This is a genomic window from Algibacter amylolyticus (assembly GCF_014202225.1).
Classification (GTDB): Bacteria; Bacteroidota; Bacteroidia; order Flavobacteriales; family Flavobacteriaceae; genus Algibacter_B; species Algibacter_B amylolyticus.
In genome coordinates this window covers 230,686-288,356 of the sequence record NZ_JACHGE010000004.1, presented here as the reverse complement: position 1 = coordinate 288,356, position 57,671 = coordinate 230,686, and the positions used below count along the sequence as shown (strand labels likewise).

The window sequence follows — 57,671 nt, the reverse complement described above, 5'->3', positions numbered from 1 at the left end:
CTTATGGTGCAGATAATTGGCTTCAAAATATAGGTGAAGTAAAAAATGAAGGTGTTGAAATAGAATTAAATTCAAGAATTATAACAAACGAAAACTTTAGCTGGGTAGCTTCAGGACAATTTTCTTTAAACAGAAATACGGTTGAAAGTTTAGGTAAAAGTGAACAAATTATTTCTGAAATCGCACAAGATACTAGAGCTACACAATTTATAGCTAGAGTAGGACAGCCAATAACGTCGTTTTATGGTTGGGTTTACGAAAAGGAAATTCCATTAGAGTGGGTAGATAATCCTTTTAATAGGTTTAATAATGATTTTGCAGATGTTTATGTAAAAGATTTAAATAACGATGGTATTATTGATGATGAAGATAGAACGGAATTAGGAAGTCCTTATCCTGACTTTACATGGGGATTTAATTCAGATTTTAAGTATAATGATTTCGATTTCTCTTTCCAATGGCAAGGATCTCATGGTGCAGAAGTAAGAGTTGCCGATTTAGATCAATTGTATTACGCTAGTGAGTCTGCAGTAAATGAGCTTGCAAGTTTTCCAGATAGAGATTTAACAGTGCACAGAAGATTTACAGACGATCATATACAAGATGCATCTTTTGTAACATTAAGAAATGTAACACTTGGTTATTCTTTACCAGATTCATTTACTTCTAAAAATGGTATCGATAGATTAAGATTTTATATAACAGGAGAGAATTTATTGTTCTTCACAGCTAAAGGCTATGAAGGATTTAATCCAGATGCTTCCGGTCAAACATCAGATAACGCAAATACCCCGCTTACATCTGGTTACCAAAGAGGAGATGGTCCAGTGGTTAGAACAATTTCAGCAGGGATTAACTTTCAATTTTAATTAATTATGAAAAATATATATATAAAAATAATAGCGTGTTTTTCTTTAGTAGCTTTAGTTACAAGTTGCGAAAAAGAACTTGATCTTAGTAACCCTACTGCACTTTCAATTGAAGAGTTACTGCAAACGGATAATGGATTTCAATTATTAGCAAACGGTGTTTTAGATGCTTATCAAAAAGTTCCTGCAAACGAGTTTTTGTTAATTGAATTAAGATCTGATAATGTAAGAGCAAATTCAGAAAACGGCAACTTTCCAGCAATTAACGCTTATAACGTCGACCCTAATAATGGTGATGTAGCAACATATTATTCTAATAATATGTCTACTATTAAGCATGCTAATACTGTTATCGATAATCGTTTTTTAGCTCCAGAAAACCAACAATATGCTGTTGGAGAAGCGTATTTTATGAGAGCTTTATGTCATTTTAATTTGGTAAGAGCGTACCAAAATGTGCCTTATGTAGATAAAGTTTTGGATATCACTAAAGATGAAGCTTTAAATTATCCTCAATTGCCAGAAGCCGATGTTTATGAAAAAATCATTAACGATTTTAAAACATCGATAGCCTATTTAGATGGTGGTGTACAAAATAGATACCGCCCTACAAAAGGAGCTGCTATTTGTTTAGCGGCAAAAGCATATTTAAGCCAACCAAACCCTAATTATGACGAGGCAGAGCTTTTATTAGCTTCGGTAGTAGAAAACAACGGCGCATATAACTACGATTTAATTTTTACAGAAAGAAATAATGCTGAACAATTTGAGTTTAATGCAGATCCTTTAAATCCAACAATAGATCTTTTAACGGATGATGAGTATAACGCTAATTTGGTAATGGATTATGGACATGTTTTAGGTAACGCTATTTCGGCAGGTTATGCAGATGGTGTGCTAGATGGATCTTGGTCTAATAGTTCAGCGTTAGAAATTAATGATGAAGTTATTTTTTCAATTGCTTACGATTTAGTTAGTAGTGATAATTATGTAACTAGTGATAGTGAATTAGGAGATCAAGTTGAAACCGATTCTGAGGCACACAGTTTTGCAATGACTTTACAAGGACCTTCAAATGGTGTAAATATTGCTTCTATTGACTTTTTACAAGTTATGAATCCAGAAGAACAACCTGTTAGATTTTATGCGTCACTAAATCCAATCGAATATGGTGCGTTTCTTTCAGATAATACTATCGATGTTTTTAATACTAAATTCCCAACTAACGGTGAAATTGGTGATAATGATTGGGTTGTTTTAAGATATGCAGATGTATTGTTGTTATATGCAGAAGCTATTTTAGGAGGTGATGATAGTACTACAGATACAAGAGCTGTTGATGCTTTTAATAAAGTGCGAGCAAGAGCTGGACTTGAAGAGGTGGCTAATTTAACAAAGGAAGAATTATTAGCAGAGCGTCGTGTTGAGTTTGTTTATGAAAATCAACGTTTATACGACTTAATAAGATTTGGTGAAGCCGATAGAGTTTTAACAGGTTTTTCAACTCAAAACAGCTTGTTTTACACAAATGAAAAGAAATACCTTCCTTTTCCTCAAAGAGAAATTGACAATTTACCTGGTTTTTATAACCAAAATAACGGATACTAAAATCGCATAATTATGAAAAAATATTTAATTAAATTAAAATATATTGTGTTAGGAACATTTGTTTCTCTAACAGCATGTGTTAGCGATGATTTAGCTAACGTAGGTGATTTGGAAGATATTACTGGTCCTACACCTTTTTATAACTTAACCGATGTAACATCATCAGAGTTTGATTGTAATGATGTTGAATTATGGGCTAAGTATGATTTTAATTTTCAAGGCGGTTCCAATTTAGCTGTAAATGGTACAAGTTACCAGTGGTCGGTATCACCTTCTGAAAATGTAGCGCTTATTAATAAAGATTTACCTATTCTAGAAAAATCTATTGAGGCAGAATTAGCAGCAATAGTAGCCTTAGAAAAAGAAATAGCTAAACGAAAATTTAAGTTGCCTTGCGAAACTAATCAAGCTAAAAAAGATGTTTTAGAAGCTCAAATTGTCGATTTCGAAGCGCAATTAGCTAATGCTCAGGATGCTTTGTCAGATGAGACTATACAAAACGTTGCAGACTTGGAAAGTCAGATTGCTAACTTACCTGCAGCAACACTGCAAGACCGAGAATTAATTTTTTCTTTTCCTGGTCCTGGTGAGTATACAGTTGGTTTAACAGTAACCGATAACTTAGGTAAATCGGATTATACCGAAAAATTAGTTACAGTAAATCAAGCCATTCCAACAATTCCAATTCCAGAAATTGGAGAACCTGGTTTTGAAGATAATAGTTTGTTTGATGGAACTGGAGATGGTAGAGATTCTTGGAGATCCCCAAGTAGTTCTAGGTGGGGTTCTGTTTTTCAAATTAATACAGATAGCAATGGAAGAGGTGAAGGAAGCGACTTGCCAGAAGGCGTACAAGCTGCAAAATTCCCTTCAGATGGTACAAGAACAGGTTATCAAGAAATTGAAGTCACTCCTGGAGCAACCTATGTGCTAACTTATTTTACTGCGTTTGAAGAGACTTCTTTTGGTGATGTTACTGTTTCTATTGTAAGTACAAATGCCGACTCATTAGAAGACGCTAAATTAGAAGCAAATATTATTGCTTCAAGAACAGATACCAATGTAGGAAGAGTTGATAATGTTTTCAAAAAACATGCTATTACATTCGAGGCTGGTGAAAACGAAGCGGTAATCATTTTAATTACTAATTCGGGTGTTGAGAGTAGAGTAGATGCATTCGATATTACAGTTAAACAATAAACCTTCTAAAAAAATAATATTATGAATTATAAAATATTTAAAATAACGAATAGAAGTGTTTTTACATTCTGCGTTATGTTTTTGGCCCTTGTATCATGTTATGATAGTGGTTACGATGAGTTTGTTCCGCCAACAGGAAATGTAAACAATATTCAACCAAATACATTGTTTACAACAAGTACGAGCGCAGATGATACCATGTCGTTTGTGTTTAGAAGTTATTCAACAGATGCAGCTTCTTATTTATGGGATTTTGGAGATGGTAACACATCAACAGAAGCAAATCCTAATTACACGTACCAAACGGGAGGAGAATATACAGTGACATTAACCACTAAAAGTTCTGATGGTTTAGTAGCTGAAGATTCATCGGATGTTGCACCTATTTTTGTTGATTTTAATATTAGTAAAATAGATTCAGAAGTAACTTTTGAAAATTTAACTTCTGGAGCAAAATCTTTAGTTTGGGATTTTGGTGATGGAGAAACTTTAGAATGGGATGCCGAGGATTCAGAAGAAGATCCAAAATTTAATCCTGTACATACTTATAAAACAGCTGAAACATTTAAAGCAACACTTACAGCAACTACTTTTTTAGGTGTTCAGGTTTCTATTTCAAAAAACATAGAAGGTTTAGTATTATCAACAATTCCTGATTTTACATTTGCTGTTTCTGGTTTTAATGTACAATTTACAGATGCATCAATATTAGCAGTTTCACATAGTTGGGATTTTGGAGATGGGAACACATCTACCGAGGTTAATCCAATGCATATGTATGCTGGGGAAGGTACTTATGAAGTAACATTAACAACAACAAATGACGCTGGTGTATCTAAAACGATTACTCAAAGTGTGCCAATTGGAGGAATTGAAGCAACGTTTGCTGCAAAGATTTTAAATGGCTCAATTGATGAAATAACAGGTACAGATTTAAACGATAATGCAGATGCATTTGATATGACACCTAATTCAACTGTGAAAGATGCTTCAGGAAGTAATGTTCCTTCACCGTTTGCAGGTTGGAAAAACTCCACTTTAAACACATGGATAGAAGACAATATTAGTACTAGCAATGAAGCACCAGGAGGAAGCTCTACAGCGCACTCTGCTCCTAGAGCATTAAAGCTTCATGAAATTCAAAGAAGAGCATACCAACCATTTGCAGTTGAAGTGGGAGTTGAATACACTGTAAAACTTTGGGTAAGAGCTGAAGGGGCTGGAGAATTATCTGTTTACATTATGGATAATGAAATTCCAGATGAAACAACTTTAGAATCAGGCAACCTTAGCAAACTAGTGGTTACAGGTGGCGTAAATAATTCTGATTCATTTGAAGAGTATTCATTTACTTTTGTAGCAACATCAACAACAGCATTGTTTTATGGTAAACCGGGAGACAACGCAAGTGGAGATAATGAGGTTTGGATTGATGATATTTCAATTGTGACTCCTGGATTTGATGAATCCGGTAACCCAACTGGAGTTACTGCAACGGTTGAAGCAAAGATTTTAAATGGCTCAATTGATGAAATAACAGGTACAGATTTAAACGATAATGCAGATGCATTTGATATGACACCTAATTCAACTGTAAAAGATGCTTCAGGAAGTGATGTTCCTTCGCCATTTGCAGGTTGGAAAAACTCCACTTTAAATACATGGATAGAAGACAATATTAGTACTAGCAATGAAGCACCAGGAGGAAGCTCTACAGCGCACTCTGCTCCTAGAGCATTAAAGCTTCATGAAATTCAAAGAAGAGCATACCAACCATTTGCAGTTGAAGTTGGAGTTGAATACACTGTAAAACTTTGGGTAAGAGCTGAAGGCGCTGGAGAATTATCTGTTTATATTATGGATAATGAAATTCCAGATGAAACGACTTTAGAATCAAGTAATCTTAGTAAGCTCGTAGTTACAGGTGGCGTAAACAATTCAGATTCATTTGAAGAGTATTCATTTACTTTTGTAGCAACATCAACAACAGCATTATTTTATGGTAAACCAGGAGCAAATGCTAGTGGAGATAACGAGGTTTGGATTGATGATATTTCAATTGAAACTCCTGGATTTTAATTTTGTAATTTATAAATGAAAATGAAAAACTTCCGTAAAGAAATATTAAGCATTTTATTGATAACATTTCTATCTGTAAACGCTGCTTGCCAATCACAAAAAGGTAGCGTTTCCGACTCGGATGTTAAAGTTGAGAAAAAAGCCAAAAAGAAAAAGAAGCAGAAAAAGAAAAAGGTGAAACTTCCTAAGATCGATTTAAGTCACTGGAGTGTAACAACACCAGAATTAAATGCCAAAGGTAGAGCTATGAATATAGAGCCACCAGAAATCTTGAATTATGCAACCGATGAAAGATTGTTGCCATACATGTATAACGATTCTACTAGTGGAGCTATAGTGTTTTATTCGTTTCCAAGCGAAGCGACAACAGCAAATACAAAGTACACACGATCGGAATTGAGAGAGCAAATGGTGCCAGGAGATAATAATACAAACTGGACTTTTGAGCAAGGCGCAAACATGAAAGGGAAATTGGAAATGGCAGAAACCACCAGAGCTTCAGATGGTAAATATCACAGAACCATTATCATGCAAATCCATGGGCGTTTAACTAATGAACAAAGAGATTTAATTGGGCAAAAAGATAATAATGCGCCACCAATTTTAAAAATATATTGGGATAATGGGAAAGTACGTGTTAAAACTAAAGTGCTTAAAAATTTAAGTGCTACAGATGAAGAGTTACTTCACGAAGATGCTTGGGGCGACGACGAAGGTTTTAATTTTGAACAAGAGGTAGGATTTAGAAAGTTTACTTTAGAAGTGCAAGTTTCAAAAGGTAAAATGGTAGTGATACTTAATGGTAATGAATATAAAGTTTACGATGATATCCACATGAAAAGGTGGGGCGTTTTTGAAAATTATTTTAAAGCAGGTAATTATTTTCAGTCAAGAGACGAAGGTGCCTATTCTAAAATAAAATATTACGAACTAGAAGTAAGTCATTGATTTTAGTAAACTTTAAATAAGACGTATGTTTGCTTTTTTAAATTTTGTTTAAAAAAGATCTATTACCAACTATTAAATAAGAAATATGAAATTAGAGTCATTAACGGTTAGTGAAAATCAAATGGTGCAAAACACCATTATTGGTAAAATAAGAGATTTAATAAATTTTAAAAACCTCGAGCCTGGTGATAAATTACCTTCCGAAAGAATGTTATCTGATAAGTTTGAAGTAAGCAGAAGTAACGTTCGTGACGCTATTCAAAAGTTGGAATTTTATGGTTTATTAAAGTCAATTCCTCAAAGTGGAACCTTTGTAGCTAACATTGGAGTTGTAGCCATGAACGGAATGATTGATGATATTTTAGGTTTAAAGACGCCGGATTTTAAGGCATTAGTTGAAACAAGAATTTTATTGGAATTAAAAACCGTTAGATTAGCGGCATTAAGACGTACAGAAGAAGATTTAGAGCGCATTAAAGATGCATTAGATGCTTATGAAGATAAAGTACGATCGGGTGAAGATGCTGTGCAAGAAGATTTGCTATTTCATTTGGCCATAGCTAAAGCTAGTGGTAATAGTTCAATGAATACGTTTATGTTAACTATTACACCTCAGATTATCATGGATTTCGAAAAATATCATGTCTGCGATAAAAGAATGTCATTGGTTGGTATACAAGAGCATAATGAAATTTATGAAGCCATCAAAAAGCAGGATACTGTAATGGCAAAACAAAAAATGAAAGATCATTTTAGCGTATTATATCAATATTGCTATAATGTTAAATAAGAACCCTAACTAAATTATTAACAACCAGAGGTTAACACCTCGTTAAATAACAGAAATATGAAATTAAAAGGTTTAAGATGGTGGGTAATAGGCTTAATTGCTTTAGCTACTGTTATAAATTACATCGATAGGCAAGCATTGCCTGTACTTTGGCCAGATATTGCTAAGGATTTGTATCCTGATAAGACGCCCGATGAACGAAAAAGTATTTACGCTATAATTTCGACTATTTTCATATTTTCTTATGCCTTTGGTCAAGCTATTTTTGGTAAAATATTCGATAAGTTAGGAACTAGAATTGGATTTACGTTATCCATAGGGTTTTGGTCTATAGCAACGGCTTTACATGCATTTGCAAAAGGTATTTTTACCTTAAGCTTATTTCGTTCGCTGTTAGGGATTTCAGAAGCTGGTAACTGGCCTGGTGCCGCAAAAGCCAATGCCGAGTGGTTTCCTACCAAAGAGCGTGCTTTTGCTCAAGGTTTGTTTAATTCTGGTGCAGCAATTGGTGGTATCATAGCATTCCCAACTATTGGATTGCTATCTGTATACTTTAGTTGGAATTGGATTTTTATTCTAGTAGGTATAACGGGATTGTTATGGCTTATTCCTTGGTGGATTTTAGTAAAATCGCCACCTAAAAAGCACCCTTGGATATCTGATGAAGAGCGTGAGTATATTTTAACAGGACAACAAAATCAAGATGAAGATAACGATGGCGAGTTCGATGATGGTTACAATCCTGATACAACTACAATGCTTTCTCATAAAGAAAGTTGGGGGGTTATAATCGCATCAGCAGCATTAGATCCTATTTGGTGGTTATTCATTTTTTGGATTCCGCTTTACCTAAACGAAGTTTATGGAATGGATGTAAAATCAATTGGTTTCTATGCTTGGGTGCCTTATGTAGGCGCTATGTTAGGCGCTTGGTTTGGAGGCTTATTAGCGCAAAACCGTATTAAAGTAGGTTGGACTGTAAACAAAACAAGAAAGTTTGTTATTACACTTGGCTGTGTAATTATGTTACCTGCTTTATTGGCAATGGCTAATCCAGGTGGTCCTGTAACTGCGGTATTATTAATGGCTGTTATTTTATTTGGTTTCCAAACAGCAATTGGAAATGTGCAAACATTACCAAGTGATTTATTTGGAGGAAAAACAGTAGGTACTCTTTCAGGTTTTGCTGGTATGGCAGCTAAATTAGGTGCATTTGGTTTAACAGCATTGGTACCATGGTTAACTTCAGGAGGTAATTATACTCCAGCATTTATTATTGGTGCGGCATTAGCAATTATTACTATGGCCAGTGTTTGGATTTTATGTCCAAAAATTGAACCATTAAAAGAGAAATAAAATTTATAAAAACAATAGAATAATTAACAAAAATTTAAAGAGTATGAGTAATTCAAATGGAAAAGTAGCAGTTATAACAGGTGCTACAGGTGGTATTGGTTTTCAAGTAGCAAAAAGATTAGGTCAAGATGGATATACTGTAGTATTAAATGGTATTGATGATGAAGCCGGAGCGCAAAGAGTTAAAGAACTTACTGCGGAAGGTATAACTTCAGAGTATTATGGTTTTGATGTAACTAAAGAAGATGAGGTTACAGAAAACATTACAAAGATTGGTGAAAAGTACGGAAAAATTGATGCGCTTATTAACAACGCAGGTGGTTTAGGAGGTCGTTCTAGATTTGAAGAAATGACTACTGAATTTTACAGATTCGTAATGGCTTTAAATTTAGATTCTACATTTTTTGCATCTAGAGCTGCAATCCCTTACCTTAAAAAAGGTGAAAATGCATCTATAATCAATTATACTTCTATCGCTGGTTGGAATGCTGGTGGACCTGGTGCTGGTATTTACGGAACTTCTAAAGCTGGAGTTCATGCTATTACTAGAGCATTAGCTAAAGATTTAGCTGAATACGGAATTAGAGTAAATGCAGTATCTCCTGGTACTATTGATACTGATTTCCACAAGCAAATTAAATCTACTAAGCCAGAAGTATTCGCTTCTTGGAAAAACAATATCTTATTAGGGAGATTAGGTCAGCCAGAAAATGTTGCTTCAGTTGTTTCTTTCTTAGTAAGTGACGATGCTTCATTCTTAACTGCTGAAACTATCCAAGTTGGTGGTGGACAAGGTTTAGGAATCTAATTTTAATTAGTTCAGGTAAAGTATGAGAAATCATATTTTACAACCGAGTATAAATAAAGCGCTATTGTAGAAATACAATAGCGCTTTATTATTTTAAACTATTAATGTATTTATATCTGTAGAGCAACAAGACAAAACCTAAAAAGTATTTTTACCTCATTTTAATGCGTTTAAATAATAACTAGATGAGTAATTAGTTTTTGAGCTTTTAAGTGTATTAAAACTACTTATTTTAAATGCTTTTGTTCAATATAGGGTATAAAAAAAACCACCATATAGGTGGTTTTTATGAGTTATTAAAAAACTACTAACTAATTAGTGAGCAGCTTTTAATTTATCAGCTTCTTTTTTTACTGCATCAGCAGCTTTATTAGCAGCATCACTAGTTTTTGCTTTTGCATCATTTACAACTTCTCCAGCTTTTTCTCCAGCGTTGTCAATTGCATTTCCTGCAGCATCAACAGCAGAATTTACAGCTTCACCAGTTGCATTAGCAGCATTCTCAACAGCTTCACCTGCTTTATTAGCAGCGTCACCTGCAGCATCTACAGCAGAGTCAACAGCATTTCCAGTTGCATCAGCAGCATCTTCTACAGCATTGCCTGCAGCATCAGCAGCATTTTCAATGGCATCTCCAATAGATTCACCTTTTTTTGTGTCTCTACATGATGTGAAACTTAATGCTAACAATAGAATTGAACTTAATAATACTTTTTTCATCGGTTTTTGTTTTAGTGTTTTCTGTTATTAATTAGTTTTCAAATTTTACTTCTATAAAAGTAATCTTTTAGAACAACCTATATACGTAAATAATCTAGTATTTGGATGACTGCCCCTTTATTCTTTTCTATAAAAGCTTTATTATAAGACCCTGCTTCTGCTCTAAAGTCACTATCCGCAATTAATTTATTAAGGGTTTCATTAAATTTTAATTGATTATCAATTTCAAACATGCCGCCATTATTAATTAATGCTTTTGCTTCTAGAAACTTTACGTGATTATTACCTATTACTATTGGAACTCCAAAAACGGCAGGTTCTAAGGTATTATGGAGTCCAGTATTACCCACGGCACCGCCAACATAAGCTATATCTGCGTAACTATAAATTTTAGAAAGAATACCTATAGTATCTATAATAAAGACTTGGAATTCTGCTAAATTATGGTTGTCTTTTTCGGAAAACAGAACCGTTTTAGAGTTGATTTTTTCTTGTAATTTTTTAATGCGCTCGGGTTTAATATCGTGTGGGGCAATTATAAGTTTTATATCTTTTGAAACCTGAGTGTTTATAAACTCAACAAAAAGAGCTTCACCTTCTGGCCAAGTGCTACCGGCAACAATACAAAGTTTGTTGTTTTTAAAAGTATCAATAAAATTTAAAGAGTTATCTAAGCTTAATTGACTGTAAACTCTATCATAACGCGTGTCTCCGCTAACAGTAACAGAGGTGTAATTTATAGATTCTAATAGTGCTTTCGAAGCCTCGTTTTGGGTAAATATATGTTCAAAAGCAAAAAGAGCTTGTTTTAACTGTTTGCCGTAAAATTTAAAATAAGATTGTTCTTTTCTAAAGGCTGCAGAAATAAGGATGGCACGCAAATGTCTTGCTTTTAATTCATGTAAAAAATTGGGCCAAATATCATATTTTACAAAAATGGTAAGTTCTGGATTTATTAGATCTAAAAAGCGTTTAGCATTGGTTTTAGTATCCAATGGCAAATAAATAACCACATTAGCTATAGGTGAGTTTTTTCGAATTTCATAACCCGATGGCGAGAAAAAACTCAAGATTAATTTATGGTTTTTATAATGTTTCCGGAGTTCTAAAAATACAGGAAGTCCCTGCTCATATTCTCCTAATGAAGCACAATGAAACCAAAGTGTTTTATCACCTTTTTGTATGTTGTTTTTTAAAATTTGAAACGTGTTTTCTCTACCAATAATACCTTTTTTAAGCTTTGCATTAAACTGCGCTCCTAATTTTAGTACAACACCTGTAAGATGAATTCCAATGTTATATATTAAGCTCAATATTATTTCTTTTAATGCTAAAATACATTTCTTTAAAATAAATACATTGGTTAACGTCTATCAATTTTGTAATTTTGTGTTGAGCAAACCCTAATTAGGGAGGCGTAAAAATTAGTCTGTATTCTTGTTTTATAATGGATAGGCTATAATTTTTTATACATGAAGAAAATTCAAATGGTTGATCTTAAAGGTCAATATGCAGGCATAAAAGATGCTGTTAACTCGTCTATTCAAGAAGTTATTGAAAACACAGCATTTGTAAATGGACCTGAGGTTCATAAGTTTCAAAAATCTTTAGAGGATTATTTAGGCGTAAAACACGTTATTCCGTGTGCCAATGGTACAGATGCTTTGCAAATTGCAATGATGGGTCTAGGTTTAGAGCAAGGCGATGAGGTTATTACTGCCGATTTTACTTTTGCAGCAACCGTAGAGGTCATTGCATTATTAAAATTAACGCCGGTTTTGGTTGATGTTAATGAAGATAATTTTAACATTAATATAGAAGCAATCAAAAAAGCAATTACGCCAAAAACAAAAGCTATTGTGCCTGTACATTTATTTGGGCAGTGTGCAAATATGGAGGCAATCATGGAACTTGCTAAAGAACATAACCTGTTTGTAATCGAGGATAATGCCCAAGCTATTGGAGCAGATTATAAATATAGTAATGGCAAAAAGGTTAAGGCCGGAACCATTGGAAATGTTGGAGCTACATCTTTTTTTCCTTCTAAAAATTTAGGTTGCTATGGAGATGGTGGAGCCATTTTTACAAATGATGATGATTTAGCACATACCATAAGAGGTATTGTAAACCATGGTATGTACGAACGCTACCATCATGATGTAGTTGGTGTAAACTCGCGTTTAGATAGTATACAAGCGGCTGTGTTAAATGCTAAATTACCACATTTAGATACTTATAATAAAGCAAGACAAACCGCTGCAAGAAAATATAATGCCGCCTTTAAGGGTATGGATAGTGTTATTACCCCTAAAACGGTAAATGAATGTGATGGTATTTGCGATACATGCGATTGCCATGTTTTTCATCAATATACTTTAAGAGTGAAAGGTGTAGATAGGGATGCTTTAGTAAAGCATTTAAATGAAAATAATATTCCTTGTGGCGTGTACTACCCAATTCCGTTACATAAACAGAAAGCTTATTTGGATGAAAGGTATGTGGAATCTCATTTTGAGGTGACAAATCAATTGGTAAAAGATGTTATTTCTTTACCAATGCATACAGAGTTAGATGACGAACAAATTGAACTTATAACAACAACCATAATAAAATTTATAAATGGATAAAATATTAGTTACCGGCGGATTAGGATTTATTGGCTCTCACACCGTAGTAGAATTGCAAAATGAAGGCTATGAAGTTGTTATTATTGACGATTTATCAAACTCATCGGAAAAAGTATTAGATGGCATTACAGCAATTACCGGAAAAACGCCAATTTTTGAAAAGTTAGACTTAAAAGAGAAAGACAAAGTAGAACAGTTTTTTGCTAAGCATAACGATATAAAAGGGGTTATCCATTTTGCAGCAAGTAAAGCTGTAGGAGAGAGTGTAAAAGAACCTTTGTTGTACTACGAAAACAATATATCAACTTTAGTTTATATTCTAAAGGAATTAAAAAAGTTACCATCGGCAGGTTTTATATTTAGTTCGTCTTGTACGGTTTACGGACAAGCAGATGAGTTGCCAATAACAGAAAATGCACCAGTTAAGTTAGCTGAGTCGCCATACGGAAACACTAAACAAATAGGTGAAGAAATAATTAGTGATACTTGTAAAGTAACACCAAATTTAAAAGCGATTGCCTTACGTTATTTTAATCCGGTTGGAGCACATGAGTCGGTTGAAATAGGAGAACTGCCTATTGGAGTGCCACAAAATTTAGTGCCATTTATTACACAAACAGGTATAGGTATACGTCAAGAATTATCTGTTTTTGGTGATGATTATCCTACGCCAGATGGTACATGTATTCGTGATTATATTCATGTAGTCGATTTAGCTAAAGCGCACGTTATTGCCTTAGGAAGGTTACTTCAAAATAAAAACAAATCAAACTACGAAACCTTTAACTTAGGAACAGGAAAAGGAAGCACGGTTTTAGAAGTTGTAAAATCTTTTGAAAAAGTTTCGGGTAAACAGTTAAACTATAAAATAGTAGGTAGAAGAGAAGGCGATATTATTTCTGCCTATGCTGATACAGAAAAAGCGAATAAGGAATTAGGTTGGAAAACTAAATTGTCTCTTGATGATGCTATGCGTTCTGCATGGAAATGGGAACAAAAAGTAAGAGGAGAGAATTAATTTTTTACAGATACAGTATAAATAAAAAGGGTTGCTATTAAAATAGCAACCCTTTTTATGCTGTGGTTTTCTTCTTTTTAAAAGTCATAATAACCAGAATTATCATTCCGGTGGTAACCGATAAATCGGCTAGATTAAAAATGCCAGTCCTAAAAACGCCACCAAGATCTATATATAAGAAATCGGTAACTCTTCCATAAACAATTCTATCGTAAACATTAGCAATACCACCGCCAATAATACTTGCAAAAGCAAAAAGCGACCAATTATCTAAGGATTTATCTAAGAATATATGACGAAGGACAAAACCTAAAACAACTATTGGTAATATTAGTAATAATAGTACTCTTAGCGTGTCATTAAGTTCGCTACCCATACCAAGAAATGCCCCTGTGTTTTCTACATGCATTAAAATAAAGGCATCGCCAATAATAGGAATGCGTTCTCCTGGGTTTACTTCGGTTCTTAAAGTTACGTTTTGCTTTACCATAACTTTCGATATTTGATCGGCAGCAATAGTTAAAACAATAACTAAAATAATATAGATAGAGCGTTTGGTAAGCTTCATTTAACTGTTTGTTTCGAAAGTTGCAGAAGCCGTTTCAGAGGCTCTGTTAATCTTTTTTACTAAACCTTGTAAAACTTTACCAGGACCAACTTCGGTAAACAATGTTGCACCATCGGCAATCATTTGTTGTACAGATTGCGTCCAACGTACAGGCGCCGTTAATTGCGAAATAAGGTTGGCTTTAATAGCCTCTTCATCAATTACAGCGTTTGCTGTTACGTTTTGGTAAATTGGGCAGTTAGGTTTACTAAATGTTGTGTTTTTTATAGCTGCAGCAAGTTCTTCGCGCGCTGGTTCCATTAATGGTGAATGGAAAGCACCACCTACAGGTAATACTAATGCACGACGTGCACCTTCTTCTTTTAAGGCTTCGCAAGCTTTATTAATAGCTTCAACTTCTCCAGAGATTACTAATTGTCCAGGGCAGTTGTAATTTGCGGCAACTACAATACCTTCAGTTGTTGCACATATTTTTTCAACAATATCATCTTCAAGTCCTAAAACAGCAGCCATAGTACTTGGTTGTAACTCGCAAGCTTTTTGCATAGCTATAGCACGTTGAGAGACTAATTTTAAGCCATCTTCAAAGGTTAATGCACCATTTGCTACTAGCGCTGAAAATTCTCCAAGAGAATGTCCTGCAACCATATCGGGTTTAAAACTTTCACCTAATGTTTTTGCTAAAATTACAGAATGTAAAAATATAGCAGGTTGCGTTACTTTAGTTTCTTTTAAGTCTTCGGCAGACCCTTCGAACATAATATCTGTGATATGAAACCCAAGAATATCGTTGGCTTGTTCAAAAAGTTGTTGTGCTAAAGGTGAGTTCTCATAAAGGTCTAAACCCATGCCTGAGAATTGTGCACCTTGACCTGGAAATACGTATGCGTTCATAATTGGTTTGTTTTAAGTGTGCAAAAATAACAATTATTAACAATTATCAATGCTTTTAATAATTTTGGCAGGATTCCCTGCAATAAGAACGCATGTAATATGAAAATTTGTATTTTTTGAAATATATTAAAAAATATAACTTCTAGGTTGCGTTAGTGATTGAAACGTCATCCTTTTTTTTGCTGCCATAAATGGCAAAAAAAAGATATAGTGGAAAGCACGACCCTTTTCGGGTAACGCCCAAATTATTAATTTATAGATTGCCTGTTGCTGCTTCGGCACAGCGTTCACCATCCATAGCTGCCGAAACTATACCACCTGCATAGCCACCGCCCTCGCCACATGGATAAAGGTTGGTAATTTGAGTATGCTCTAAATTTTCGTTTCTAGGAATGGAAACCGGGGATGAGGTGCGAGATTCTACGCCCACAATATTGGCCTCTTCGGTGTAATAGCCGTTCATTTTTTTACCAAAAGCCTCAAAGCCTTTACGGAGTCTGCTGCCTATAAATTTAGGTAATAAGGAATGTAATGGTGCAGATTTTAGCCCAGGCTGGTACGAGGTGTCGTTTAAGGTTGTAGATAGTTTGCCTTCTACAAAATCGGTTAATCGTTGTGCCGGTGCTACTTGACTTCGTCCGCCCGCAGTAAAGGCTAAACGCTCTAAGTTTTTTTGATATTCTAAGCTTTTTAATGCGCCAAATTGCTCGTATTTTGGCAAATCGGTATCTACATTAATTTCTACTACTATACCAGAGTTGGCATATAAGTTATTTCGTTTTGATGGCGACATACCATTTACCACAACTTCGCCATTAGCGGTTGCTGCAGGTACAATAAATCCACCAGGACACATGCAAAAGGAGTACACACCACGATCTTTAACTTGCTCCACTAAACCGTAAGATGCGGCTGGTAGTAACTCGTGACGGTCGCCAGAGCAATGGTATTGAATGGAATCGATAATATGTTGCGGATGCTCTACACGAACACCCATGGCAAAGGATTTTGCTTCTAGAGCAATGTCCTTTTTATGCAGTAAATAAAAGATGTCTCTAGCAGAATGCCCTGTGGCTAGTATCACTTTTTCAACATCTAATGTATTACCATTTTGAAGTTCAATGGCTTTTATTTTATTGTCTTTTATAACAAAATCGGTAACTCGAGTTTCAAAATGAATTTCGCCTCCGTAATTTATTATGGTTTCGCGAATGTTTTGAACCACTTTTGGTAGTTTATTGGTGCCAATATGTGGATGTGCATCCACCAATATTTGATCGGTAGCACCATGAAATACTAAGTTTTCGAAAATACGACGTACATCGCCACGTTTTAAACTGCGTGTGTATAATTTTCCGTCGCTATAAGTGCCTGCTCCACCTTCGCCAAAACAGTAGTTGGAATCTTCGTTTACAAAATGATCTTGGTTAATGGCTTTTAAATCGCGTCTGCGGTCCTGCACATTTTTGCCACGTTCTAAAACTATGGGTTTATAACCAAGTTCGATACAGCGTAAAGCAGCATACATTCCTGCAGGGCCAAAACCAATAATATGAATGGGTTTTGCTTTTGATACGTCTTTATATTCAAATTGATACGCCGAGGTTTTTGGTAAAGCTTCGCGAATATAAACAGCAACTTTATAATTAAGTATTATTTTAGGTTTGCGAGCATCAATAGACTTGCGTAGTATTTTAACGCCAGTAATATCTTGCCTATCAATCTCTAACTTAATCGCAGATTTTAATACGAGAATATTAGGCTGTTCTTCTTCCTTTAATGTAATACGAAGTTGTATTTCTTTTACCATGTGGCAAAATTACTGAAATTTGTAACAGGTGTATTCAATTTTTTATTGGTTTGCCTAACATTTAAATAATGTTACCTAAAGAGGTATAAAACAAATTATTTTCTCGCATACGTTAAAAACGAAAATTCATGGGCATGCGTATCATCTTTAGTATGAAACGTATTAGCCGTTTCTTTCCAAACATTAGTGTCAATTTCCGGAAAATAGGTGTCTGCATCAAAACTTTCATGTACACGAGTAAGTTCTATTTTATCGGCAATAGCCATGGCTTGCTTGTATATTTGTCCGCCACCAATAATATAAGGGTTGCTGTCTTTTTTCGAGGCATCAATAGCATCTTCTAAACTATGTACCACAATAACACCATCAGGAACATTATAATCTTTCTGGCGCGTTATTACAACATGCGTTCTATTTGGTAAGGGTTTCGGGAAACTTTCAAAGGTTTTACGTCCCATAATAATATGATGGCCGTTGGTAAGCGCCTTAAAACGTTTTAAATCGTCACTTAAATGCCAAATTAATTTGTTGCCTAAGCCAATAGCGTTGTTTTCGGCGGCAGCCACAATAATGGTTAATTCACTTCCTTTATTAATACGTTTAGTAGTTTCCTCTTTAAATACTTCGCTTTTAGCTAAAACGGTTTCTTCTTTAACTAAACCTGCTTTTAGTTTTTCAATGCGGTTTTGTTGTTTAGCAACTAATTTTTGTAATTGCGCTTTTTCCCAATCTTTACCCATAAATTTATTGGTAACAAAAACATTAAATAAGTGGTAAACAAAAAGGAATAGCCATATTAATATGGCAAAAACAAACCAGTCGATTTCCAAAATCTTAAAATCCTTACCAATACCTAAAAAGGTATTTGCAACAATTAAAAAAATGGCACCAATTAAAAATATAACAAAATGCGCATATAAACCTTTTTTCTGTTTAATTCGTTTTTGAGCGTTTTCAATAAGCTCCAATTGGTCTTTGTCAATTTGTGGTATAGGTTTCTTTTTTCCGAACATATTTGTAAAATAAAGTCTGTAAAGTTAACCCTTTTTGGTAAAACTAAATAGAATAATAAAATACATTTACTAAAACGTTTTAGTCTTAAAACAGTCTGATAATCAGTATAAAACAATTTTTTAAGCTTGATAATACTACAAATTAATTGGGAATTTATTATGTACTCCACTGTTTTAAAGAATACATTTTGCCAAATCGATAATTTTTTGAAAGTAAAGAGTCTTAAATAGTTACGTATTTTAATTTGTTAGTAAATTTGTAGCGCTATTAAATATTAAATTAAAATATTAAAACATAGAATTATGGCTATTAAAAAACAATTTTTAAAAAGTAAACCAGTTTGTAAAGTAACTTTTACTGTACCAGCGGAAGATGCAAAAAAGGTATCTGTAGTTGGGTCATTTAACGAATGGAATGCTAAAAAAGCACCGCTAAAAAAATTAAAAAACGGATCTTTTAAAGGAACTGTTGATATTGAATCTGGTAGCTCTTACGAGTTTAAATATGTTGTTGATGGTGTTTACGTAAACGACGACGCAGCCGATGCTTATGCATGGAACGATTTTGCTGGAGCAGAAAACGGGGTTATAAACCTATAATCACGCTTACATATAACTAAAAAGCACCTTGTTTAAGGTGCTTTTTTTTGTTTTAGCTAATTTAAAATATTTCTATTGGCGTTACCCGAAAAGGGTCGGGCTTTTCACTACAAGTCCTCGCACCTCCTACGTCGGGCTGTGGGCTTTTCATTTCAATCCCTAACGCACTTGCCAGTTATTGCACGTTTTTTAATGCTAAATTTCGAGATTATTAAATAGCTACAGCGCCTTTAATATGCGGATGCGGATTGTAATCAACCAAAGTGAAATCTTCAAAATCAAAGTCGAAAATATCCTTAATATCAGGATTTAATATCATTTTTGGCAACGGACGAATATCTCTAGAAAGTTGTAATTCTACCTGCTCAAAATGGTTGCTGTAAATATGTGCATCACCAAAGGTGTGTATAAATTCGCCAGCTTCATAACCGCAAACTTGTGCCATCATCATGGTAAATAAAGCATAACTAGCAATGTTGAAAGGTACCCCTAAAAATATATCGGCACTACGTTGGTATAATTGGCAAGACAGTTTTCCGTTAGCTACATAAAACTGAAAAAAGGCATGACAAGGCGGAAGCGCTGCTTTACCATTAGCTACATTTTCGCTAAAGCTTTTAGAGGTATCTGGTAAAACCGATGGATTCCAAGCAGAAACCAACATGCGTCTACTATTCGGGTTGTTTTTTAAGGCCTGTATAACCTCCTTAATTTGGTCAATTTCATCACCATTCCAATTACGCCATTGGTAACCATAAACAGGTCCTAAATCGCCATTTTCATCGGCCCATTCATTCCAAATACGCACACCGTTTTCGGTAAGGTATTTGGTGTTTGTATCACCTTTTAAAAACCAAAGTAATTCGTAAACAATAGATTTTAAATGCAGTTTCTTGGTTGTTACCATAGGGAAACCCTCACTTAAATCGAATCGCATTTGGTGTCCAAAAACACTTTTAGTTCCTGTACCTGTGCGATCTCCTTTTTCATTACCGTTTTCTAAAACGTGTTTTACTAAGTCGTGATATTGTTTCATAAGCGTCATGCCTGTGTATACAGGAATCTCATTAAATTAAACTTGATTTTATTGTCCAAATCGAATGACTTGAACAGTTGATTCGAAAGGGGACAAAATGATATAAATTATCAGTGATTAAAAATAGAAAATAAGAGTTGAATCCGTTTAAAGTAATTCTGAATAATATCAAAAGTTATTAACTAGTAGAAATATGTACTATGCAGAAGGTTTATGGAAAGGCATTTTAAGCTTTCAGACTATGAGATTCCGACCTTTCCAGAAATTTACTACCCAATAATCATTCCAGCAATAGTAGCCGAAATTAACGACGCAATAGTACCACCAATTAAGGCTTTCATTCCAAATTTAGAAAGGGTTTTACGTTGGCCCGGGGCCAAAGAGCCAATACCACCAATTTGAATACCAATTGAGGCAAAATTAGCAAAGCCACATAACATGTAAGTAGCCATAATTATAGATTTCTCATAATTAAGATGCACCAGGTTCGATGCTTCTTTTAAGTCTCTTAATTGAATATAGCCAATAAATTCGCTAGCAGCCAATTTAATACCTAATAGTTGTCCCATTAGCGCCATATCTTCTTTAGCAACCCCAATAAGCCACATAAGTGGAGCAAATAGGTAGCCCAAAATAAGTTCTAGCGATAAGTTTTTGTAAGTCGTGTTTGCGGCAATCCAACCATTAACAGAAGTAATATCTCCAATCCACCCCAAAATACCATTAAACATGGCAATAAAGGCCACAAATACTAATAGCATAGCACCAACATTTACTGCTAGTTTTAAACCTTCGGTAGTACCATTAGCAATAGCATCTAAAAAGTTAGAGCCTATTTTTTCTTGTGATACCGATACGTCTGTGTTTACATCTTCGGTTTGCGGGTATAATATTTTTGAAATTACAATAGCTCCTGGAGCAGCCATTACAGATGCTGCCAATAAATGCTTTGCATAAAATAATCTTAATTCTGGATCGTCTCCACCAAGAAAACCAATATAGGCCGCCAATACTGCGCCAGCTACTGTGGCCATACCACCAATCATCACTAACAGCATTTCAGACTTATTCATTTTTTCCAAATAAGCCTTAATAAGCAGTGGTGCTTCGGTTTGTCCTAAAAATATGTTTCCGGCAACACTTAAACTTTCTGCTCCAGATATTTTTAAAGCTTTGGAAAGTAACCAAGCCATTACTTTTACTACTTTTTGAATAATTCCTAAGTAGAAAAGTACTGATGTTAATGCCGAAAAGAAGATGATAGTAGGTAATACTTGAAAGGCGAAAATAAAGCCAAAAGTATCCATATCTACTACTAAGCCTTCAAATAGAAATTTACTACCTGCTCTTGTAAAATCTAGTACGCTAACAAATAAACCACCAATAAATTCGAAAATAGTTTTAATAAATTCAACCTTTAATACACCTATTGCTATAAGTAATTGAAACGCTAACCCAATACCAACAATTTTCCAATTAATGGCTTTTCGGTTACTACTAAAAAGAAAGGCGACAAAAATTAAAGTTATCATACCTAATACGCCTCGCCATAAACTATTTAAAGAGAATCCTTGGCTAGGTGTAATGGTATTAGCTGTATTTGTAGGAATATCTGCTTCTGTAGGAGTTTTTATTTTGGTTTCAGCCAAATTAATGGTAGCAGAATCTATTAAAATTGTTTCGGTTTCCGAAACGTTTTTAATAAGTTCGGTAGCATCTGTTTTGTCTATATCTTGCGCTATAACTGATGGGGTGAAACATAAAAAGATTATAGCAAGGAGCAAAAACAGCTTTTTCATACTAAAAATTAAAGGTTATTCTCGTTTTGAGATTTCATCACGAATATGAGCCGCTTTCTCATAATCTTCATTAATAACGGCTTCTTCAAGCATGGTTTGAAGTTCTTCTAAAGTTTTACCATGAAAACGCTCGCGAGGTTCTTCTTTAGGTTCTAATTCAGAAGCTACTAACTCATCCATTAAAATACTATCTTGAGATTCGTTTTCTTCTTCTTCTTTAGGATTCACTTTAAGGTAAATACCAGCTTTGTCTAGAATATTTTTATAAGTAAATATTGGTGCTTGAAAACGAAGTGCTAATGCAATAGCATCACTAGTTCGTGCATCAATAATTTCTTCAATTTTATCGCGTTCGCAAATTAAACTTGAGTAAAATACGCCATCTACCAACTTATGGATAATAACTTGTTTAACAACAATATCAAATCTGTCGGCAAAGTTTTTAAACAAATCGTGTGTTAATGGGCGAGGAGGACTAATTTCCTTTTCTAATGCAATAGCAATAGACTGCGCTTCAAAAGCTCCTATAACAATAGGTAGTTTACGGTCGCCATCCACTTCATTTAAAATTAAAGCATATGCGCCATTTTGTGTTTGGCTATAGGAAATGCCTTTTATATTTAATCTTACTAAACTCATAATGTATTAAAAACGCAAAGAACTGCTTAAATTAGAACTTTACCAACTGCACAAGGCAATTTTAAGTCAAAATGCTAATTTAAGCAGTTCTATAGTATTATACCAATTATAATTTAAAAATAAGCTATAATTGGTATTATAAAATATTATTGCTGTGCTTTAAAGGCTTTTAATTTTTCTATTAATTCTGGCACGACTTGAAAAGCATCACCAACCACTCCATAATCTGCAGCTTTAAAGAAAGGTGCTTCTGGATCTGTATTGATAACTACTTTTACTTTGGATGCGTTAATACCAGCTAAATGCTGAATCGCTCCAGAAATACCAATAGCTATATATAAGTTTGATGCTACGGGTTTACCTGTTTGCCCAACGTGTTCGCTATGTGGACGCCATCCTAAATCTGAAACCGGTTTAGAACAGGCTGTTGCTGCACCTAAAACATCGGCAAGTTCTTCAATCATACCCCAGTTTTCTGGACCTTTTAATCCACGACCGGCAGACACTACTATTTCAGCATCGGCAATAGATACTTTATCGGTAGCTTTATCAACAGATTCTACTGTAACCCCTAATTCTGGAATTGAAGGTGAAAACTCTTCCGCGGAAGCGCTACCACTATTTTCAATTAATCCAAAGGCATTATTAGATACACCAACAATTTTTACATCGGTGTTAATTTGAGTGTTTTCGAAAGCTTTGTTAGTAAATGCGGTACGTTTTACAGTAAACGGACTCGTGCTTGATGGTGCTGCAACCACATTTGTTGCATAACCTGCATTTAAACCTACAGCCAATAGTGGTGCTAGGTATTTACTATCTGCACTAGAACTTACAACTACAACTTGTGCACCTTCGCTTTCGGCGGCTTGTTTAAGAGCTGCTGCGTATGCATTTGCGTTAAATTTATCTAGTTGTGAGTTGCTTATATTTAATACTTTATCTACGCCGTAAGTTCCTAAAGCGCTAGTGTCGTTTGCGTTAATGGCTACAGCCGTAACCGTAGTTCCTAATTGATTAGCAACTGCTTTTGCATAAGAAGCTACCTCGAAAGCTGTTTTTTTAAAGGCGCCTTGTTCTGATTCTGTATATACTAAAACTGACATAATAATTTTGTTTTTTTTGTCATTCCCGTAAAGACGGAAATCTTATTATTTTACGTTAACATCCAAAGATCCTGAAATAAATTCAGGATGATTTAATTTATAATTAAATCACCTTAGCTTCGTTATGAAGTAAGCTTACTAATTCGTCTAAATTATCTGGCGATACTAAAGTAACCGCACCTTTTGGAGTTGGTTTTTCAAACGAAACCGATGTTGTTTCTTGATTTGCATCTACAGGATCTACTACATTTAATGGTTTTTTACGTGCCATCATAATACCTCTCATATTTGGTATACGTAAATCACTTTCTTCAACCAATCCTTTTTGTCCGCCAATAACTAATGGCAGCGATGTTGAAACGGTTTCTTTACCACCATCAATTTCTCTTACAGCTTTTGCCGAAGTACCATCAATTTCTAACCCAATACAGTTATTTACAAAATTAGCATTAAGTAAACCTGCAACCATTCCAGGAACCATTCCGCCATTATAATCAATCGATTCACGACCAGCAATAACTACATCGTATCCACCTGTATTTGCCACATTGGCTAATTGTTTTGCTACAGAAAATCCATCGGTAGCAACTGTGTTTACACGAATAGCTTCATCTGCTCCAATAGCTAATGCTTTTCTTAAAGTTGGTTCAGTTTCCGCTCCACCAACATTAACAACAGTAACTGAAGCTCCTTGTTTTTCTTTAAACCACATAGCACGTGTTAAACCAAACTCGTCATTTGGGTTGATAACAAATTGAACACCATTTGTATCAAATTTAGTATCGTTATCGCTAAAATTAATTTTTGATGTTGTATCTGGTACGTGACTTATACACACTAATATTTTCATTTTTTTATGTATTTAGATGTCTTATTTTTTTTAGTTTACGAAGTTAATTATAAAATTTCGAATATTTACTATGCGTGCATAATAAATTTTAAAAAAAACTTATGAGAGGGTATCTCATTTATTGTTATTTTTGCTATTCGAATCAAAATATATTCAATGAAGACAATTCAATTTAGAGAAGCCATTTGCGAAGCAATGAGCGAAGAGATGCGCAGAGACGAAAGCGTGTATTTAATGGGTGAAGAAGTAGCTGAGTATAACGGAGCTTATAAAGCATCAAAAGGTATGCTTGATGAATTTGGAGCAAAACGTGTTATCGATACGCCTATTGCAGAACTTGGTTTTGCTGGTATCGCTATCGGGTCTACAATGACTGGAAACAGACCTATTGTAGAGTACATGACCTTTAACTTCTCTTTAGTTGGAATTGATCAAATTATAAATAATGCTGCAAAAATTAGACAAATGTCTGGTGGGCAGTTTAAATGTCCTATTGTATTTCGTGGGCCAACAGCGTCTGCAGGACAATTAGGAGCAACACACTCGCAAGCTTTCGAAAATTGGTTTGCAAACACACCAGGTTTAAAAGTAGTAGTGCCATCTAATCCATACGATGCAAAAGGACTATTAAAAGCCGCTATTAGAGATGACGATCCGGTTATTTTTATGGAAAGTGAGCAAATGTATGGTGATAAAGGTGAAGTGCCAGAAGGAGAATATATTGTGCCACTTGGTGTTGCCGATATAAAACGTAAAGGTACAGATGTAACAATCGTATCTTTTGGTAAAATTATAAAAGAAGCTTACAAAGCTGCCGATGAATTAGAGAAAGAAGGTATCTCTTGTGAGATTATCGATTTACGTACCGTTCGTCCTTTAGATAGAAAGGCTATTGTAGAATCGGTTAAAAAAACAAACAGATTAGTAATTTTAGAAGAAGCATGGCCTTTTGGAAATGTATCAACTGAAATAACATATTTAGTGCAGTCTGAAGCATTTGATTATTTAGATGCTCCAATTGTTAGAATTAATACTGCAGATACACCTGCAGCTTATTCTCCTGTTTTAATGGCAGAATGGTTACCGGATTATACCGAAGTTATCAAAGCTGTTAAAAAGGTGCTATATAAATAAAACAACATTTTTTACGTTATATAAACTTCATTAGCATAATTGTTGATGAAGTTTTTTTGTATTATGAATATAAGACTAATTATTGCCCTATTCTACCTCGGATTATCTTCTGTTTTTGCACAAACTAAAGTTAGTGGTTTTGTGTACGATGAATTTAATGAACCTGTTTCCTTCGCAAATATTGTGTTTAAAGGATCTACAGAAGGTACCATAACTAACGAAAACGGAAAATTCTATTTGGAGTCTGATGACACTTGGGATGGTTTAATCGTTTCCTTCATTGGATACGAAACTTTAAATGTGCCTTTAGAAAAAAAGGTGAATTACAATTTAAAGTTTATTCTTAAAGAAGAAACTGCGGAGCTAAATGCGGTGCTTATTGTGTCTGGAAAACAATCTAAAAAAAATAATCCAGCCATAGATATTCTAAGAAAAATTTGGGCGCATAAACGAAGTAATGGTTTAAAGCAATTTAAACAATACGAGTACGATAAATACGAAAAAGTAGAATTCGATTTAAACACCATAGATAGTGCGCTTATTAAAAGTAAACTGTTTAGGGGTATGGAATTTGTTTTTAATGAGGTCGATACCTCTAACGTTACAGGAAAAACCTATTTACCAATTTTTATAAACGAAGCCGTTTCAAAAGTATATGGCGATAATGTTATTAATAAAACCAAAGAAGATTTATTAGGAAATAAAAACTCTGGGTTTAGCGATAACCAAATTATTATCGATTTTATAGACGATTTGTATTCCGATTTTAGCGTGTACGATAATTACATGAAGTTCTTCGATAAGAGTTTTGTGAGTCCTTTATCTACAACAGGGGTTAATACCTATAATTATGTTCTAGCCGATAGTTCTTTTATAGATAATAAATGGTGTTATAATATTATTTACTACCCAAGACGAAAAAACGAACTAACTTTTAAAGGCGATTTTTGGGTAGCAGATACTACCTATGCTATTAAAGAAATTAATTTACAAGCCTCTAAAAGTGCCAATATAAACTGGATTAAAGAAATTTATATCGAGCAAGAGTTTGAGGTTTTAACCGATTCTCTGTTCTTGGTAACAAGAGATTATATGCTATCGGATTTTGCTTTTAATAAAAAGGAAAAGTCTCGTGGTGTTTACGGAAAGCGTACTACCTTATACAATAATTATAAGTTTGATATTGAAAAGGATAAAAAATTCTACGATGCCGAAGTTTATAATTTTGATAAGGATATTTATAATAGAGATGACGAATTTTGGGGTGAAAACCGATTAGAAGCACTAAATAAGGACGAGAAAGGTGTTTATAAAATGTTAGACACTTTAAAAACGGTTAAAAAGTTTAAACGCCTTTATAATTTAGGAAGTATTTTAGCTTCGGGATATATCGAATTTAATTCACTGCCATTAGATTACGGACCCGTATTTTCAACCTTTGGATATAACGAAGTTGAAGGTGTACGCTTAAGAACTGGAGGGCGAACCTATTTTGGGCCTAACGATTTATGGCGATTGGAAGGCTTTTTAGCCTACGGATTTGACGATGATAAATTTAAATATGGTATTTCGGGTAAATGGTTAATCGATAAAAAAAGCCGACTCATTATTTCTGGAGGGAATAGGCGAGATATCGAGCAAATAGGAGCGAGCTTAACAACCAGTACCGATGTGTTGGGTAGAAGTTTAGCATCATCATCAGTAGTAGGAACAAGTACAAACGATAAGCTTACCAATATTAATTTAACCAGTTTAGCCGTTGAAGCAGAGCCTTGGCGTAATGTTATATTTAGATTAGGCGGCAATTATAGAACCCTAGAATCGGCATCGCCAACCTTTAGTTTAGATTATAATACACCAACAGGTATAGCTTCGGAAATAACACAATTTGAATCCAACTTATCGGTGTCCTATTTTCCTGGGCGTAAAATGACTGGTTTTGGTGTGGAGCGTAGAGTAGCTAACGATTATTATTCACGTTTATTTGCGCAAGTAACGCGAGGCGATAAAAGTTTATTTAATAGCGATTTCGATTATACTAAAGTACAGTTCTCATACACCCAACCTTGGCAAATGGGTGGTTTTGGAAGGTTAAATACCACTTTTGAAGCCGGTAAAACCTTTGGCGAAGTGCCACTTGGTTTGCTAAGTGTTATTCCAGGAAATCAATCGTATTTTTCAATTTACAATACGTTTTCGCAACTTGATTTTTACGAGTTTGTGTCCGATACCTATGCCTCTTTTCATTTCGAGCATAATTTTAATGGACGCTTATTTTCTAGAATACCGTTTCTACGCAAGTTGAATCTGCGAGAAATTGTAAGTGTACGTGGCGTTATGGGAAGTATAACAGACGAAAATGTTGCTTTAAGTAATGTGCCTAGTAACCCAAACAATATTCAGTTAGTGGCACCATCAAACGAGCCGTATTACGAATACAGTCTAGGAGTAGGTAATATTTTTAAAGTGCTTAGAATAGACTTTAATTTTAGAGGAAACTATAAAGATAAAGTACTTTATCCTGAATCTAGAAAGTTTGGTGTTACAGGGAGTTTTGGGTTTTACTTTTAGTACTCATATACTTAATGCATAGGATTTTAAGCTGTAATTGCTATTGTAGTAAAATGAGCTTAAATTCCTGTAGCTAAATTATATGATATTTCATTTACACCAGATTTAGTAATGTATTTTACTGTGATTTTATCGAATTTAAGATCAATAATTTCTTGACGATTAGAGCTAGCGTCTATTTGATGCTTGCTAATTAAAACATTTTTAAGGGTTATTACCAAATAAGGATTCTGCGATTCTGATTCTGGGTTAACTAGGCTAATGGTTGTCTCTGGAAAGAATTTGCCTTGTAAGTTTGCTAACATTAAATAAGGTGTTGCTGCATCAATTTTTTTTACTAGCGAAATTGGAGATACAGTAGCTCTAGCTCTGCTTCTTCCACTACCTGTTTGTGCAGATTTTAATTGTTCAGATAAAGAAGCTAATCCGTAAATTTCAATTTCTCTGGCATAAGCTTTTGATTGTGATTCTCCATCTATATCTGGAATTTTTACAAAACCAATTACAGTATTTGCCGCCATTGGATTTTCATGTGTGCTTTGAGCGTTTAACGTTGTCGAAAACATAAATATACCGATAAATACTACTAGTGCTTGTTTCATAATAAATTGATTTGCTTAAAGTTAGGTAATTTTTTAAGAATTTCAAATCAATTATTATTATAAAATGTTAGGGCAATAAAGTGAAGTATTAAACTAGTTTTTATTGTTATTGTTTATGGAAGTTGTTAGCGTTTAATGTGTAATAAGGAGTGTTATTTGCGCGAACGAAGCTTTAATTCAGATTTTCGCATGGGCATAACATCTATAGTCTCAAATAACTTTTCGCAAGTAAGTAAATGGGGTTGTCTTAGTTTTATACCGCCATCTAAACCAATTAATACTACTTCCAAAGAGGAGTTTTTAGATTTATATTTTTCATAGGTTTTGGATGAATTTTGCCATGCTTCATCTAGTAAACTTTTTGTGTAACTATGTTTTTTTATTTGATAAACAATAAGTTTACGATCGGTAAGTCCGTTTTCGTGTGCCAGTAATTCTTTTATTTGATTCTGAAACGCAGAAGTATCAGCATCATCTGTTAGTACTAATAAAACTCGATTTTCCCATTGATGTGATGCTATATTTTGAGACATGCCTTTATTCGCGCTAATAATCGAAATTACAAAAAAAAGGATTTTAAATACCTTCATTTTTCACGGGTTTGGGGAGGTTAGTTTAACTGTTTCTTACGGATATAAAATCATTTCAATATTTTATACCCAACAGTAAACGAAGTTAGCAAATTTTCTCACAAAGTCAAACCAACAAAAAAAGACCACCTTAAAAAAGTGGTCTTTAAAATATTTATTAAGCTTTACAACCCAAAAGCAATCTTTACTTTATCAACATAATCTAGTTTTTCCCAAGTAAATAGCTCAACATCTAGTGTTATGCTTTCGCCATTAGGCTGAGAAAAAGATTTAGTAACGGTTTCGTTTTTACGTCCCATGTGTCCGTAAGCAGCAGTTTCGCTGTACATTGGCGAACGTAATTTTAAACGTTCTTCAATAGCAAATGGTCTCATATCGAAAATTTTAGATACTTTTTCGGCAATTTCACCATCGGTTAAATTAAAAGGGCAAGTTCCGTAGGTATCTACAAAAATCCCCATGGGCTCAACAACACCAATAGCATAACTTACTTGTACTAAAATTTCATCTGCAACACCAGCAGCAACTAGGTTTTTAGCAATATGTCTTGTGGCATACGCAGCACTTCTATCTACCTTACTTGGATCTTTTCCAGAAAATGCACCACCACCGTGGGCACCTTTACCGCCGTAGGTATCTACAATAATTTTACGTCCTGTTAAACCAGTATCGCCATGCGGGCCGCCAATTACAAACTTTCCTGTTGGGTTTATGTGGTATTTAATATCGTTGTTAAATAACTTTTGGATAGCTTCAGGAAGTTTAGCAACTACTCTTGGTATTAATATCTCAACAATGTCTTTTCTAATTTTAGCAAGCATAGCTTCATCTTCATCAAAATCGTCATGCTGTGTAGATACTACAATAGCATCGATACGTTGTGGAACGTTATCGTCACTATATTCAATAGTAACTTGACTTTTAGAATCTGGTCTTAAATATGTAATGTCTTTTACTTCACGACGTAATTCGGCAAGTTCAAGTAAAATTCTGTGCGATAAATCTAATGCCAAAGGCATGTAGTTTTCGGTTTCGTTGGTTGCGTAACCAAACATCATACCTTGATCGCCAGCGCCTTGTTCTTCTTTACTACCACGATCTACACCTTGACTAATATCATCCGATTGTTCGTGAATAGCAGAAAGCACACCGCAAGAATTTCCATCAAACATATACTCGCCTTTAGTATACCCAATTTTATTGATAGTGTCTCTAGCAATTTTCTGAACATCTAAATAGGTTGTCGATTTTACTTCGCCAGCAAGTACTACTTGTCCTGTTGTTACTAAGGTTTCGCAAGCCACTTTCGATTCTTTATCAAAAGCTAAAAAATTATCTATTAATGCATCACTAATTTGATCAGCTACTTTGTCTGGGTGTCCTTCAGATACACTTTCTGAAGTGAATAAATATGCCATAATTATTATTTTACGGTAAGATTTGACGAGAACGTCGAAGGAAGTTTACACTGCCTTTAGCATTTTTGTTCACATTACCTTAAATTGTAATGTAAAGAGGTTGCAATCAGTCAAATCTTTCCTCTATTATTATTTCCGCAAAAGTAAAAAAATAAAAGAATATGCGTGTCTGTTTTTGTTTTTTTTGGCAATAAGTTGGCTGTTAAAGTTTAAATACAAATATTTGCATGAAGCCGATGAAAAACCATTTTTTAAATATCGATCCTATTTATGTCCTTGTGATTATTTCATAAGGCAACGGAAAGGTATTTTAAATCAAACTTAAATATAATATCCTTCCTAAATTCGGAAGGTTTTTTTATGAAGTTTTTTTTGGTTTTGAACATCATAAAAATATGAATCTAAGTTACTGATAATAAGGTGTTTGAATTGATTTTTATAGTCGTGGATTTAACCTGGAAAAACAAAGGTTAGCGGCTATAAGAAGCTAATAAATTAATTTCGACAAGTTGTTTTGGTGAAATTGAAGAGTTTTCAATAAAAACCTTAATTAACTAAGAATACAAAAATAAAATAAGCTAAAGACTAAAGTTGTTTGCAATAAATATGAAAGAACTTAATAAACATAGTAAAAGACTAACACAGGACGAATCTCAACCAGCATCTCAAGCCATGTTATACGCAGTAGGTTTAACTGATGAGGACATGAATAAGGCTCAAGTGGGTATTGCGAGTACCGGATATGATGGGAACCCATGTAACATGCATTTAAATAATTTAGCTGCCGAGGTTAAAATTGAAACTAAAATTGCAGGTTTAGTTGGATTAGGATTCAACACTATTGGTGTAAGTGATGGTATTTCTATGGGAACTTCGGGTATGAATTACTCTTTAGCATCTCGCGATATTATTGCAGATTCTATTGAAACAGTAATGAACGCTCAAAGTTATGATGCTTTAGTATCTGTAGTTGGATGCGATAAAAATATGCCAGGAGCTGTAATGGCTATGTTACGTTTAAACCGTCCGTCTATTATGATGTATGGAGGTACAATTGCCTCTGGTAAATATAAAGGAAGAAAATTAAACATCGTTTCGGCTTTCGAGGCTTTAGGGCAGAAAGTAGCTGGCGAAATTGGTGAAGAAGAATATAGAGAAATTATAAAGAGTGCTATTCCAGGAGCAGGAGCTTGTGGTGGTATGTATACAGCAAACACAATGGCTTCGGCAATTGAATGTATGGGGTTTGCATTACCATATAACTCGTCTATTCCAGCCGAAAATCCTAATAAATTATCTGAAAGCGAAAGAACAGCAAGAGCTATTAAAAACCTTTTAGAATTAGATTTAAAACCATTAGATATTATCTCTAAAAAATCTATTGAAAATGCAATTGCATTAGTGAATGCTTTAGGAGGTTCTACAAATGCGGTATTACACTTTTTAGCTATTGCACATGCGGCAGATATCGATTTTACATTAGAAGATTTTCAGCGTGTAAGCGACAGAACACCGTTAATAGCAGATTTAAAACCATCTGGTAAATACCTTATGGAAGATGTTCATGGTGTTGGTGGAACGCCAGCAGTAATGAAGTATTTATTAGATAATGGTTATTTACATGGTGAGTGTTTAACAGTAACAGGAAAAACTTTAGCTGAAAATTTAGCGGATGTTGAACCACTTTCTTTTGAAGACGATCAAGATGTTATCTTTCCAAAGGATAAAGCATTAAAATCTTCAGGTAACTTACAAATCCTTTATGGAAACTTAGCGACTGAAGGTGCGGTAGCAAAAATATCAGGTAACGAAGGTTTATTATTTGAAGGTAAAGCTGTGGTTTACGATGGTGAGCAAGCTGCAAATACTGGAATCTCTAATGGTGAAGTAGAAAGAGGTGATGTTGTCGTCATTAGATACGTAGGTCCAAAAGGAGGTCCAGGAATGCCAGAAATGTTAAAACCAACCTCATTAATTATGGGAGCTGGTTTGGGGAAATCTGTAGCATTAATTACAGATGGCCGTTTTTCTGGTGGTACACATGGTTTTGTTGTGGGGCATATTACGCCAGAAGCACAGAATGGTGGAACTATTGGATTATTAAAAACAGGAGATAAAATTAGAATTAGTGCAGAAGATAACTCTATTAACGTTTTACTATCTGATGAAGAAATAGCAGAAAGAAAAGCGCAATGGATACAACCAGCATTAAAACACAATAAAGGAATATTATACAAATACGCAAAAACGGTAGCATCGGCTTCAAAGGGCTGTGTAACGGATTTGTAATAAAATAATAGTATTTTTTCATTTCCGTGAAGGCGGAAATCTCATTTAAGGTTGAGACTATGAAAACACAAACAATTAATAATAAAAAAGAAGTGGCAGAAAAAGCAGAACGTATAACAGGTAGCGAAGCTGTAGTTAAAAGCTTGATAGCAGAGGGTGTTGATATTCTTTATGGATATCCAGGAGGAGCTATTATGCCAGTATACGATGCCTTATATAGATACCAAGATAAAATACATCACGTATTAACACGTCATGAACAAGGTGCTGCCCATGCTGCTCAAGGTTATGCGCGTATATCTGGTAAAGTTGGTGTTGCTATGGCAACTTCGGGACCAGGAGCAACTAACTTAATAACAGGAATTGCAGATGCTCAAATAGATTCTACACCATTAGTGTGTATTACAGGGCAAGTGTTTTCGCATTTATTAGGTAGTGATGCTTTTCAAGAAACCGATATAGTTGGTATTTCTACGCCAGTAACAAAATGGAACTGCCAGGTTACTAAAGCAGAAGATATTCCTGCGGCTATAGCTAAAGCATTTTATATTGCTAAAAGCGGAAGACCAGGGCCTGTATTAGTCGATATTACTAAAGATGCTCAAGTTGCTGAGTTAGATTTTAAATACGAAAAATGTAGAGGGGTTAGAAGTTATGTTCCTGTACCAAAAACAAGTCAAGAGGCTGTTAACGCTGCTGCGGAATTGATTAATAATGCTAAAAAACCAATGATTGTTTGGGGGCAAGGTGTTATTTTAGGTCAAGCCGAAGAAGAACTTAAAAACGTTATTGAAAAAGCTGGTATTCCTGCTGCATGGACTATACTTGGTGCGTCGGCATTTCCAACATCACATCCTTTAAATATTGGTATGGTTGGTATGCATGGTAATTATGCGCCAAATAAATTAACTAACGAGTGCGATGTTTTAATTGCTATAGGTATGCGTTTTGACGATCGTGTTACAGGTAATTTAGATAGTTACGCAAAACAAGCTAAAATTATTCATTTTGATATTGACCCAGCAGAAATTAACAAAAACGTAAAAGTGGATGTTGCTGTGTTAGGCGATTCAAAAGAAAGTTTAGCTATGCTATCTGATGCTTTAAATAAAAATAGTCATGATGCATGGTTAAAAGAGTTTAAGGATTTATATGCTATAGAGTTCGACCAGGTTATTAATAACGATATTAACCCAACAAAAGAAGGGTTAACCATGGGCGAGGTTTTAAAGCAAATAAATATTGAAAGTAATGGAAATGCAGCCATTGTTTCGGATGTAGGTCAACACCAAATGATTGCTTGTAGATATGCCGATTTTAATGTTACCAAAAGTAATATTACTTCGGGTGGTTTAGGTACCATGGGGTTTGCACTTCCGGCGGCAATTGGAGCTAAAATGGCAGCACCAGATCGTGAGGTTGTAGCTATTATTGGCGATGGTGGTTACCAAATGAATATACAGGAGCTAGGAACCATTTTTCAGCAAAAAGCAGCCGTTAAAATTGTGGTTTTAAACAATGAGTTTTTAGGTATGGTACGCCAGTGGCAACAGTTGTTTTTTGATAAGCGTTATGCATCAACGGAAATGACAAATCCAAACTTTGTAGCTATTGCCGAAGGGTATTATATTAAAGCTAGAAAAGTAACTAAACGCGATGAATTGGAAGAAGCTGTAAAAGAAATGATGGCATCAAAAGAGTCTTATTTCTTAGAGGTTATGGTGGAGAAAGAAGATAATGTGTTCCCGATGATTCCTTCAGGAGCTTCAGTTTCAGATGTACGATTAAGTTAAGAAAACAAGAATAAAGCATACAAGAACAAAGAAAAGGATACACCTTAATTGAAGCAGTATTTATTCCGCGAAAGCGATAAAAAAATAGTTTAAAAGGCCTTTTTCTAATATAAGTTTAAAAGATGAGCGAAGATATACAATCATTCACAATATCAATTTATACCGAAAATAATATCGGTTTATTGAATCGTATTTCAGCTATTTTTCAGCGTAGACACATAAATATAGAAAGTTTAACAACCTCTCAATCTGAGATTGATGGTGTAAATCGTTTTGTAATTGTGGTTAATATTTGCGAAGACACGGCATGTAAAATTGTTAAGCAAATTGAAAAGCAAGTTGAAACGATAAAAGCATATTATCATACCGAAGACGAAACTATTTTTACAGAGTCTTGTATGTTTAAAATAAATTCTGATTTGTTGTTTAACGAGCCGCAAATACAGAATATTATTAAAGAAAGTTATTCTAGAATTGTAACCGTAAACAAAGACTTTTTTGTACTTGAAAAATCGGGTAGAAGAAACGAAATTGAAGCGTTACGACGCGATTTAAACAGTTTTGGGATTATGCAATTTGTACGTTCTGGACGTATTGCAGTAACAAAAGATGAAATGAAAGTAAGCGAATTGCTAAAAGCATTCGATAACCAATAATTACAATTAAATATAAAATGGGAAATTATTTTAACACACTGTCTTTAAGAGATAAATTAAATCAATTATCGAAGTGTAGATTTATGGATGCTTCAGAATTTACAGATGGAGTAACTGCTTTAAAAGGAAAAAAGATAGTTATCGTTGGGTGTGGTGCTCAAGGATTAAACCAAGGGTTAAACATGAGAGATTCTGGTTTAGATATTTCTTATGCACTACGTGATGCTGCTATTGCAGAAAAACGTCAATCTTTTGTTAATGCCTCTGAAAACGGATTTACTGTTGGTACTTACCAAGAATTAATTCCTACTGCAGATTTAGTATTAAACTTAACACCAGATAAGCAACATACAAGTGTTGTAAATGCTGTTATGCCTTTAATGAAAAAAGGAGCAACATTATCTTATTCTCACGGTTTTAATATTGTTGAAGAAGGTACGCAAGTACGTGAAGACCTTACCGTTATTATGGTAGCGCCTAAATGTCCAGGAACAGAGGTAAGAGAAGAGTATAAAAGAGGTTTTGGTGTGCCAACATTAATTGCGGTACACGAAGAGAATGACCCAGAAGGAAAAGGTTGGGCACAAGCTAAGGCTTATGCAGTAGCAACTGGAGGTGATAGAGCAGGTGTATTAGCATCGTCTTTTATTGCTGAGGTAAAATCTGATTTAATGGGAGAGCAAACTATCCTTTGTGGATTGTTACAAACAGGTTCTATCCTTTGTTTTGATAAAATGGTTGAAGAAGGTATTGATGCAGGTTATGCATCAAAATTAATTCAATACGGTTGGGAAACTGTAACAGAAGGTCTTAAATATGGTGGTGTAACTAACATGATGGATCGTTTATCTAACGCAGCTAAAATTAAAGCTTTCGAATTATCGGAAGAATTAAAAGATATTATGCGTCCATTATTCCAAAAGCATATGGATGATATTATTGAAGGTCGTTTTTCTGCTGGAATGATGGCAGATTGGGCTAACGATGATCATGATTTATTAACATGGAGAGCAGCTACTGCTGAAACTAATTTCGAAAAAACACCAGCTGGTGATGTTGAAATTACTGAGCAAGAGTACTACGATAACGGTGTGTTAATGGTTGCTATGGTAAGAGCAGGTGTGGAATTAGCTTTTGAAGCTATGACAGATTCTGGAATTATCGATGCATCTGCATACTACGAGTCTTTACACGAAACGCCACTTATTGCAAACACTATTGCAAGACGTAAATTATACGAAATGAATAGCGTAATTTCTGATACTGCAGAGTACGGATGTTATTTATTTGACCATGCTTGTAAGCCTTTATTAACTGATTTTATGAAAAACATAAAAACAGATGTTATAGGAAAGCCTTACGCTAAAGATAATGGTGCAGGTGTAGATAACGCTAAACTTATTGAAGTAAATGCTGCTTTAAGAAATCACCCAGTTGAAAAAGTTGGTGCCTTCTTAAGAGGTTCTATGACGGCAATGAAGCCAATAGTATAAGTACCGAATACAACTAAACTAAACTATATTTTGAAAAACCTGTTAGATGTTTACATCTCAACAGGTTTTTTTTTGTGCCAAATCTTAATTTAAATGAGAAATGGTTTAATAAAAACAAAGGATTAATTACCTTGCATAAGCACGATAAGCCCATTTAAATGAGTCACAACACATCCACTTATTTTCCTAGTATAGAAAGCGTAAAAGCTGCTGCCGAAACTATTAAAACGGTCTCTACGGTTACACCTTTAAGTGAAAGTTTAAGGTATTCAAAAAAGTATAACGCTAATATTTTATTAAAGCGCGAAGATTTACAACAAGTACGCTCCTATAAAATTAGGGGTGCTTATAATAAAATTAGCTCGCTAACGGCGCAAGAAGCTTTAAATGGTGTAGTTTGTGCTAGTGCAGGTAATCATGCTCAAGGTGTTGCTTTATCGTGTAAACTCTTAAAAATTAAAGGTACCATTTATATGCCGGCACCAACACCTAACCAAAAGGTGGAGCAGGTAAAAATGTTTGGCGAAGATTTTATAGAAATTAAGTTAATTGGCGATACGTTTGACGATTCGTTTCATGCCGCCATGTTAGAGTGCGACGAGTTAGGAAAAACCTTTATACATCCTTTTAATGATAAAAAAGTTATTGAAGGGCAAGCTACTATTGCTTTAGAAATTTTAGAACAAGCCACACAACCTATCGATTATGTGTTTATAGCTGTTGGTGGTGGTGGTTTAGCTGCAGGTTTATCAACGGTGTTTAAAACCTTATCACCTCAAACTAAAATTATTGGAGTCGAGCCAGAAGGCGCACCTTCTATGTCGGTTTCCATAAAAAATAATAAAAACACAACCATCGAAAAAATTGAAAAATTTATTGATGGTGCGGCCGTAAAACGTGTTGGCGATTTAACCTTTGCTATTTGTAAAGAAAATTTAACCAATATGATTACCGTGCCGGAAGGCAAAGTTTGCGAAACCATATTAGAACTTTATAATAAAGATGCTATTGTAGTGGAACCTGCCGGAGCCCTAAGTATTTCTGCGCTAGATTTCTATGCAAAAGAAATACAAGGTAAAAACGTTGTTTGTGTGGTAAGCGGAAGTAATAACGATATTACGCGAACGCCCGAAATTAAAGAACGCGCTTTATTGTACGCCAATTTAAAACATTATTTTATTATTAGCTTCCCGCAACGTGCTGGTGCTTTAAAAGAATTTGTGGTTGATATTTTAGGTGAAGATGATGATATTACGTTTTTTCAATATGCTAAAAAAACCAATCGGGAAAACGGTTCTGCAGTGGTTGGTGTGCAATTAAAATCGGCTAACGATTTAGAGCCATTAATTACCAAAATGAAACAGCGTAATTTTTATGGCGATTATTTGAATGATAAGCCCGATTTGTTTCAGTTTTTAGTGTGATTTTGTACACTTAAAAATCTTCTAATTTGCGAAATCGTTTGCGCTCTATTTTTACTGTTTATTTGAATTTCAGGGTATCATTGTAAGTAAAATTTAGTTATTTTGGGTGTAAACAAATTAACTAAAGTGAAGTCTTAAAACTTATGTTTTTTGAGGCTTTAAAAAACAAAAAGAGTTATGAAGCATCCTTTTAAAGACATTCCAGAGGCTTATAAAATTGAATCCCTTTTGCATCAGTCAACGTACTTGTCCGATGGCGAATTAAAACATTGGGAAGGCGATACGGCAGAGGTTTACTCAACCATCTCGTCAACTAGCGATTACAAGCAAACCCTTTTAGGAACTATTCCGCAGTTAGGCGAAAAAGAAGCTTTAGAGGTTCTTGATTCTGCAACCCGAGCTTACGATAATGGTAAAGGTTTATGGCCAACCATGAAAGTAGCCGACAGAATTGCGTGTATGGAGAGTTTTGTTGAAGAAATGAAAACCAAGCGTGAAGAAGTTGTAAAATTATTAATGTGGGAAATTGGTAAAAATTTACCAGATTCAGAAAAAGAGTTTGATAGAACGGTCGATTATATTTATGATACTATCGAAGCTTATAAGCAAATAGATAGAGATTCAGCTAAATTTGAGAAAAACTCCGGAGTTTACGCTCATATTCGTCGTGGTCCATTAGGTGTTGTATTGTGTTTAGGACCTTACAATTATCCTTTAAACGAAACCTTTACCTTGTTAATTCCGGCACTTATAATGGGAAATCCTGTTATTTTTAAGCCTGCTAAACTGGGAGTTTTATTAATATCTCCTTTGCTTGAAGCATTTCAAAAAAGTTTCCCAGAAGGCGTTGTAAATATTGTTTACGGTCGTGGTCGCGTATTGGCAACTCCAATCATGCAATCGGGGAAAATAGATGTATTGGCTTTAATAGGTAACAGTGCTTCAGCAAACGCTCTACAATCTCAGCATCCTAAAGGAAATAGACTTAGAATGGTTTTAGGATTGGAAGCTAAAAACCCTGCTATTGTTTTACCTGATGCCGATTTAGATTTGGCTGTTGAAGAGTGTATCGCAGGAACTTTGTCTTTTAACGGGCAACGTTGTACAGCATTAAAAGTATTATATGTTCACGAATCTGTAGTAGAAGAGTTTAACAGACGTTTTGCTTTTAAAGTAGATCAATTAAAGTTTGGGAACCCATGGGAATCTGGTGTTAAATTAACGCCTCTTCCAGAAACCGATAAGCCAGCTTACATTCAAGAGTTAATTGATGATGCTGTAGAAAAAGGCGCTAAAGTAATTAATAAAAAAGGTGGTGAAACATCAGAGAATTTTATATTTCCTGCGGTTTTATATCCGGTTACTAAAGATATGCGTGTGTTTAGAGAGGAGCAATTCGGACCCGTTGTACCTGTGGTTTCATTCTCGGATATCGAGGAGCCTTTAGATGATATGGCCGAATCAGATTATGGTCAGCAAGTAAGCTTGTTTGGTAAAAATATTACAACCTTATCACCGCTAATTGATACATTGGTAAACCTTGTGTGTCGTGTTAATTTAAATAGCTCTTGCCAACGTGGTCCAGATGTTTATCCATTTACAGGACGAAAAGATTCTGCGTTTGGTACTTTAAGTGTGCATGATGCTTTACGTTCGTTTTCTATAAGAACCTTTGTAGCATCAAAAGACAATCCTTATAATAATGCTATTTTAAATGAATTATTAGATAAGAAGACATCTAATTTTATTAGCACCGATTATATTTTATAATTTTTAAAGCATTCTTTTTATTTTTAGGCTTAGTGTAGTATAGAATTTTTCACTGAAAAAAATTGTACTACACTAAGCCTTTATATGCTTATATTTGAAGTTGTAGTAATACAGTTAAACTAAATTTAAACAAAATTATATCAAATGAAATCAATTAAATATTTATTAGTAGCTATCTTTTCTAGTGTGGTATTAGTAGCCTGTGGTGGTAAAGAAGAAAAAAAGAAAGAAGGGTTTTCATATGAAAAGAAAACAGATGTAGTTAAGGAAACTAAAAGTAACCCTAACGATGTAACCATTACCGGTAATGATGCTATGCAATTTAATAAAAAGGAAATTCGTGTAAAGGCAGGCGAAAAAGTGAAAATTACATTAAAGCATATTGGTAAAATGGACAAAAATGTTATGGGACACAATTTTGTTTTATTAAAAAAAGGAGTGGATGTAATGGCCTTTGGAAACAAAGCAGCAACTGCAAAAGCTACCAATTATATACCTGAAAATGGTAAAGATGTTATAGCACATACGGACCTTGTTGGTGCCGGCGAAACAACCGTTGTAGAGTTTGATGCACCCGAAGCTGGTACTTACGATTTTCTATGTAGTTTCCCTGGGCATTACGCTTTAATGAAAGGGAAATTAATTGTTGAGTAATATCTAGCAATAATTCTTAAATCATATTATAAAGTCTTTTAATGGTGTTTAACGTTTTAGTTAATCACCATTAAAAGACTTTTTTTCTACGCGAATAATTCGTTATTCTACGCAGTAGTTTTGTTTATTCAGCAATGTTTTGGGCTTTTGAAACACTAGTTATAGCATTGGAGCAATAATTTATCGTAAACTTCTGCGACTCCTAGTAGTTTTACATTTTACTAAAATAATTCTTATTCATTTTTACAATTAAAATAAACCTATACCATGAAAATTAAAAATGTTTTTACACTTCTAGTCGTTTTATTATCTCTTTTCGGTTGCGGAAAGAAAGAGTATGTCGATAAAATTTATGAAAAACCAGAAATTGTAAAAGAGGCCTCTTCGGCATTTCTTTCTCCAGAAGAAAGTATGAAAACATTTTATTTGCCCGAAGGTTATAAAGTGGAGCTTGTTGCTAGCGAACCCATGATTGACGAACCCGTAGCCATAGCATGGGATGGCAATGGACGTATGTATGTGGCAGAAATGAATACGTATATGCAAGATGTTAATGGTAGCGGTACGAATAGAAATATTAGTAAAATTAAAATGCTTGAAGATTTAGATGGCGATGGTAAAATGGATAAAAGCACTGTTTTTATAGATAGCTTACTATTACCAAGAATGATTTTACCACTGGAGAATGAATTGATAGTTAATGAGACGTTTTCATACGATTTGTGGAGCTATAAAGATACAGATGGCGATGGTGTAGCAGATAAAAAAGAACGCATTTATTATAATCCAAACCGCCGTGGTGGAAATTTAGAGCACCAACAAAGTGGATTAATTTGGAATTTAGATAACTGGACATATACTACATATAATCCTATTCGATTTAAATTTAAAAGCAATGGTAAAGTAGAAATAGATTCTTTAGATAATATGCCAAGTAAAGGGCAGTGGGGACTTACTCAAGACGATTTAGGAAATATGTATTACTCATCTGCTGGTGCCGAAGACCCTGCTTTTGGTTTTCAACAACCACCAGTATACGGCGAGTTTAATGCAAAAGGTAGACTTGCAAAAGGTTTTATGGAGCCATGGCCAGTTGTAGGTACGCCAGATGTTCAAGGTGGTCCAAAAAGATTGCGTGAAGATGGTACACTTAACCATTTTACAGGGGTGGCAGGACAAGAAATTTATAGAGGGCATAAATTACCGTCAAGTTTATATGGCGATCTTTTTATTCCTGAGCCTGTAGGTAGATTGATTCGTAGAGCGAAAATAAAAAATGAAAATGGTAAAAAGGTACTTTATAGTGCCTATGATAATGCGGAGTTTATGGCTTCTACAGATTTAAATTTTAGGCCATTACAAGCTAAAACAGGTCCAGATGGTGCACTTTATATAGTAGATATGTACCGCGGTATTATTCAGGAAAGTAACTGGACCAAAAAAGGGAGTTTTTTAAGACCTGTAATTCTTCGAAAGAATTTAGATAAAAATATTGGAAAAGGTAGGATTTACAGAATTGTACATGAGGATATCGAGTTAGATAAAAAACCAAATTTAATAGGAAAGAAAGCCTCAGATTTAATTGAGTATTTAGGCCATAGAAACGGATGGTACCGAAACACAGCTCAAAAGTTAATCGTTTTAAGAGGTGATGAATCGGTAATTCCAGAATTACAAGCTATAGCTAGAGATAACACTTCGTTTTTAGATGGTTTGTTTAATAGCGATAAAGATTTTGGATTAGAACGTGTAACTGCGCTTTGGACGCTTGAAGGGTTGGGTAATATTGATAAAAACTTAATAAAAGAAAAATTAAAAGATGAAGATTACCGTGTTAGACTTACTGCTATTAGGTTAAGTGAAAATTTCCTAAAGGACGGTGACGCAGATATGCTTCAAGATTTAGAGCAATTAATTACCGATACCGATGTAAATGTTGTAAATCAATTGGCTTTAAGTTTACGTTTTAGTAAAGATAAAAAGGCAACAGAATTGCTTAATGCTATTAATTCAAAATATGAAAGCCATGAGATTATCTCGCATGCCGTTGTAGAAAGCTTAAAGAAGGATGACTCTCAGTTAGATCAATTAAAATCGCGAATTGCAGGAAGAGACCTAGGCTCAATAAAAAGTATAGTTAAAGGTTATGATGCCTACAAGCAATTATGTATTACCTGTCATGGTGCAGATTTAAAAGGGGTGCCAACCGAAGACGGTAAGCTTATAGCGCCAAGTTTAATAGGTAGCGAAAGGGTAAAAGGAGACAAGGGTACACTTAGTAAAATTTTATTAAATGGATTAATTGGCCCTATTGAAGGTAAGGAATATGGTATTATGATGCCTTTAAAGGATAATAGCGACGAATGGATTGCAAATGTGCTTAGTTATGTAAGATCAATGAATGATGAGGATGGTGTTCATAAAAAAGTGGTTAGAAATGCCAGAGCACAATCTAAAGATAGAGAGGATTATTGGACTCTAGAAGAGCTTAAAAAAGAAGAGGATAAGAGGAAAAAGAAATAGTTAAGACTAAGTAATAAAGAAAAAGCGAATCTAGTTTTAAATTAGATTCGCTTTTTTTTGGGATTTATTTTACAATCAACTTAGTCCTCATAGTAAATGAATGACCGGGGAATGTACAAACGATCCAGTACTCACCGGGTTCACTAGGAGATGTAAAGTAAATAGTTTCGTTACTTTCAGGTCCAACAGTCCCTGAATGAAATAAAACTAAGTCGCTAAACGGAACATAATTTAAATCTGGACCATCTAACCCAAGGTTAAGAGCCATTTCTCCAATTTTAAGTGGTGTTTCTTTACCTGGTTTGGTGATAACCACATTGTGTATCATGTCGTCATTATTATTCAGGGTAAGTTGTATTTTGCTATTTCGGTTTATAATGATTTCTTCTGTATCATATTTTAATCCAGGAATTGTACCAATAACCACTTTTTCATCTGCTCCATGTTCTCCCCATGAAGACGGCATGGTATTAACTCGCTTAGGTTGGTCTACCTTTTTGTTAGACGTTTTAGCTATATGCATTTGTGGCGATTTTAATTCTCCACCAGGTACTTGGTTTAAAGTGTAATAGCCCGTATTGTGTAATAATAATTCTCCAGATGCAGATTTTAGTTTAGGCATTTCTATTTGATGAATAAAACCTAAACGCATGCCGTGAATCGTTAATTTTACTTTCAACCCATCAGCGGAAATTTCAGCTTTATGAACCATAGATTTTTGTTGATCTACAATTGGGCTACCGTAAGTATCATGATATTTGTATGTAAACGTAGACATCTTATAGTTCGAAAGATCTTTAGCTAATTTTTTGTTGATAGGCTTGGTGAATTCAAATTCAAAACCGTCATCAAGCGCTTTCATCGTTTTAATTTCAAAAGGTGTTTTACCGCTCCAAACTAAACGTTGTAATCCATAGGCTTTTTTTCCTGTAGATGCCCAACCACGACTCGTCATACCAACAAACATATTGTTGTCTTTACCCCAAATCATCCTTAAAACTCCAGAAGAAAAACCTTCAACAAAACCAAAAGCAGCGCCTTGGTATACACCATTTACCTTTTCCATGTAAACACGCATAATTTTACTATGCCCTTGATCTCCTACAAATTGTTGGCCTTCAAACGGACCAAATTTACCATTAGTAGTGTCGTTTAAAATATCTGAGGTTGATATACCTAATATGGTGTGCGGAAACCAAATTGCGGCAGATTTTAATGCCTTTTCTTTTTTAGCATAATCATACATTGAAAGTCCAGATTGTTTTTCAATATCCTCTGGTTTTAATTTTAATGGTGAGTTTGGTTCGTCTGTCCATTTTAAACTTTCTGCATGTCCTGCAAAATCACCTATTTCTAAATGCGACATACGTCCAGAGCCTACCCAGTCACCTTGGTTTTCTGTATAGAAAATATCGTTATTATCATTAATTGCAAACCCAGCTGGAGACCTAAGTCCAGCAGCTAGAGGTGTGAATTCTCCTTCTGTAGTAACCTTTACAAGCCAGCCTCTCCATTTAGCAAAACTTTTTCCGCCTTTGTACCATGATACGTTTAGCGTTAATATCATGTCGCCGTTTTTGTCAAACTTTGGACCATATGAATATTCATGATAATTCCCGGAAAGTGGCCATGAGTAAACCGTTTTGTATAAATCGGCTACGCCATCATTATCTTTATCTTCAAGTCTTGTTAATTCACCACGTTGTGCTAAATAAAAACCATTGTCTTTATATGCTAAACCTAGCGTTTCGTGCATACCATGTGCAAATCTGTTAAATACTGGTGTTTTGCTATATGGATTGTTAACAAGCCAAACTTCACCTCTTCTGGTAGAAACACCCAGTTGGTTTTTATCTGTTAATGCTAAACCTCCAACTTCTAATTTGATATCATTAGGTATTGGGACGTCTACAATTTTATAATACTCAGCTTCTTTTATGGCTTGAGCCGAATTTAATATTTTATCTTTTTGAGAAAATCCAAATTGATTTACTACAAGGACAGCTATTATTACTATTGTTTTATTGATAATCTTCATGTTTTTAAGTTTTAGTTTACCAGATTATAGTATAATTAATAGTTGAATGTCCTTTAGGAATTTCTATAAGTAATTCATTTTTTCCATTGTTGTCTCTAATAATTGGTTTATGAGTTTCTCCATCTGGGAAAACAATATAATAGCTTTCGTTGTTTATAATAAACGTGTTATTTTCTAATACTTTTATGCTTTCTCCATCTGCAATTTTATGCCACATTGAAGATTTTGATTCAGAAGTAATTACTCGATCGATACCTCTTTTTGCTTTTGCAGAGGCTTTAAAGTTGTGTGATATTTCATTTCCATTTATTTCGAATGAAAACACGGGTAAACCTTCATTTTTAAATTCATAACCAATTTGTTTAAATGTTTGGTTGTTACTTAAGGCTTTTGGCCATGCGTCATTCTTAGAATTTAATGAAGCGAAATCTAAATCGCCATGCAATGAAATGGGAAAGCCCATAGGTTCTCCGCGTTGATGTTCCCCTCGAGAGTGCCACATCTGTGTAGCATCTAAGAAATCACCACTCCAAACATGGAGTAAAGTGCCTGTTTCTAAATCTAAACTATAATTCAGTTTTTCAACTAATCCAACCGATATACAATGCGAGCGTTTAACACCTTTGTGGTTTAAAAAACTACGTTGTGTAAGTGGCTTTTCTGTCACGTTTAAGGTAATTGGCTTTATTGGGTTGTTCTTGCTTAAAGTTGTAGTTCCTGTTTTTAATAATGAATAACGTTGCATTTTTGGTCCTTCAACAAAAAAGTCGAAACCACGGCGCCATATTATGGGTTTGTTATATACTAGGTTGTAAGTAACTTGGCCTTTTTTTAAATGGACTTTATTAAACTGTGTAGTATTCATATCAAAGTCGCCATTCATTTTCATTACAGTATCATTCTCAATGATTAAGTACGTACCGCCATTAACCGCAGCTTCAAATAAATAGTCGCCAGATGTTGGTATGTCTAGCTTCCCTGAGTAACTTAGTACTTTTTGATCTCTTACATCAATCCTCATTAAAGGAGAAATAGAGTCTGTTGCATGTGTTTCAAGAAGTTTAAGATCTTCTATGTTTTTTAAAACAGAAAGCTTTTTAGAATTATCGTAAATTTTAAGCTCAGATTTTTCGATGCCAATTTTTTTGTCTTCATAAAGTTTATATTTTATATTTTTAAAAGCAACAGGTCCATGATCGCCCTGAATCATTAATGGCGCATAAGGCACTTCTTCTTTTGCAGCGCTAGCACGAGTAGATCCCGTAACCTCTACGTTTTTCTGAATTAAAATATTATTTAACCTAACTTCTTCAAACCAAGCGTTTTTAATTTTTTCGCCTTTTTCATTAAACTTTGGTGCATGAAAAATAATTTTTAAATGTTGCCATAAACCAGGGGCCTTGGCAGCATTTACTAAAGGCGAATGTCCTTCGTAACCTTCTTTTCCTTTTTTAGCATCTTTGTTCCATCGTTGATAAACACCTCCAATGTCGTTGTGTTTAGCATGTTCTACACCCCAACTATCAAATAACTGAATTTCATATCTACTTTGAAAATAAATACCAGAATTAGATTTTATGGGCATCATAACATCAAGTTCTAACTCAATATCACCATGTTCGAAATTGGAAAATATATGTTTATTTTGCTCTTGGTCGTTTTTGTTTATTAAAATGCCTTTGCCCTCATCTGGTATAAGTGTTTTTTCTTTACTTCTATTAGCAACTACACTTCCGGCTATTTGCCAGTTTTTAGTAGTTGGTCTAAAATCTGATAAGTCTTCTAACTCAATATTAGTAAACGGTAATGTATTAAGTGTTTCTTCTTTTTCGTTAACAGTTTCTAGCAGTTTTGTTTCTTCTTTTTCGCAAGAAATTATCAACGAAATAGCAAAAAGAAAAAGGAGTTTGTTTTTCATATGCTTATTTGGTTAGATAAAGTTGGTTTTTTATGTTTTGCGTAAATGTATTGGCTTTTAGTTTTTACACGTTGTTCATATGGTCATTTGTATGCCAAATATGGTTATTAAAATTTATAATTTAATTGGAGTAAAGCAGATCGAGGTAAAATAGGAACTACAATAAAGCTAGCATCTGGATTTTCGTTTATATACTCTGTAGTTACCCCATTGGCATTAGCTCCAAAAGTGTTAGCTCCAAAAAAGTTTGCAAGTCCATCAGAATTAAAAAGATTTGAAACTAGTAAATTGGCACTTATGCGCTTACTTATTTTATAACCAAGTCCTGCATCAAAAACGCTATAAGCATCTAATTGAAACGCATTAGCAATATTACCCTCGCGCTTGCCTGTATATTTCCACTTTAAAAATGAAGACACTTTGTCTTTCGAAAATTCGGCGGCTACATTAAACATTAATTTAGGGTTATAGGCTAAGGTGTTTCCAGAATAGTCGGTTGTGCTATCGTCACTTATATCAACTGTTCCTGCTGCGTCATATACGTTCCAGTTTGTAGCTTTAGGGTCTTGTAGGATACCGTTAAAACGAAATGTTAAGTATGAAATGGGGTTATAACTGGTTTCCCATTCTAACCCAAATGTTCGTGAGCTATTAAATTGAATTGGTGTATAAAATATACTGCTAGATTCGTCATCAAATTCAAAATTAGAGACTCCAATATTTTTTAATTCACTCCAGAACAAAGTACTAGTAAATGAAAAGCTTTTTACTGCCGATTTTAAACCAATTTCAACTTGATTAATGTTTTGAATTTCTCCCGCTTTATTGATTGGAACATTTGCAAAGTTATTAAAATAGTAATTTAATTCAGGCGCCTTATTTCCTTGTGATAAACGACCAAATAAGGATGCATCATCAGTTAATTTATAATTTAAACCCACAGAGTACGATACATAATTATAATTGTACTTAAAATTATCGCGCTGGCCAGTTGGTGCTAAAATGTTGTTGTCGTAAGCGGTGGTTTCATCTCCATCCAAACCGCCATCTTGCGTAAAAGGGGCAGAGCGGTCGTTACTTCCTTTGTGTGTTATCGACTCAAAACGTAAGCCTAAATCTAGGTTAAGTTTATCAGATAGTTTCCAGCGGTCGTTTGCAAATGTTGCAATCTGGCTAATTTTAGCACGACTATTGGTAAAAAATAAACCACCGTAATTACTAATACCAAAGGCATCAGATAACGCTACTACAGGATCTCCAGGGTTTTCTAAAGTTACTTGTAGCATTTTCGGGTTGTTTTCGTAAGTTGAAAATGCAAAACTACCTTGTGTGAATACCGATGTGTTTGAAAAACCAGTAGCAAAGCCAAAATTTAAATCATGATTATCCCATTCTTTTCTTAGGGTTAATTGCTGCATAAACTCGTCGGCATCATTATCCTTGTACCATGTTGAGGTTCCCATAACGGCGTCGTTTGGTAATCTGCCGTCGGTTAAATATTCAGAAGGGTTGCCACTAAAAATACCGCTGTTATCGATTCTAGCTACTTCATTTCCAGAGTTAGCGTCGTTAAAAACGATTTGCCCAACTGGAAATGGATTACCATTACTTACCAAATAATAAACCGTTGGATCGCTTATGGACACAAATGCATTGCTAATAGATGTTTGCCAGTTAGCGTTTTTGGTAGAGAATTTCATGTTGTTTTTAACAGACCAATTATTACCTAGGTTTTGAAACAAATCAAAGCCAAAGGCTAAATCTTTAGCGTGAACACCATTGGCGGGGTTAAAGCCATTAGTGTTGTTTAAATTTCTCCCATCTGGAATAGCGGCATTAAACTCAGGCATTAATAAGGCGGTTGAGTTAAAATTTTGACCAAAGGCTGCTTTTGGGTTGTTCCAATTTGTTGCGGCTACACCATTGTACCTATTGGTGTAATCGATTAAATATTTACCATATAATTTAAAATAGCCTCGCGAGTTTTCCTTTTTAATATCAAACTTAAATTGTCCGCCTTTACTAAAGGTAAAATCGGTGTTTCGTGCGCCATCGTTATGGCGGTAATGCCCGCCAGCGTTAAAAAACCAGTTGTTTCCAAAACCTCCACCTAAAACAGCATCGGCACGGTGAAACGGGTTGCCTTCTCCTTGAACACCATTTTGTAATTGTATTTCACCATTTAATTTTTCAGTAGTCGTTTTAGAAATAAAATTATAAACACCACCTGGAGCATTCATTGCGGTTATAGAAGCGCTTCCACCACGTAAAGCTTCTACTATAGATGTTGTTAAATCTACACGATGAAACAAATCTGGTCCGTAGTACGAATGTTGCACTAAACTAACAGGTAAACCATCTTCTTGTAACGATACGTAATACCATCCCATGTCGTCTTCGGCAGCAGCCGAAACACCTCGGGTATAAACTCTAGTAAAAACCTCGCCCGCCGAAGCATCGGTAAATGTTCCTGGGATGTTTTGAAGCAAATTAGCAGTGCCTTGTGGATATACCTGTTTAATAGATGTTGCGTTTAATGTGGTTACAGATGTGCTAGACTCAAGCTGAGTTTTAGGGGAGAAATTACCTGTAACAACCACTGTATGCAGATTTAATATATCTGTATTTAGGGTAAAGTTGAAATCTGTGCTATTTGAATTAACCGTTATTTGGTCGTTAATGGTTTTAAAACCTATATGAGATATGGTTAAAGTGTAGCTCCCATCAGGAATATTTGGTAAGGTGAAATTACCAGCTAAATCTGTAGTGCTAAATTTATTTGGTACCGTATTAAGCATGATATTTGCGCCTGCAACAGGTTGATTATTTGTGTCTTTTATGCTTCCGTTTATAGCGTTTTGAGCAGAAATAAAAAATGTGTTGGTTGCTATTAAAATGTAAATAATAAGTTTAAAATGATTCATAATTTGTCTTAGGGTAGCTATTGTTGGTTGTTTAGTTTTTTAAGGTGAAAGCAAATTTATAAAAATATAACCTCATTAATGTTTGTTATAAGTGACTGAAATATTTTAAATATTAAAGATGGTAAGTTTGGTAAGAAAATGGTGATTTAATTTTAGATTATCTATTTTTGATCAATAATATTTAGGCTAAACACACTATGATAAAGGCACAATCCTCAAGAGTAAAAAAAATAATCAATTTTATACTTTGTGGTTTGTTTGTCATTTTTGCTGTACTTCAGTTAAATGACCCAGACCCAGTACTGTGGTTTTTAATTTATTTAATTGTAGCCATTATCGCGTTAGTTTCTAATTATATGGTTGTTCCTAAATTGGTAATTGTTTTAATTTGTATAGGCTTAGTGGTTTATGCGGCAATGCATTTTAGTTTGTTGTTAGAATGGTTTCAAACGGATAATAAATCTGAGATTTTTGGAGAAATGGTTTATGAAAAAGCATATTTAGAAGGTTCAAGGGAGTTTATAGGTTTAAGTATGGCACTCGCTGCGTTATTGTTTCAGTTGAAAAAGTAAACGTTTAAAGTTGTTTTTTTTCTTGGGTAGAATTGTGAGAATAGTATAGCTTGTTTGTCACTGTTTAATTAACTAATTTGCAATAGAATTGTTTAAATAATTTCAGTGAAAGTAAATAAGGTTAAAATAGAACCGTTTAAAGGTGATGGTATCGTGTATCATGCCGATACTTGTGTGCCTTTACTGGATGCTTTCAACAGAAAAAAATTAAAATTTAAAGCCTTAGCGAGACACACATATCCTGGAGATCGCTTAGATGATAACACCATAGGGCTTAATAGTATTGGTTATTGGGATGCTAGTGTGCCTCAAGATTGGGGTTTAGATTGGCATAGAAATGAAGGTATTGAGTTTCATTTTTTAGAGTCGGGTAGTATGCCTTATGCCCAAGAAAACAAGGAAGTTATACTGGCGCCAAATCATTTAACAATTACGCGGCCGTGGGAAGCTCATAAAGTAGGAAATCCGCATGTTGGGATGGGGAAATTCTATTGGGTAATAATCGATTTGGGTGTGCGTAGGCCACATCAAGATTGGGTTTGGCCAGATTGGATAACCTTAACCCCATCAGATTTAGATCGTTTAACCACCATTCTTAGGCAAAACGAAAAATCGGTATGGAAAACCGATCAAAAAATTAGAGATTGTTTTACAAGAATATATAAAGCTGTTAATACAGATGATTCTGGTAGTAACGCATCAAAAATCAGACTGCTAATAAACTACCTATTAATTCTATTATTAGATTTATTAAATACCGATGATATTGTTCTAAACGAATCCTTAACAGATAGTTCTAGGAGTGTAAAATATTTTTTGGATGAATTGGGTAACAATCTTTCCGAAAACTGGACTGTCGAGCTTATGGCAGAATCGGCAGGTGTTGGTGTTACAAGGTTTACGCACCATTGTAAGCGTTTAACAAATGTTACGCCTATGCGTTATTTAACCATGAAAAGGTTAGAATTAGCTAAAAAATTACTGCTAGAGCAGAGTGAATTGTCTATCTCGGAGGTAGCCTATATGTCCGGATTTACTACGAGTCAATATTTCGCAACGGTATTTAAAAAACATGAAAAATGTTCGCCAAATAGTTACCGCGTAGCGCAAGCTGTTTCAGAGATGGAAAGTGTTTAAAATCTTTCATTGAATAATTATACACATTGTTTTAATTTCTTATGCCTATTTTCACTAGGTATAATATTCTTTTAAAATATTATATAGTAAGTTCTACACTCACTAAACTAAATATTTTAAGATGGAAAACATTAACAAAGGAAGACTCTTTCTTGGGAGTTGCCTTGCTTTAATTACAACTGCAATGACTTTTGCAATTCGAGCAAGATTAGAAACCGTTTTTGGGCCAGAAGGCGTAGGACTAACACTAGAGCAAATTGGTTATGCATTTACACCCGCTTTTTTCGGGTTTACCTTGGCTATGATTTTTGGTGGTCCGATGGTCGATTTTTTAGGAATTAAAAAAATTACTTGGATCGCTTTTATAACACATGCTATAGGTATTGTTTGGACTATTATGGCCGACTCAATGACCTCCTTGTTTTTGGCAACCTTATTTGTTGGTATTGGTAACGGTATGGTTGAAGCAGCATTAAACCCAATGGTGGCCTCCATGTATAGCAATCAAAAAACTAAAATGCTAAACCGTTTTCATGTTTGGTTTCCAGGAGGAATCGTTATTGGCTCTATAGTAGGATGGTTAGTTATGGATGTTATGGGCTTAAGTTGGCAAATCATGGTGGCTACACTATTTGTGCCTTTGTTTGCTTATGCTATTCTGTTTTTCGGACAACAATTCCCGGTTACAGAGCGTGTTCAAATGGGTATTAGTAATAAAAAAATGTTTTCTAGTGTTGGTAAACCCTTGTTTATATTTATGGTATTATGCATGTTTTTAACGGCAGCATCCGAGTTAGGAACCACACAACGTATAGAATCCCTTTTAAAAGAATCGGTAGCGGTTCCTTTATTGGTGTTGGCATTTATTAACGGTATTATGGCTTTAGGGCGCTTGTTTGCGGGTCAGGTAGTACATAAGTTGAAACCATCAGGAATGCTGTTGTATTCGGCAATATTTACCTTTATAGGGTTGTGGTTGTTAACCATTACCAGTGGCGGAATGACCTTTGTAGCAGCAGCCGTTTTTGCAGTAGGCGTAACATTCTTTTGGCCAACCATGTTGGGGTTTGTGGCCGAATATTTGCCAGAAACAGGAGCTTTAGGTCTTTCTATTATGGGTGGTGCAGGAATGTTTTCGGTGTCTTTAGTGCTTCCTGTTATGGGAAAACTTATGGACGATGCTAATGCTGTTGAAGCTTTAAGAACCATGTCGATACTGCCAGCAATTCTTATTGTGGCTTTTATTGGTTTAAATGTTTACATGAAAAAGAGAGAAAAATTGAATCAAATTTAAAATATGGCTAGAAAATTAAGAATGGGAATGATTGGTGGAGGTACCGGATCATTCATTGGTGATGTGCACAGAAAAGCAGCTTCAATTGACGGCATGATAGAGTTGGTTTGTGGTGCATTTAGTAGTAATGCCGAAAAATCAATAGCTTCAGGAAAAGCATTATATCTTCCTGAAGATAGATGTTACGGGAGCTTTGAGGAAATGATTTTAAAGGAAAAGGAATTGCCTGAAGGTGTTCGAATGGATTTTGTGTCTATTGTTACGCCTAATTACATGCATTTTCCTCCTGCAAAAATGGCTTTGGAACATGGTTTTCATGTGGTAAGTGATAAGCCTATGACCTTAACTTTGGATGAAGCAATCGCTCTAGAACAACTAGTAGAAAACAGCGGAAAGTTATTTGCTTTAACTCATAATTACACAGGACACCCATTAGTAAAACAGGCTAGAGCTATGGTGGCTAAAGGCGATTTGGGTAATATTAGAAAAATACAAGTGCAATATTTACAAGGTTGGTTATCTACAGCGGTTGAAAAAACAGGGCAAAAACAAGCCTCGTGGCGTGTAGATCCTAAACGTTCTGGAATAGGTGGTGCTTTAGGTGATATTGGTACACATGCCGAAAATTTGGTAGAATATATTTCGGGACTAAAAATTAAAGAATTAGCTGCCGATTTAGGTGTATTTGGCGAAGGTAGAACTTTAGATGACGATGGTAATTTATTGTTGCGTATGGAAAATGGAGCGAAGGGAACCATGTCTTTTTCGCAAATTGCTTTAGGTGAAGAAAATGATTTGGCTATAAGAGTTTATGGTGATAAAGGGAGTTTGGAATGGCATCAGGAAAATCCAAACCAATTGATAACACATTGGTTAGATAAGCCTGTAAAAATATTTACACCTAATGGAAACGATTTGTACGATGAAGCTTTAAGTGTTTCTAGAATTCCTGCGGGACATCCAGAAGGCTATTTGGAAGCATTTGCAACCATTTATAAAAACTTTGCAACGCATTTAATGGCGGTTTTAAATGGTGAAACTATTGCAAAGCCAGATTACCCAACCGTAAAAGATGGTGTTCGTGGTATGCAATTTATCTATGCCTCGGTTGAAAGTGATAAAAACAATGCCGCTTGGACAAAACTAAATTAATTTGAAAAATAAGTGTTGGCGGGTACCGCGTTAGGGATTGTAGTGTAAAGCCCACAGCCCGACGCAGGAGGTGCGAGGACTTGAAACAGAAAGCCCGACCCTTGTGGTAACGCCAAAAAAAATATAATAATTATGAAAACAATAAAAGGACCAGCAGTTTTTTTAGCTCAGTTTGCAGGAAGTGAAGCACCATTTAATAGTTTGGATGGGATGTGTAAATGGGCTGCCGATTTAGGGTATAAAGGTATACAGATACCAACATGGGAATCGAGTTTAATTGATATCGAAAAGGCCGCGGAAAGCCAAACGTATTGCGATGAGCTTAAAGGAAAAGTAAATTCGTATGGTTTAGAAATAACAGAATTATCTACGCATTTACAAGGGCAATTGGTAGCTGTTAATCCGGCTTACGATGCTATGTTTGATGGTTTTGCACCAGAGCACGTGCGCGGAAATCCTAAGGCTAGAACAGAATGGGCTATCGATTTTGTTAAAAAATCTGGAACCGCTAGCGGACGCTTGGGATTAAAGTCGCACGCAACATTTTCGGGAGCTTTATTGTGGCACACGGTGTACCCATGGCCACAACGCCCGCAAGGTTTGGTAGACATGGGATTTGGAGAACTAGCAAAACGTTGGACACCAATTTTAAATCATTTTGATGAGCAAGGTGTCGATGTGTGTTATGAACTTCATCCGGGAGAAGATTTACACGATGGTGTATCGTTCGAGCGGTTTTTAGAAGCTACAGGGAATCATAATCGCGCTAATATCCTTTACGATCCTAGTCATTTTGTGCTGCAGCAATTGGATTATTTAACGTTTATAGATTATTATCATGAGCGTATTAAATCGTTTCACGTTAAGGATGCCGAGTTTAATCCTTCGGGAAAACAAGGGGTTTATGGTGGTTTTTCAGATTGGAAAGATCGTGCAGGTCGATTCCGTTCTTTAGGTGACGGTCAAGTAGATTTTAAAGGCATTTTCACAAAACTTACTAAATACAATTGCGATGTTTGGGCGGTTATGGAATGGGAATGTTGTATAAAATCGTCCGATCAAGGTGCTCGCGAAGGTGCACCATTTATTCAAAAGCATATTATTGAAGCTGCCCAACGTAGTTTTGATGATTTTGCTGGAGGCGAAATTGATGAAGATTATTTAAAAAGCATCTTAGGTATTTAATGCATAAAGTCTTTATATTTTTAATAGCCTTGGTGTTTGTGTCTTGTAGTAGCAAGATTGTTCCTGTGGATTCTAATGAAAAAGAGGAATCTGTTGAAGGGTTTACGGAACCAAAAAAGCCAACAGATACTGAGGTTTGGGAGCCTAAGCCTAAAGTTGTTCGTGTAAACGAGGAGACTAAAATTCCATCGGATGCTATTGTGCTTTTTAATGGTGAAAATTTTGATGAGTGGGTGTCTTCCGTTGATGCTTCGCAGGTAACTTGGGTTTTAAACCCAGATAAAAGTATGACGGTTAAAAACAAGACTGGCGATATACAGACCAAGCGTAATTTTCGCGATATTCAGCTTCATATAGAATGGAAATCTTCAGAAGAGATACGAGGCAACGGACAACATCGCTCAAATAGCGGTGTGTTTTTGCAAAACAGATATGAGGTGCAAGTTTTAGATAATAACGATAATGGCACTTATGTAAATGGTCAAGTAGGATCTATTTACAAGCAAGGTATTCCGTTGGCTAAAGCGTCTTCAAAAACAGGACAATGGAATGTTTATGATATTATTTACCATGCGCCTAAGTTTGATAGCGCTGGTACTAAAATAGAATCAGGTACCATTACGGTATTGCATAATGGCGTGTTAATTCAAGACCACTATGAAATTAAAGGTACTACCGAGTTTATTGGTTGGCCTAGAAATAAACCGCACGGCAAAGCGCCAATAAAACTGCAAGATCACCGCGATAATAGCGGTGTAAGCTATAGAAATATTTGGGTAAGAGAATTATAAAAAAATAAAATTATGATAAATCGTATTGTTGTATTACTAATAAGTCTTTGTTTTTTAACAACAGGCTATGCAAGCAACCCCATTAAGGGGAAAATAAAAGTGCTGATTGTAGACGGACAAAATAACCATACGGTATGGCCAAAATCGACTATAATGATGAAGCAGTATCTTGAAGAAACGGGCTTGTTTACGGTAGATATCGCCCGAACAAAATATTTAAATAATAGTGAAGAAAACAAAAGTTGGTTAGGGTATGCCAATGTACCCGAAGGGATTGAGGGTAAGCCAAAAACCGACCCAGATTTTAGTCCTAAATTTTCAAAGTACGATGTGGTTATTTCTAATTTTGGTTGGCGTGCCGCTTCATGGCCAGAAAAAACTAAGCTTGCTTTTGAAAAATACATAGAAAAAGGAGGTGGTTTTGTAAGTGTACATGCAGCCGATAATAGCTTTCCGGAATGGGCAGCTTATAACGAAATGATTGCCATTGGCGGTTGGGGCGGAAGAACCGAAAAAGACGGCCCCTATTTGTATGTGGATAAGGATAACAAAGTTAAAAGAGATTATAGTCCCGGAAAAGGAGGAACGCATGGTAAAAGAGAAGCTTTTCCTATAACTATTTTTGATACAGAACATCCTATTACAAAAGGCATGCCTAAGGTATGGATGCATGCACCAGACGAATGTTATGCTTTTTTAAGAGGGCCTGCAAAAAATGTAGCCATTTTAGCAACCGCAGTCTCTACTAAGAAAAAACCAGAGTTGGAACAAAAAGAACCAGTTGCTTTGGTAGTAAAATATGGTAAAGGAAGAGTTTTTCATACACCTTTGGGGCACGATACCACATCTTTTGAGTGTGTTGGCTTTATTACCCTATTAAAAAGAGGTGTAGAATGGGCAGCAACAAATAAGGTAACCCAAACGGAATTGCCTGAAGATTTTCCTACTGCTGAAAAAACATCTTTAAGACCATTTGTTTTGCCTAAATAGACGCTTTTAAATTTTTAAGAAATATTAAATATATGGATGTTTTTGATGGCAAAAATGCTAGATTAATATAATTGCACAATATTAAATATAAATTTGCTCTATTTTTTATATTTAATGTTGTGTAATCCATAATTAGTTGTAATTTTGCGCCTTATATTAACGAAAGGGGCTCACGCCGACGATTTAGAGTTAATAGTTAAGGTAGTTATTCAGTGAAAACAGGAAACAACATATCTCTTATCTCTTCTGTTTTAGTAGCAAATACTAAAGCAACTGTTGTGCGTTTTCCTTTAACTCGCCCCTAGGGGCTATTCAGTTTAAGAAAGCTATTTGCTTTCGAAGTTTCGTTATTTTTTTTGGAATAGATTTTTTAAGTAATTATTTAACTATAAATACTTAAACTAATCGATTGTTT

Annotated in this window: 45 protein-coding genes (1 of these 45 running past the window's edge); 28 read left to right on the top strand and 17 right to left on the bottom strand. The window is 34.8% G+C overall.

The window, feature by feature from the left end:
* The 8 genes from HNQ90_RS10845 to HNQ90_RS10810 all read left to right on the top strand — a co-directional run.
* A protein-coding gene (locus HNQ90_RS10845; RefSeq protein WP_144115818.1) for a SusC/RagA family TonB-linked outer membrane protein crosses the window boundary here: on the top strand, positions 1-869 show its end. The gene continues 2,359 nt to the left of window position 1, outside the view; only the last 869 of its 3,228 coding nucleotides appear in the window; its start codon lies off the left edge, out of view; the stop codon is at positions 867-869.
* Between the two features lie 6 nt (positions 870-875).
* The gene (locus tag HNQ90_RS10840) at positions 876-2,477 is read left to right on the top strand and encodes a RagB/SusD family nutrient uptake outer membrane protein (protein ID WP_144115817.1); all 1,602 of its coding nucleotides are present in this window, start codon (positions 876-878) and stop codon (positions 2,475-2,477) included.
* 12 nt (positions 2,478-2,489) lie between these two features.
* Positions 2,490-3,677: a hypothetical protein gene (locus HNQ90_RS10835; protein WP_144115816.1), complete on the top strand. Its 1,188-nt coding sequence runs from the start codon at positions 2,490-2,492 to the stop codon at positions 3,675-3,677.
* Between the two features lie 21 nt (positions 3,678-3,698).
* Positions 3,699-5,756, top strand: a complete 2,058-nt coding sequence (locus tag HNQ90_RS18055) for a PKD domain-containing protein (RefSeq protein ID WP_172625833.1) — start codon at positions 3,699-3,701, stop codon at positions 5,754-5,756.
* A 21-nt stretch (positions 5,757-5,777) separates the two neighbouring features.
* Complete coding sequence (locus HNQ90_RS10825; protein WP_144115815.1) at positions 5,778-6,704, top strand: polysaccharide lyase family 7 protein; 927 nt, start codon at positions 5,778-5,780, stop codon at positions 6,702-6,704.
* A gap of 85 nt (positions 6,705-6,789) precedes the next feature.
* Complete coding sequence (locus tag HNQ90_RS10820; protein WP_144115814.1) at positions 6,790-7,494, top strand: FadR/GntR family transcriptional regulator; 705 nt, start codon at positions 6,790-6,792, stop codon at positions 7,492-7,494.
* 57 nt (positions 7,495-7,551) lie between these two features.
* Positions 7,552-8,850, top strand: coding sequence for an MFS transporter (locus HNQ90_RS10815; RefSeq protein ID WP_144115813.1), 1,299 nt, complete (start codon positions 7,552-7,554; stop codon positions 8,848-8,850).
* Positions 8,851-8,893: 43 nt separating this feature from the next.
* A complete protein-coding gene (locus tag HNQ90_RS10810; protein WP_144115812.1) occupies positions 8,894-9,658 on the top strand; it encodes an SDR family NAD(P)-dependent oxidoreductase in 765 nt (254 codons plus the stop codon).
* Between the two features lie 315 nt (positions 9,659-9,973).
* Here HNQ90_RS10810 and HNQ90_RS10805 read toward each other — a convergent pair whose 3' ends face one another.
* Together HNQ90_RS10805 and HNQ90_RS10800 are read right to left on the bottom strand one after the other, a co-directional pair.
* Positions 9,974-10,378 (bottom strand): hypothetical protein, encoded by a 405-nt coding sequence (locus HNQ90_RS10805; protein ID WP_144115811.1) that lies wholly within the window; start codon positions 10,376-10,378, stop codon positions 9,974-9,976.
* 77 nt (positions 10,379-10,455) lie between these two features.
* Complete coding sequence (locus HNQ90_RS10800) at positions 10,456-11,691, bottom strand: 3-deoxy-D-manno-octulosonic acid transferase (protein WP_144115810.1); 1,236 nt, start codon at positions 11,689-11,691, stop codon at positions 10,456-10,458.
* A gap of 159 nt (positions 11,692-11,850) precedes the next feature.
* Here HNQ90_RS10800 and HNQ90_RS10795 point away from each other — a divergent pair, with 159 nt between their 5' ends.
* Both HNQ90_RS10795 and galE read left to right on the top strand, forming a co-directional pair.
* On the top strand, positions 11,851-13,005 hold the full coding sequence (locus HNQ90_RS10795; protein ID WP_144115809.1) for a DegT/DnrJ/EryC1/StrS family aminotransferase: 1,155 nt from the start codon (positions 11,851-11,853) through the stop codon (positions 13,003-13,005).
* Positions 12,998-14,023, top strand: coding sequence for a UDP-glucose 4-epimerase GalE (gene galE / locus HNQ90_RS10790; protein WP_144115808.1), 1,026 nt, complete (start codon positions 12,998-13,000; stop codon positions 14,021-14,023). Before HNQ90_RS10795 ends, galE begins: the two co-directional genes overlap by 8 nt.
* Before the next feature lie 55 nt (positions 14,024-14,078).
* Here the strand turns inward: galE and lspA are convergent, their stop codons facing one another.
* From lspA to HNQ90_RS10770, 4 genes are all read right to left on the bottom strand, one after another.
* Positions 14,079-14,591, bottom strand: coding sequence for a signal peptidase II (gene lspA / locus HNQ90_RS10785; protein WP_144115807.1), 513 nt, complete (start codon positions 14,589-14,591; stop codon positions 14,079-14,081).
* Entirely contained in the window at positions 14,592-15,485 is an 894-nt protein-coding gene (fabD, locus tag HNQ90_RS10780; protein WP_144115806.1) for an ACP S-malonyltransferase, read from the bottom strand.
* 253 nt (positions 15,486-15,738) lie between these two features.
* Positions 15,739-17,295, bottom strand: a complete 1,557-nt coding sequence (locus tag HNQ90_RS10775; protein ID WP_144115805.1) for an NAD(P)/FAD-dependent oxidoreductase — start codon at positions 17,293-17,295, stop codon at positions 15,739-15,741.
* Positions 17,296-17,390: 95 nt separating this feature from the next.
* Entirely contained in the window at positions 17,391-18,308 is a 918-nt protein-coding gene (locus HNQ90_RS10770) for a dihydrofolate reductase (RefSeq protein ID WP_144115804.1), read from the bottom strand.
* Positions 18,309-18,611: 303 nt separating this feature from the next.
* Here HNQ90_RS10770 and HNQ90_RS10765 point away from each other — a divergent pair, with 303 nt between their 5' ends.
* Positions 18,612-18,908, top strand: coding sequence for an isoamylase early set domain-containing protein (locus HNQ90_RS10765; RefSeq protein ID WP_144115803.1), 297 nt, complete (start codon positions 18,612-18,614; stop codon positions 18,906-18,908).
* A gap of 211 nt (positions 18,909-19,119) precedes the next feature.
* Here HNQ90_RS10765 and HNQ90_RS10760 read toward each other — a convergent pair whose 3' ends face one another.
* The 5 genes from HNQ90_RS10760 to HNQ90_RS10740 form a co-directional block, all read right to left on the bottom strand.
* Positions 19,120-19,944: a thymidylate synthase gene (locus tag HNQ90_RS10760; RefSeq protein WP_144115802.1), complete on the bottom strand. Its 825-nt coding sequence runs from the start codon at positions 19,942-19,944 to the stop codon at positions 19,120-19,122.
* Positions 19,945-20,213: 269 nt separating this feature from the next.
* The gene (locus HNQ90_RS10755; RefSeq protein WP_144115801.1) at positions 20,214-21,743 is read right to left on the bottom strand and encodes a NupC/NupG family nucleoside CNT transporter; all 1,530 of its coding nucleotides are present in this window, start codon (positions 21,741-21,743) and stop codon (positions 20,214-20,216) included.
* 15 nt (positions 21,744-21,758) lie between these two features.
* Positions 21,759-22,382 carry a bifunctional nuclease family protein gene (locus HNQ90_RS10750; RefSeq protein WP_144115800.1) on the bottom strand — a complete coding sequence of 208 codons (624 nt, stop codon included), beginning with the start codon at positions 22,380-22,382 and terminating at the stop codon, positions 21,759-21,761.
* 146 nt (positions 22,383-22,528) lie between these two features.
* A complete protein-coding gene (locus HNQ90_RS10745; RefSeq protein WP_144115799.1) occupies positions 22,529-23,488 on the bottom strand; it encodes an electron transfer flavoprotein subunit alpha/FixB family protein in 960 nt (319 codons plus the stop codon).
* A 103-nt stretch (positions 23,489-23,591) separates the two neighbouring features.
* Positions 23,592-24,338, bottom strand: a complete 747-nt coding sequence (locus HNQ90_RS10740) for an electron transfer flavoprotein subunit beta/FixA family protein (RefSeq protein ID WP_144115798.1) — start codon at positions 24,336-24,338, stop codon at positions 23,592-23,594.
* Between the two features lie 156 nt (positions 24,339-24,494).
* Here HNQ90_RS10740 and HNQ90_RS10735 point away from each other — a divergent pair, with 156 nt between their 5' ends.
* Positions 24,495-25,472 (top strand): pyruvate dehydrogenase complex E1 component subunit beta, encoded by a 978-nt coding sequence (locus HNQ90_RS10735; RefSeq protein ID WP_144115797.1) that lies wholly within the window; start codon positions 24,495-24,497, stop codon positions 25,470-25,472.
* A 63-nt stretch (positions 25,473-25,535) separates the two neighbouring features.
* Positions 25,536-28,043, top strand: coding sequence for a DUF5686 and carboxypeptidase-like regulatory domain-containing protein (locus tag HNQ90_RS10730; protein WP_144115796.1), 2,508 nt, complete (start codon positions 25,536-25,538; stop codon positions 28,041-28,043).
* Between the two features lie 59 nt (positions 28,044-28,102).
* Here the strand turns inward: HNQ90_RS10730 and HNQ90_RS10725 are convergent, their stop codons facing one another.
* The 3 genes from HNQ90_RS10725 to metK all read right to left on the bottom strand — a co-directional run bounded on the left by HNQ90_RS10725 (position 28,103) and on the right by metK (position 30,653).
* Complete coding sequence (locus HNQ90_RS10725; RefSeq protein WP_144115795.1) at positions 28,103-28,645, bottom strand: Hcp family type VI secretion system effector; 543 nt, start codon at positions 28,643-28,645, stop codon at positions 28,103-28,105.
* Positions 28,646-28,797: 152 nt separating this feature from the next.
* Positions 28,798-29,235: a DUF4174 domain-containing protein gene (locus HNQ90_RS10720; protein ID WP_144115794.1), complete on the bottom strand. Its 438-nt coding sequence runs from the start codon at positions 29,233-29,235 to the stop codon at positions 28,798-28,800.
* 164 nt (positions 29,236-29,399) lie between these two features.
* Positions 29,400-30,653, bottom strand: a complete 1,254-nt coding sequence (gene metK / locus HNQ90_RS10715) for a methionine adenosyltransferase (protein ID WP_144115793.1) — start codon at positions 30,651-30,653, stop codon at positions 29,400-29,402.
* A 606-nt stretch (positions 30,654-31,259) separates the two neighbouring features.
* Between metK and ilvD the strand changes: the two genes are divergently transcribed.
* The 8 genes from ilvD (at position 31,260) to HNQ90_RS10675 (ending at position 43,255) form a co-directional block, all read left to right on the top strand.
* Positions 31,260-32,942 carry a dihydroxy-acid dehydratase gene (ilvD, locus tag HNQ90_RS10710; protein ID WP_144115792.1) on the top strand — a complete coding sequence of 561 codons (1,683 nt, stop codon included), beginning with the start codon at positions 31,260-31,262 and terminating at the stop codon, positions 32,940-32,942.
* A 59-nt stretch (positions 32,943-33,001) separates the two neighbouring features.
* Positions 33,002-34,735, top strand: coding sequence for a biosynthetic-type acetolactate synthase large subunit (ilvB, locus tag HNQ90_RS10705; protein ID WP_144115791.1), 1,734 nt, complete (start codon positions 33,002-33,004; stop codon positions 34,733-34,735).
* 122 nt (positions 34,736-34,857) lie between these two features.
* Positions 34,858-35,391: an acetolactate synthase small subunit gene (ilvN, locus tag HNQ90_RS10700; RefSeq protein ID WP_144115790.1), complete on the top strand. Its 534-nt coding sequence runs from the start codon at positions 34,858-34,860 to the stop codon at positions 35,389-35,391.
* Between the two features lie 17 nt (positions 35,392-35,408).
* Positions 35,409-36,884 (top strand): ketol-acid reductoisomerase, encoded by a 1,476-nt coding sequence (ilvC, locus tag HNQ90_RS10695; protein WP_144115789.1) that lies wholly within the window; start codon positions 35,409-35,411, stop codon positions 36,882-36,884.
* Positions 36,885-37,042: 158 nt separating this feature from the next.
* Positions 37,043-38,308: a threonine ammonia-lyase IlvA gene (ilvA, locus tag HNQ90_RS10690; RefSeq protein ID WP_144115788.1), complete on the top strand. Its 1,266-nt coding sequence runs from the start codon at positions 37,043-37,045 to the stop codon at positions 38,306-38,308.
* Positions 38,309-38,485: 177 nt separating this feature from the next.
* On the top strand, positions 38,486-40,078 hold the full coding sequence (locus tag HNQ90_RS10685; protein WP_144115787.1) for an NADP-dependent glyceraldehyde-3-phosphate dehydrogenase: 1,593 nt from the start codon (positions 38,486-38,488) through the stop codon (positions 40,076-40,078).
* A gap of 144 nt (positions 40,079-40,222) precedes the next feature.
* Positions 40,223-40,732: an azurin gene (gene azu, locus HNQ90_RS10680; RefSeq protein ID WP_092851006.1), complete on the top strand. Its 510-nt coding sequence runs from the start codon at positions 40,223-40,225 to the stop codon at positions 40,730-40,732.
* A gap of 267 nt (positions 40,733-40,999) precedes the next feature.
* Entirely contained in the window at positions 41,000-43,255 is a 2,256-nt protein-coding gene (locus tag HNQ90_RS10675; RefSeq protein ID WP_144115786.1) for a DUF7133 domain-containing protein, read from the top strand.
* A gap of 64 nt (positions 43,256-43,319) precedes the next feature.
* Here the strand turns inward: HNQ90_RS10675 and HNQ90_RS10670 are convergent, their stop codons facing one another.
* From HNQ90_RS10670 to HNQ90_RS10660, 3 genes are all read right to left on the bottom strand, one after another.
* Entirely contained in the window at positions 43,320-45,293 is a 1,974-nt protein-coding gene (locus tag HNQ90_RS10670) for a plastocyanin/azurin family copper-binding protein (protein WP_144115785.1), read from the bottom strand.
* A 16-nt stretch (positions 45,294-45,309) separates the two neighbouring features.
* The gene (locus HNQ90_RS10665; protein WP_144115784.1) at positions 45,310-47,211 is read right to left on the bottom strand and encodes a 3-keto-disaccharide hydrolase; all 1,902 of its coding nucleotides are present in this window, start codon (positions 47,209-47,211) and stop codon (positions 45,310-45,312) included.
* 107 nt (positions 47,212-47,318) lie between these two features.
* Positions 47,319-50,135 carry a TonB-dependent receptor gene (locus HNQ90_RS10660; RefSeq protein ID WP_144115783.1) on the bottom strand — a complete coding sequence of 939 codons (2,817 nt, stop codon included), beginning with the start codon at positions 50,133-50,135 and terminating at the stop codon, positions 47,319-47,321.
* Between the two features lie 197 nt (positions 50,136-50,332).
* On the opposite strand from HNQ90_RS10660, the gene HNQ90_RS10655 reads away from it, so the two are divergent.
* From HNQ90_RS10655 to HNQ90_RS10625, 7 genes are all read left to right on the top strand, one after another.
* The gene (locus HNQ90_RS10655) at positions 50,333-50,707 is read left to right on the top strand and encodes a transmembrane 220 family protein (RefSeq protein ID WP_144115782.1); all 375 of its coding nucleotides are present in this window, start codon (positions 50,333-50,335) and stop codon (positions 50,705-50,707) included.
* 105 nt (positions 50,708-50,812) lie between these two features.
* On the top strand, positions 50,813-51,844 hold the full coding sequence (locus HNQ90_RS18100) for a helix-turn-helix transcriptional regulator (RefSeq protein ID WP_144115781.1): 1,032 nt from the start codon (positions 50,813-50,815) through the stop codon (positions 51,842-51,844).
* Between the two features lie 121 nt (positions 51,845-51,965).
* A complete protein-coding gene (locus HNQ90_RS10645; protein ID WP_144115780.1) occupies positions 51,966-53,138 on the top strand; it encodes an MFS transporter in 1,173 nt (390 codons plus the stop codon).
* 3 nt (positions 53,139-53,141) lie between these two features.
* On the top strand, positions 53,142-54,290 hold the full coding sequence (locus HNQ90_RS10640; protein ID WP_241678336.1) for a Gfo/Idh/MocA family protein: 1,149 nt from the start codon (positions 53,142-53,144) through the stop codon (positions 54,288-54,290).
* Positions 54,291-54,422: 132 nt separating this feature from the next.
* Positions 54,423-55,475 (top strand): sugar phosphate isomerase/epimerase family protein, encoded by a 1,053-nt coding sequence (locus HNQ90_RS10635; RefSeq protein WP_144115779.1) that lies wholly within the window; start codon positions 54,423-54,425, stop codon positions 55,473-55,475.
* Entirely contained in the window at positions 55,475-56,266 is a 792-nt protein-coding gene (locus HNQ90_RS10630; protein ID WP_144115778.1) for a 3-keto-disaccharide hydrolase, read from the top strand. The genes HNQ90_RS10635 and HNQ90_RS10630 overlap by 1 nt, the downstream gene beginning before the upstream one ends.
* A gap of 12 nt (positions 56,267-56,278) precedes the next feature.
* Positions 56,279-57,256: a ThuA domain-containing protein gene (locus HNQ90_RS10625; RefSeq protein ID WP_144115777.1), complete on the top strand. Its 978-nt coding sequence runs from the start codon at positions 56,279-56,281 to the stop codon at positions 57,254-57,256.
* The last annotated feature ends 415 nt before the right edge of the window (positions 57,257-57,671 follow it).

Bases quoted from the DNA above. Each gene is read 5' to 3' on its own strand.
- HNQ90_RS10660 (WP_144115783.1), bottom strand. From the start codon at position 50,135: ATGAATCATTTTAAACTTATTATTTACATTTTAATAGCAACCAACACA.
- HNQ90_RS10820 (WP_144115814.1), top strand. From the start codon at position 6,790: ATGAAATTAGAGTCATTAACGGTTAGTGAAAATCAAATGGTGCAAAAC.
- HNQ90_RS10770 (WP_144115804.1), bottom strand. From the start codon at position 18,308: ATGTTCGGAAAAAAGAAACCTATACCACAAATTGACAAAGACCAATTG.
- HNQ90_RS10720 (WP_144115794.1), bottom strand. From the start codon at position 29,235: ATGAAGGTATTTAAAATCCTTTTTTTTGTAATTTCGATTATTAGCGCG.
- HNQ90_RS10775 (WP_144115805.1), bottom strand. From the start codon at position 17,295: ATGGTAAAAGAAATACAACTTCGTATTACATTAAAGGAAGAAGAACAG.
- azu (WP_092851006.1), top strand. From the start codon at position 40,223: ATGAAATCAATTAAATATTTATTAGTAGCTATCTTTTCTAGTGTGGTA.
- HNQ90_RS18055 (WP_172625833.1), top strand. From the start codon at position 3,699: ATGAATTATAAAATATTTAAAATAACGAATAGAAGTGTTTTTACATTC.
- HNQ90_RS10725 (WP_144115795.1), bottom strand. From the start codon at position 28,645: ATGAAACAAGCACTAGTAGTATTTATCGGTATATTTATGTTTTCGACA.
- HNQ90_RS10750 (WP_144115800.1), bottom strand. From the start codon at position 22,382: ATGAGTTTAGTAAGATTAAATATAAAAGGCATTTCCTATAGCCAAACA.
- HNQ90_RS10640 (WP_241678336.1), top strand. From the start codon at position 53,142: ATGGCTAGAAAATTAAGAATGGGAATGATTGGTGGAGGTACCGGATCA.
- HNQ90_RS10685 (WP_144115787.1), top strand. From the start codon at position 38,486: ATGAAGCATCCTTTTAAAGACATTCCAGAGGCTTATAAAATTGAATCC.
- ilvC (WP_144115789.1), top strand. From the start codon at position 35,409: ATGGGAAATTATTTTAACACACTGTCTTTAAGAGATAAATTAAATCAA.
- HNQ90_RS10840 (WP_144115817.1), top strand. From the start codon at position 876: ATGAAAAATATATATATAAAAATAATAGCGTGTTTTTCTTTAGTAGCT.
- ilvB (WP_144115791.1), top strand. From the start codon at position 33,002: ATGAAAACACAAACAATTAATAATAAAAAAGAAGTGGCAGAAAAAGCA.
- HNQ90_RS10645 (WP_144115780.1), top strand. From the start codon at position 51,966: ATGGAAAACATTAACAAAGGAAGACTCTTTCTTGGGAGTTGCCTTGCT.
- ilvA (WP_144115788.1), top strand. From the start codon at position 37,043: ATGAGTCACAACACATCCACTTATTTTCCTAGTATAGAAAGCGTAAAA.
- HNQ90_RS10805 (WP_144115811.1), bottom strand. From the start codon at position 10,378: ATGAAAAAAGTATTATTAAGTTCAATTCTATTGTTAGCATTAAGTTTC.
- HNQ90_RS10835 (WP_144115816.1), top strand. From the start codon at position 2,490: ATGAAAAAATATTTAATTAAATTAAAATATATTGTGTTAGGAACATTT.
- HNQ90_RS10795 (WP_144115809.1), top strand. From the start codon at position 11,851: ATGAAGAAAATTCAAATGGTTGATCTTAAAGGTCAATATGCAGGCATA.
- lspA (WP_144115807.1), bottom strand. From the start codon at position 14,591: ATGAAGCTTACCAAACGCTCTATCTATATTATTTTAGTTATTGTTTTA.
- fabD (WP_144115806.1), bottom strand. From the start codon at position 15,485: ATGAACGCATACGTATTTCCAGGTCAAGGTGCACAATTCTCAGGCATG.
- metK (WP_144115793.1), bottom strand. From the start codon at position 30,653: ATGGCATATTTATTCACTTCAGAAAGTGTATCTGAAGGACACCCAGAC.
- HNQ90_RS10670 (WP_144115785.1), bottom strand. From the start codon at position 45,293: ATGAAGATTATCAATAAAACAATAGTAATAATAGCTGTCCTTGTAGTA.
- HNQ90_RS10630 (WP_144115778.1), top strand. From the start codon at position 55,475: ATGCATAAAGTCTTTATATTTTTAATAGCCTTGGTGTTTGTGTCTTGT.
- HNQ90_RS10815 (WP_144115813.1), top strand. From the start codon at position 7,552: ATGAAATTAAAAGGTTTAAGATGGTGGGTAATAGGCTTAATTGCTTTA.
- HNQ90_RS10755 (WP_144115801.1), bottom strand. From the start codon at position 21,743: ATGAAAAAGCTGTTTTTGCTCCTTGCTATAATCTTTTTATGTTTCACC.
- HNQ90_RS10635 (WP_144115779.1), top strand. From the start codon at position 54,423: ATGAAAACAATAAAAGGACCAGCAGTTTTTTTAGCTCAGTTTGCAGGA.
- HNQ90_RS10765 (WP_144115803.1), top strand. From the start codon at position 18,612: ATGGCTATTAAAAAACAATTTTTAAAAAGTAAACCAGTTTGTAAAGTA.
- ilvD (WP_144115792.1), top strand. From the start codon at position 31,260: ATGAAAGAACTTAATAAACATAGTAAAAGACTAACACAGGACGAATCT.
- ilvN (WP_144115790.1), top strand. From the start codon at position 34,858: ATGAGCGAAGATATACAATCATTCACAATATCAATTTATACCGAAAAT.
- HNQ90_RS10735 (WP_144115797.1), top strand. From the start codon at position 24,495: ATGAAGACAATTCAATTTAGAGAAGCCATTTGCGAAGCAATGAGCGAA.
- HNQ90_RS10665 (WP_144115784.1), bottom strand. From the start codon at position 47,211: ATGAAAAACAAACTCCTTTTTCTTTTTGCTATTTCGTTGATAATTTCT.
- HNQ90_RS10740 (WP_144115798.1), bottom strand. From the start codon at position 24,338: ATGAAAATATTAGTGTGTATAAGTCACGTACCAGATACAACATCAAAA.
- HNQ90_RS10825 (WP_144115815.1), top strand. From the start codon at position 5,778: ATGAAAAACTTCCGTAAAGAAATATTAAGCATTTTATTGATAACATTT.
- HNQ90_RS10745 (WP_144115799.1), bottom strand. From the start codon at position 23,488: ATGTCAGTTTTAGTATATACAGAATCAGAACAAGGCGCCTTTAAAAAA.
- galE (WP_144115808.1), top strand. From the start codon at position 12,998: ATGGATAAAATATTAGTTACCGGCGGATTAGGATTTATTGGCTCTCAC.
- HNQ90_RS10655 (WP_144115782.1), top strand. From the start codon at position 50,333: ATGATAAAGGCACAATCCTCAAGAGTAAAAAAAATAATCAATTTTATA.
- HNQ90_RS10760 (WP_144115802.1), bottom strand. From the start codon at position 19,944: ATGAAACAATATCACGACTTAGTAAAACACGTTTTAGAAAACGGTAAT.
- HNQ90_RS10730 (WP_144115796.1), top strand. From the start codon at position 25,536: ATGAATATAAGACTAATTATTGCCCTATTCTACCTCGGATTATCTTCT.
- HNQ90_RS10810 (WP_144115812.1), top strand. From the start codon at position 8,894: ATGAGTAATTCAAATGGAAAAGTAGCAGTTATAACAGGTGCTACAGGT.
- HNQ90_RS10625 (WP_144115777.1), top strand. From the start codon at position 56,279: ATGATAAATCGTATTGTTGTATTACTAATAAGTCTTTGTTTTTTAACA.
- HNQ90_RS10675 (WP_144115786.1), top strand. From the start codon at position 41,000: ATGAAAATTAAAAATGTTTTTACACTTCTAGTCGTTTTATTATCTCTT.